We start from the raw sequence: 56,421 nt of genomic DNA, 5'->3' as shown, positions 1-56,421 counted from the left end.
CCCGGACAGATGTCCAGGCGTTCATTTAGAAATATTTCTTTTTCCAGAAAATGAATGCAGTTAACCCAGCTAATAACACGGCCATACTGATTGCCAGGAAAAACGCAAAGGGATTGTGCTGAAATGGGAGATCCACGTTCATTCCGTAGAAGCTTGCCACCATAGTCGGAAATGACAGAATGATTGTTATGGATGTCAGGAATTTCATTACCATATTGAGATTATTTGAAATGATAGAGGCGAAAGCGTCCATCATACCGCTTAAAATCGAACTATAGGTCTCAGCCATTTCAATGGCCTGCGTATTTTCAATGATGACATCCTCAAGCAAATCCTTGTCTTCTTCATACATTTTCAAATAATTAAAGCGCATGATCTTCGCAAGTACGACTTTATTGGACTTTAGTGAAGTCGTGAAGTAAACCAAGCTTTTTTCCAAAGCCAAAAATGCATATAATTCCTTGTTTTTCATCGACTGATGCAGCTCGCGCTCAATCTCATTTGTTTTTTTATTGATTTGTTTCAGGTATCTTAAATAATAAATCGAGATAACGTAGAGGATTTGCAAGGCAAATCTTGTTTTCTTAAAGGTATAAAATTCCTTGACCCTGTTTGATTTGAATTCATTCAATACAGGTGTCTCTTTTAAAGAAACCGTAATGATGCAATTCGCAGTCTGGATGATTCCTACTGGTATTGTTTCGTAAATCGGAAAGCCAGAATCATCATGGGTGATGTATGGATAGTCAACGATTATATAAACAATACCATCTTCCTTTTCTATTCTTGGACGCTCTTCATCATCAAGGGCGTCCTTTATGAAGTCCACTGCGATACCCGTTTCACCGGCAACCCTTATGATTTCATCTTCAGTAGGATGCACCATATTAACCCAGGTGCCTTTGGAGATTTCTTCTACACATGTTAAATGTCTTTCTTCACTGCTTTTATAGATTTCCAGCATTGGACCAACCTCCTCTTCTATTATTGAGGAAGCCAACTACCTTTTTTCAGAGTTGATAGTCTTGCAGCATTCAATAGTATCAAATCTAATAGATCATCGACTTCCCCGCACCTATCGGGATCAGGTTCTTTTGAATAACCCAAAGATACCAACTCCTTTCTATTTTCACCTCTTACATCTTACTCCTGTAAGGGCAAAACTACAATGGGAACTTAAATGCAAGATATTAATTTTGATAAAGTCATTGACATTATACCTATAGGGGTATATATTAATAAATATAAATTTACCTAACATGGTATCAAACAGGAGGAAAACTTAATGAAAAATATGATTACAAAATCTCTCATTGCCTTTGCAATGATTTTATCTTTTGTTGCTGCTGGACTTCCACAGCAAAAGGCTGAAGCTGCTACTACAGCCGCTGATGTTTTAGTAACAGTAGGGCAAATGGGTGCTGATTCATATACTCAAACATTGGACGGTGTTCTTTACACAGTTGACCAAATTGGCTTCATGGCTGACAGAATCCTTTGGACTCAAGAACAAATCGGTTTCATGGCTGACAGGGTTGTATACGTAACAGAATTTTCACAGGATAACACTATTAAGGTCATCTACATGGCTACTGCTTTATGGCCAACTGGAACGAAGGATGGCGGCTACACATATGAGGTATCACTTATGCCGGTGGCAATGCTCCCAGCCGGCTGGTAAATAGTATTGTAAAAAGGTGAATCTTAGATTTGCCTTTTTATTTTTCTCTAAAACCGAACCTCTTGATAAAAACACATCTTTTGGCACACTGTATTTATTTATCGAAAAAAACACATGTATTGTTGTTTCCTTCTATCTAACTATCCTTAAAGATAAGATCTTAAATATAATCCGATAGTTACACCCCTCCCCTTCTCACTGATTCTAAATTCCCGTTCTGCTTTTGCCAGCATGAAAAACCCCTTTTTCTTATAAGAAGAAATCTTCTAAATATATACTATAATAAGCTTGAAATCTAGTAATTTGGAGGGAAAATGAACATGAATAGAAACTTCAAAAAGAAATTGATTCCGTTTGCCGTCGTTTCATCTCTCGCTATTGGCAGTCTTTCGGGAACTTTTACAGCTGACGCAAAGGAATCTTCTAACCAGAATCATGCTAAGATCAAAAACGTTATTTTCATGATTGGTGATGGTATGGGGGTATCCTATACATCCGCTTACCGTTACTTAAAAGACGATCCAAATACTAAGCTTGCAGAAGGAACCGAATTCGATAAATACCTTGTTGGCCAGCAGTCGACTTATGCGGAAGACCCTGAAGAAAACATTACAGATTCTGCTTCATCAGCAACTGCAATGTCAGCAGGTGTTAAAACCTATAACGCGGCAATCGGTGTCGATAACGATAAATCAGATGTAAAAACCGTTCTGGAATCAGCCAAAGAACAAGGCAAAGCTACCGGCCTTGTTGCTACCTCTGAAATCACCCATGCCACTCCGGCTTCTTTCGGTGCGCATGATGAAAGCCGCAGAAATATGAATGCAATTGCAGAGGACTACTACGATGATTTAATCAACGGTGAACACAAGGTCGATGTTCTTCTAGGCGGAGGTACTGATTTATTCGACCGCGAAGACCGGAACCTAATTGAAGAATTCCAAAAAGACGGCTACAGCTTCGCTTCTACTAAAGAACAGCTGGTAAGCGATAATAATGAAAAAATTCTGGGATTGTTCGCACCTCGTGGCCTTCCCAAGATGATCGACCGTACAGACGACATTCCATCACTTGAAGAAATGACTAAGTCTGCGATTGAAAGATTGAATAAAGATAAGGACGGCTTCTTCCTGATGGTCGAAGGCAGCCAGATTGACTGGGCAGGACACGATAATGATATCGTTGGTGCGATGAGTGAAATGGAAGACTACGAAAAAGCGTTCAAGGCAGCGATTGATTTTGCGAAAAAGGATAAGCATACTCTTGTAATAGCAACTGCTGACCACTCTACGGGCGGCTATTCAATTGGAGCTGACGGCATTTACAACTGGTTCCCTGAACCAATTAAAGCAGCTAAACGCACGCCAGACTTCATGGCAGCGGAAATTTCCAATGGTGCAGATGTTGAAGAAACACTTTCCAACTACATTGATTTAGAACTGACTTCGGAAGAAATAAATTCAGTCAAGGCTGTTGCTGAAGGAGATGTAACTGACATCGATAGTGCTATTGAAGAAATCTTCAACCAGCGTTCACATACAGGCTGGACGACCGACGGCCATACCGGTGAGGACGTAAACGTCTATGCATTTGGTCCAACTAGAGAAGCTCTAGCTGGAAAAATTGAAAACACAGACCTTGCGAAACATGTCTTCAGCATCCTGCAAAAAGGGAATAAAGAAATTGTAATTGAAGATAAATAAGTAAAATCAATCCTCCCGCTGTCTTTCAGGCAGCGGGAAGTCTGTTTATCAACTGCTAAGAAGGTGCGAAATGAGAAAGTTATTTTTATTGATAGTACTAATGGCTTCAATCGTTGGATGCAGTCTTGAAGGAAGTTCAAATTCTTCAGCAGAAATAGAAAAAGAGGAACCAATCCAGGAAGAAATAAATGAAGAAACTCCCCCTCCACAGAAATCAAAGAGTGAGTATGTTCCCAACCCTCAGGTTACAGATGATCGAACATTGCTGAGTGTCGGTGAAACATTTAGGGATGAGAAAGGTTACGCCATGTTGAAAAGTTACAAAAAATTGGATCGGAAATTTTCAACAGGGCCCATTGAACTTGTTGTAAAAGATTTAAAAATAATCGAATACCAACCGGACTACAGCTTGATTGATTTTTTTCACAGCTATACACATGAAGAAAAATTTACATTTGTAAAAATCTTTATAGAGATAGAGAACAAGTCAGATGAAGTATTAAATTTTGCCCCGGTTGCCCAGATGGAGATGGACAACAGTGAGAAGAAAACTTGGGAGGATGACATTTATTTAGAAGAATTGAATGGCAAGATTCGGCCCGGTGAAAAGAAAGCTGGTAATATCGGAGTTATTGTTGAGAACCCTGATATAAATTCAATAAAGATTACGACTAGTAAAGTTTTCAATCAAAGTGAATCGGAAATCTTCAAAGAACAAATAGTTAACATCCATTTTTAAACAAAAGGCGCGGATACACATCCACGCCTTTTGTATTCTTTACAACCCTATAATTATTTCTGCAAACAATATTACATTAATAGTGCAAGAAATTAGAGTAAATGCAGATCTCATAACAGTTCAGTACTCATACATTCTTTGCGATTTTATTGAATTGGCATAAACCCTACTTTCCAAACCCCATCCAGGTCCTTAATTAACCTGAATTCCTGGACTCCATTTTTATTTTCAAATTTGATATAACCCTCATAATCACTTGTTTCTACAAATTTCCCTGCCTGGACTCCCTGAAAAGCTGCAAGTATTTCCTCACTACTAGATAAAAATTTACTGGAATCCTGTAAATGTTCTGCCTTTGACCACCTTACATGTTCTGGACGGGTTGTATATAAAGCATATTCAGTTTCCGGGTCGTTATCTAACTGGGCTTGGACATACAGCTTAGCTATACTTAAAGGTGGAATGTCTTTTAAGTGTTTACTTGAATGGTTTTGCTTAAATAAATCATAGGCAAGCTTTTCTTGTTCATCAAGTTTAAAAGGAGTGGAATCCAGTAAAACTTCTCCCGACTGCTGCACCTCCTCTACCAAACTTCCATCTGGCCTTAGTAACTTTGCATATACTTTCCCATTCAAAGTATAAAACATTGACATTCTCATCACTTTTTCTTCCGATGACCAGCCGATCCAGAATTGTATTCCAATATTCTGGCTGTGAAGATTTTCAAGGTCAACGATTCCTTTATTAGGTACTTTACTCACCGTACCCTTTTCAACATAGAATTGATAAAGCCAATCCTTGACGGAACCGTCCTCTGCATCAGCATCCACGAATTCATCGAATTCTTCCCCAAACAAAGTTTTGACTTCTTCTTCTGTCATTCCCAACCTGAAATTCTTTTCCAGATATTCTGCCTTTTCTTTAACTTTTTCATCTTTTATAGAATTGATTTTTTCAGGACCTATTGAATCGAAAATTTTAATGTTTTTCTCATCTGACATATCAAGCAGTAGACGTCTTTTAATCTGGATTTTTGTTTCTTTATCGACAAAAGTAAAAGTCACCAGCTCACGTCCCCGTGTATCGATCTCAACCATTTCAACGTTCACGGTTGAAAAATCAACTTTTTCATAGTATTTCAACACTTCATTAATATTGTTATCGTAGTACTCATACAGTAGCACATCTTTAATGTATTCTTCGTCCCCTTGTTGCAGCGCATCGAAGTAGAAGACAAGTTCCCGTGCAGCATTCGGCGAATCCAATTATCACTCCCCCGTTCCCAAATAAGTCGCATGAGCGAACATTTTGTTTCAGTTTTTTAAAAATTTTTATGAATTCAAAGAAATGCTATGTATAACGGTTATCATAGCTTCCGCTTTTCCCAATCAGAAAAAATAATATATAATGGAAGGTAAATTAGGATTCCAACCTAATTTTACCAGCCTTTTTGGTTACTAAAAAGCTTCATTTTAAAAGGAGAAATCATATGCACTTACTGCAAAGATTCTGGGAGGCTGTTGTTCGATTCTGGAAACGGCGCCACCTGACTCAAATCTTGTTATTAATCTTATTGGTTTTCATATTGCTCTCGATCCTTTGGTTCGCCTTTATCGCTAGCAGGGCGAATGTCCAGACCCTGAAGGATGGATTGAGCCAGGCAACCACCATTTATGATCGCAATGGCGATGAAGCAAGCAAGCTTGCTACCAATCGTACGGGTGGAGTGTCGATAAAAGATATGCCAGAACATGTCCCAAATGCCGTCATTGCTATTGAGGATGAACGATTTTATGAACATAACGGATTCGATATTAAAGGCATCGCACGTGCTTTTTTCGGAAACCTTTTAGCTGGAGGCATTACCGGGGGTGGCAGTACCCTGACCCAGCAGCTGACCAAAAATGCTCTGTTATCTTCAGAGCGGACATACAAACGTAAAGTAGAAGAATTATTTTTGGCAGTCGAGCTTGAGAAGGTGTATGAAAAGGACGAAATCATAGAAATGTACCTGAACCAGGTATATTTCGGAAGTGGCGCTTTTGGTATTAACAACGCCAGTAAAAAATATTTCGCAAAGGATATTCAGGATGTCACAATAAGTGAGGCTGCACTGCTTGCCGGCCTGCTTAAAGCGCCTTCTGCCCTGGATCCTTATAATAATTATGACGCTGCCCTCAAACGCAGAAATGTTGTTCTAGCTAAAATGAATGAACTAGGGATGATAACAGATACCGAATATAAACAAGCCAAATCTCAAAAGATTGTACTGGAAGATGGAGGCGGCTCTCTGGCAGACCGCAAATATCCTTCTTATGTCGATGCTGTTTTAGACGAAGCAACAAGTAAATACGGACTTACCCAGGATGAAATCATGACCAGAGGCTATCGTATTTATACTGAACTTGATCAGGACATACAATCCGGTCTGGAAAAAGTGTTCCGACAGGATCATCTATTTCCTGATCGGGCAAGTGATGTTTTAGTGCAAAGCGGATCCGTCCTGCTTGATCCTGAAAATGGTGGCGTTCGTGCTTTAGTTGGCGGGCGAGGCGAAAAAGTGTTCAGAGGGTTTAACCGTGCAACCCACCTCAGGGCTCAGCCTGGTTCGACTATGAAGCCTCTGGCAGTTTACACACCTGCATTAGAAGAAGGCTATAAGTATGATTCCATGCTTGTTGACAAGAAGATGTCATTTAAAAATTACAGCCCCAAAAACTTCTCCGATACCTATCAGGGAGAAGTGCCAATGTATGAGGCCGTGGAAAAGTCAATTAACATCCCTGCTGTTTGGCTTTTGAATGAGATTGGTTTGAATAAAGGAATTGATGCTGTAAGAAGATTTGGAATTAAAGTAGAAAAAGAAGACCAGAACCTTGCCCTCGCCCTCGGAGGAATGCATAACGGTGTTTCTCCCTTGAAAATGGCCGAAGCTTATTCTGTCTTCCCAAATGGAGGGAAGCGTCATGATGCCCACGTAATCACAAAAATTGTCGGTCCCACAGGCAAGGTGATTGCAGAGCATGATGGCTCAACAACACGCGTTACTTCTAAATCAGTGGCCAATGAAATGACGTCAATGTTATTGAATGTTGTTGAAACAGGTACTGGTAAAGGGACAAATATTGAGGGTGTTGAAATTGCAGGTAAAACAGGGTCTACTCAGCTGCCTTATGCAGATATAAACGGAACAAAGGATCAATGGTTTGTAGGATATACACCAAACATTGTCGGTGCAGTATGGCTTGGATATGATAAAACTGACCGTAAGCATTATTTATCCAGCAGCAGTTCCAAGGATGTAGTCCCTCTGTTCAGGGCAATCATGGAAGAAACAGTGCCCCACATCGAGCAGGAGGAATTCAGGGTCCAGTCAATCAACGAAAGGCAGTCTGGTGCCATCGTTGATTATGAAGAAACAGAAAAAGCAATCAGGGAAAAAGCAAATGATCTGGAGCAAGAATTAAAAGAGCGTGCTGGCCAGGTTGAAGAAAAACTAAAAGAAGAAGCTCCAAAGTGGAAAAAAGTATTTGAACAAATGCAGGAAGACGCCGGTAAGGTTGGCGACAAAGTGATAGATAAACTTAGAGAGTGGCAAGGGGAATAAGTTGAATTTCGAGCAGCCTAATTGGCTGCTCGATTTTATTAGCACCCATCCCTGCTGCCAAATAGTGTTTTGCAAAACCCTATAAACAGATCATTAAATAAAAGCGATTAGTTACCTGAAGAAGCATATTTTTGAATACAGGTCACCAATGACCCTGATTGGTGACCTAAAAATCCACTTTCTCGAAAATCAGGTCACCAATACCTCTGATTGGTGACCTAAAAATCCACTTTCTCGAAAATCAGGTCACCAATACCCCGCATTGGTGACCTAAAAGTCCACTTCCTCGAAAAACAGGTCAGCAATACCCCTGATTGGTGACCTAAAAATCCATTTCCTCGAAAAACAGGTCACCAATACACCTCATTGGTGACCTAAAAATCCATTTCCTCGAAAAACAGGTCACCAATACCCTTGATTGGTGACCTAAAAATCCATATTTCCGTAAATCAGGTCACCAATACACCCCATTCGTGCCCTAAAAATCCATATTTCCGTAAATCAGGTCACCAATACACCCCATTGGCGACCTAAAAATCCATATTTCCGTAAATCAGGTCACCAATACGCCAAGCTCTTAATCGATAATATGCATAAGAGGTAACCAATAGCCAAATTGGATACCTCCATTACAGTTAGAATATTTTAGAATAAATACATGTATCCCTTAGCTCACCGTCTACTGAAACTGAATCATTCTTTAGTATGCCATCGAGAGCAAATCCTAATTTTTCGGGAATCGCCCTGCTTTTAGTATTCAATGAATCACATCTTATTTCGATTCTGCGGGCTTTTAGCTCTCGAACGGCAAAATCTGTGATTCCCTGGACAGCCTCTGTCATATACCCTCGCCCACTGTATCTTGTGTCAATCCAATAACCGATCTCGAATTTAGGCACGTCCCAGTTAATCCTATGTAATCCAGATGACGCGATAAATTCCCCGGTGTCTTTGTTGAATACAAGCAGCCTCAGGTCTGACCGATTCAAAAAATTCACATACCCTTGTCTGATTACGACTTCTGTTTCTTCAACACTTTGTTCTTTTTGAGCAAATGGCATCCAGGGCTGGAGTTCTTTTAAAGATGCAATGATTGATTCACAAGTGACAGCACCATCACCAGGCAACGGCATCCTGATCAAAAGCCGGTCCGTTTCAAATTCAGTTGGAAAATCCAATAAAATAGGATTCACCACACCTCTCTCCTTCCAATCTTCAAATTAAATAGAGCGGCCCGAGGACCGCTCTTTAATTTATTCTGCTTAAATACAGATATCCCTTTTTTGGAAAAAGAAAAAGGTGAGCATCATAAATATTGCGTAATACACAGCAAGTATGGAAAGCGAAACTGGTAATGTTATATCCTCAAGAATCCTATCCTGAAGAGCATAGACTGTCAAATCCAAATGCGGGAAAATCAATAATTTCACCCAAGTATATTTGTCAGCAAGCATCAGGATAATTCCACCAAGTGTCGACGAAAAGAAAAGGACAAAGATACCTATTCCAACTGCTAAAGCCTGGCTTTTAAACAATGTTGACAGCATAAAAGCAATCGTCATGATGATGAACAGGCTTGGAATGAAGTAAAGCATTTTTAACAAGAATTGTGTTCCGACAATTGCCACCTTTCTACCTTCGAGCGTGATTTCAAACATTTTCATATTGAAATCACCACTGCCAAATAAGAGCAGTCCAATTATATAGCCAGATACAATCAATGTTAGGACCATTAATAATGCATATATAATGACAGCTATGTACTTTGACAGCAGAATTCGCCATCTTTGATGCGGACGGATCAGTAGCTGCTTGATTGTACCATCAGAGAATTCTGCCGCAACATTCGCACTGCCGACGACTACTACGAACAAAGTAACAAGTGAACTGACACCTACAACCACATCATTCATAAAATGCCAGTTTGTTTTCGCATTTGGATTAATGTCCTGGTCAAGAAATTGCTGGGTCTGCTCAATTTGGTTTTGAATCATTTTCTTTTCGTCACCGGAAGCAGATGCCATCTGGTTTTCAAGCATGGCAATCTCAGCCTGTGTATCCTGTTTCCAATTAGGGTTAGGGTCTGCACTGAATTTAGAATAAATAATTCCTGCGATTAAAACTGCCAGAACAATAATGACCATATATATCCAGCTTGCCACTTTGCCAAAGATTTTCATCAATTCATTTTGTATTAAAGGAATCATACCATTTGCTCCTTTTTATCTTTATTTGTGATTTCCAAGAAGCGGTCTTCTAGCGTTGCTTTCACATTTAAAATTTCAAAAACATCTATATCATTTTCAACAAATAGCTTGTTAATCATTGGTATTTGTTCTTTTTGCACAGATAAGGTTAAACGCGGGCCATTACTCGAAGTCACTTTCACATTGTTTTCTGTCAAAAGTTTGGAAGCAAGTGCTGGGTTTGATAGTTCCACTTCTATCGTCTGTACCTTTTTAACCTCTGATACCTCATTTTCATGCATGGAAGATATATGAATTAGTTTTCCCTTTTCTATAATTGCAAACCGGTCGCACATTAGCTGCATTTCTGATAATAAGTGAGATGAGACTAACACTGAAGTCCCCTGGCTTGCAAGCAAGCGTAAATAATCACGGAATTCACGAATTCCCTGAGGATCAAGTCCGTTTGTTGGTTCATCCAGTATGAGAATAGAAGGCTTATGTAAAATTGCTTGTGCAACGCCCAGACGTTGGCGCATCCCTAAGGAATATGTACGAACTTTATCATTGATTGCATTTTCAAGACCTACCAGCTCGGTGACTTCGTTAATCCGCTCTTCCGTAATATCGCTTAATGCCATACGAGCGTAATGCCTGAGATTTTTATATCCACTAAGGTATTTATAGAATTCCGGGTTTTCCACTATAGCACCCAATTCATTCATTGCTTCCGTAAAGGAAGCATCCAGATCATGGCCATTTATTAGCACCGTCCCACCTGTACGATTAATCAGACTAACAATCATTCGGATGATTGTTGTTTTCCCCGCACCATTAGGACCCAGGAGTCCAAATATTTCACCCCGTTCCACTTGAAAACTCACGTCATCAACAATTGTTTTTTTACCAATTGTCTTTGTTAACGCCTTTACCTCAAGGGCAAATTGCGACATAGAATCTCCTCATTTCATTAAAAATTTATATTTCAAGACCTCACAAAGATTAATACGATGAAAATTGTAAAAAGTTACAAAAAAAGCAAAAAAAGATTATGTATTAGATCCTTCGATTAAATCTGTATATTGCCCCTCCTTATGACAAACGATATAGATGATATTCGAAATGAATATCGTGTGTTTCAAAAATCCATTCATGAGGTGATTGTATGAGTTACAAAGATCATTTGGATCCACACTCACAACTTTTTCACCACAGTAGGTCAAGGCGCAAGCATACAAACTCGCAGATTAATGGTGAAACTCAGGTAGCACAAAATGTTCTTATAGCGAGAAGTAATGCGAAAGCGCACCGCATGTTTTGATTTTTTGAAACCAAAAAAGGAAAAGACGCACATTTGCGTCTTTTCCTTTTTATAAGACTATCCCAGCTTGAAAGAGCAGTAAAAAATCATTCTGATTTCTTCCAATATTAAAACCTTTAAAGAAAAATAAAATAAATCAACCCCGCCAGAATAATCCGATAAATAGCAAATGGCATTAGTTTAATTTTATTGATAAGTCTCAAAAAGAATCTTATGAAAATTAACGCGAACACAAAAGCGCTGATAAAGCCTACAGTGAAAAACGGCAATGCATCCATCGTAAAATACTCCCAATTTTTCAATAGGGAAATGCCGCTGGCGCCAAGCATGATTGGAACCGCCATGATGAACGTGAAATCCGAAGCCGCTCGGTGGCTCATACCAAGAAGAACTCCTCCGGCAATTGTAGAACCTGACCTTGAGAATCCCGGCCATAATCCGAGGCACTGGAACAAACCTACTCCTAATGCTTGTTTATAGCTGATTTGATCAACATCTTCAGTCTTAAGTGTTTTTGGTTGTAAGCGGTCTGCGAGAATTAATAGAAATGCACCGACTACTAATCCAATGATGACTGTTTCTACCGAAAATAGATGTTCGTCAATATAGTCCTCAAATAGAACACCTGTCAATCCGGCGGGAATCAAGCCCGCAATCACCTTTGGCAGACTTAGCCTGCCTTTGGAATCTCCGATTGAAACACCTTTTTTCAGAGCTAATAGATTTATGAATCTTTCCTTAAACACAATAACCACTGCTAAAATAGACCCTAATTGAATGACTACTTTGAAGGTATTGGCAACAGGTTCTGTAAATAATTGTTTAGAGTGCAATAACAGGTCATCGACAATAATCATATGACCAGTAGACGAAACAGGCGCAAATTCAGTTAATCCTTCTACCAACCCGAGTATAAATGCCACAAATAATTCCCAAATGTTCATGAAGTGGTCTTGCTCCTTTTAAAGTTAAATTTAGATATTAGGTACTTGCCTTGTTCTAAAAACCCTTACTAAACAAATAAATTACACTCATTCATTTTTATCTTTATTTGGACATTAAGTCAATAAAAAAAGCAGCCTCAAGAGCTGCTTTGAATCTGATCCTTAAAAACAAAGGACTTTTGTCCGATATAGTTCGTGATCGTATATATGATTGACCCGAGCAGTATTGCAATATTGTCCGAATCTATATAGATATGCCAAACTGTAATGAAGTCCATTGTCCGGGTTATCGAACGGCTGATCGAGAAGGAAAGGAAATAACATGCCAGAATCACTAAAATAAATTTTGGTCCTCCAATCCGAATGGGAACCCTGCTATTAAATGTAAAAGTTCGATTCAATAGGTAGCTTACAGCAGCCCCTATAGCATTGCCGGTGAATGTCGCATACCAAAACGGCCAGTCCAGTCCATTTTTCAGTAACAGCATGAGACCCATTCCAACAAAGGTATTCAGTACGCCAACAAGCAGGAATTTCAAGAAAGGAGGAAAGTTTGCAGAGCCTACGCCAATTCTTTGCACCAACTGGTTAGTTATTCTCAGATAGCTTCCGAGTTTCAACGATTGACTCATAATCTGCCCCTTCCATGTTCATCAATTTCCTTGACACTGGCAGGTTAAAGAGATCAACATCGATAATATACTTCGGTCTCCGCTTAGTTTCTTTATAGATTTTTCCAATATACTCTCCAACTAAACCAAGGGCAATTAACTGCAGCCCCCCAATTAGCCAAATCGAGGTGATCAGAGAAGTCCATCCAAGTTCTGTGTTGCCGAACAGCTTCAATGTAAGAAAGTATACACCGAATAAAAGGCTGACAAAAAATGAGAGACACCCTACAAGCATGACGAATCTTATCGGTGTAACGGAAAATGAAGTAATTCCATCAAATGCGAAAGCAAGCATTTTCCTCAATGGGTACTTCGTTTCCCCCGCAAGCCTTACCTTTCTTTCATAGTAAACAGAAGTTGAATTAAAACCGATTAATGGAACAATCCCACGGAGAAACATATTGCTTTCAGCAAAATGTTCCAATTCATCAACCGCCCTCTTACCCATCAAGCGAAAATCGGCATGGTTGAAGACTAGTTTGACTCCTAGCTTGTCCATTAGCTTGTAAAAGCCTTCTGCAGTATAACGTTTGAATAATGTGTCACTCTCCCTGCAGCTGCGTACACCATAAACAACTTCATAACCCTCATTGAACTTCTTAACCATGTCGTTAATGGCATGAATATCGTCCTGCAGATCAGCATCAATGGTGACCATGCAATCAGAAGCCTCTTTTGCTGAAAAGAGTCCGGCAAGCAGAGCATTTTGATGCCCTGCATTTTTCGAGAGCTTTAGTCCTTTTACCATTTCGTTATTCAAACTGGCCTTATAAATCAAGTGCCAAGTCCTATCCTTGCTGCCATCATCGATGAATAAGATTTTGCTCTTTTCTGATACCATATTATCGATGACCATTTCACTAAGCTTTGTTGTTAACTGATTAATAGTCTCTCCCAAAACTTCTTCCTCATTATAACAAGGAACGATAATTGTTAAGATCGGCATATTCATTGATTAGCCTCCTTGGTGTTATAGAGCTTCATAGAGGTAAATTTTCCAGGCGCTTTCATTTGAGGTAAAGACTTTATCGAGCTTTAGGCTATTTTCCAATGCGTTATCAATGGGAACAGAAGAAAAGATATATTCCCCACCCATTTGTTTAAACGATTCTAGATTTAAATCAATATTTTCGATTCTTCTTTTTGAAGTTTTTTTAAACAGATAATGCTTTCCCAATTCATCGGTAAAAAGATAACAGCGTCCGCCCCACTCATCAAAATAAATTCGGATCCGCTTATTTTTCTTGAGTTCTCCTTCGATAATTTTCCTGAATTGATATTTATAACTCAGAGGATAAAAATTATTGTAGGTATCCAGTGTGTAAAACCCATTAAATTGTGCGACCGCTGGATGTAACCCTATACTGGCAACACGATAGCTATTTTGAGGTTTTCCTATGTGATTTTTTATCGCGTTAAATTGTTCCTCTGCATAAAACTCCCTAACACTTGGCTTTTTGTGATGAACAATCTCTTCATTTGTAAACAGCAGCAATAAAATTTGCACAGCCACCAACGAGGGAACTGCTTTTCTCAAGATTTTTTCATCCCAGAGAATCTTCAGGCCAATCGCAAACAGCATGTACAAAATTAATGGACGCAAAAAGTGATACCTGGCAAAATTAAATGTATCAAGAAAATGGAATCTCTCCGTTAAAGGGAGCCACCCTTTATAAAACCAAAAGGCATACCAGGCAGATAAAACGAAATTCAGCACAAATAAGAAAACAAAGATGCGCTCTTTCCCCCACTTCCTATGCTTCCAAATAAGAAATAGCGCTGCAAATATGACCGGCAAAATAACCAGTGTATGTACTGTCATTACATGGGTATGTCCTAGCAAGAAATTTTTAAAGGTCAGTCTGACAGAATGCAAGAAAGTCAGGCGGGCATGAAAATATTCATCCCTGCTATTCGGTTCTCCATCAAATAAAAAGGAGTATACCAGTCTGTAATCAGTGATTAAGTAAACAGCGGTCATATAAGCTATTGCAATGAAGAACCTCCAGTTCCATCCTTTACCGCGAAAAACATCAGTAAGCCAGAGTAAACCCATTGCACTGAGGAAAAAGAAAAAACCCAAGACAATACTTGAGTAAAATGGCAAGAGAGTTAGAGCAAGATAATACAACCAGTTACCTCTTCCATTCCTAATATGCATGAAAGCCCAAAGTGCCAGGGGCATACCCAATGTGCTAAGCATCCCTGACGGCCAAAAAGGGGTTAGCGCAAATGCAAGTGCACTGCCGATGCGGATCAGGCTTTGGTCTTTTCCCTTAATAAAGTGGTCCTTCAAAACCAGGTACATTCCAAGAAAGGCGATAAACCTGGTGATTGCCTGGCTTATTCCATAGGCAATCATTGTCGGGAACAATACATACAACCACACAATCAGGCTGTACTCAGTTCCAAGTGCGTTCCTTGGCAGTCCATTAATGATTTGAGGAATCCTGGATTGTAATGATCCGGCAATCTGGCCACTTTCAGCAAGTACTTTATACCATGCCAAATTCGAGTCAAGATTGTCATGTACCCGGATATGGGCATCGTCTCCTAAAATGAAATAGGGGGATAGGAAGAGTGATATCACTATCAGAGAAAACACGATGAATATTCGCTCTTTATCCTGAAAGTAAGACAAATCACATTACACCTCAAATTTCATATTTGCTTTAATTAAGGTTTACAGATTTTTAGAAACTATTCCCTTAACTGCCAAACAATCAGCAAGTGATCTATTTACCATCATATAAGTTGGTAGTTAAAGATCATTAAATAAAAAAAGACAAAAAATATGGAAAGAATAAGCGCAATCAAAGGATTCCTATAGTGGAGCCTGAGCATGGGATACATCGTGCTGTAGAAAAATACTTCCCAGCCCATAGACCAGCCGTGTGCGAATTTGATAGCTCCTACTTTGAGTGCTATTGCCTCTATAAGGACAGACAAAGAAATCCACTTTAAGTAATACCAGATCCTTCTAGTTTTTTCTTCAGGAAAACTACCCAAGAACAAAACAATCATACTTGGGTAAAAAATAAACGTATATAATGTTTCCGTAAAGAATAGACTGATGAAGTTCTTGTCAAATTCCCACAAGTGTTTGTTTCCGATGTAGGAAATATACTCATAAAAACAGCTAAACAAGGCCCAGTAATAAAAAGTAGGTAAAAACTCTTTCCACCTTTGCCACTTCCCTCTTCCGACCGCCACTGCGACCCCACCTGCAATCAATACAGCATGGAACAAGCTCTTCCCTCCCTTTATTACACCTCGTCTAATATCCTTTGTTTACCCTGTATATTCAATCAAATCTATTTTCTGCCAATCAACTTGTTTTATGTATCATCATGTCAGAAGGGGTGAGAACCAAAGTTTTTTCCCTAAAAAAAGCTGTACTGGATTAAACCAGTACAGCCTTACTAACCTTCTTCTGTTAAATTATTCTCTGCTTCAAGGATGAATAGATCTTTCTTTGACTGCAGGAATATGATTGAAGTCAGGGCAACAGCCAGCAACAACCCAAGTGCCGAAAATGCGATAGTGACTGTTTGTAGTTTCACTAATTCCGCTAAATAACCTAATAGTAATGTTAAGACGATTTGGACCATTGCCTGAAAGAAGGCAAACGCACTGCTGAACCTGCCCATCAAATCAACCGGTACATTGTTTTGGAAAAAGGTTGTGTAACCGGTAAACGAGAATGGAGAAAAGAACCCAATAATAATAAAGCCCATGACAGCTAGAGGTACCGTTTCTGGAGAAGCAAGATAAAAAATTAAGTATCCTGTTACAGACAAAAAGGACCCCAATCCCAGGAGCATTTTTATAGAAAGACGATTCGCCAAGGCTGACACTGCAAATGAACCAGCCACATAACCAGCTCCCGTAAGACTTACCAACAATCCATAATGCTTTTCGGATAAGCCGACAACCTGCTGTATGAACGTTACCTCCTGTGAATCAAGTGCAAATGAGATTAAAGTAATGAACTGGAAAATAAGGAAAACGATCATAAAACCTGCTGCTGTTTTCCCAAAATTGAGCACAGCCTTCCAATCAGCTGCGATCATTTTCATCGTTATTCGATCTCTATGTTGTTCATTGCTTAACCTTTCATCAACATCTGGCAGGAAGAATATTGCTACAGCACATAAAAAGAAAGTTACTGCATTAATATAGATACTTGTACTAATGCTTCCATACATAATCAGCAGTCCAGACACACTCGGGCCAACCAGCATAGCCCCGGATGTTGCAAAGGAAAAAATTGAATTGAAGCGTTTTCTCTTTTCAGGAGGAACAAGCTTCGTTATGTAAGTTTCTGAAGTCGGGCCAAAGAATGCCCCAGCAATATTCGTTAAGAACATAATAATATAAATCGGAACTAACGAACTAAATAATGGAATGATCGAAATTAAAATACCCCGAAGAACATCAATGAAAATCATTAACCTTCTCTTATTGACCCGATCTATGATGCTGCCAGCCCAAGTATTAGTCAGGAGAATCGCCAACGGCCTGATGATGAATAATCCTGCAATCGCAGCGGCAGAGCCTGTTATTTTTAATACTAATAAATTTATAGCCACAAAATAAATCCAATTACCAATGTTTGAAATCCCAATTCCCAAAACCAACAGTATGGGATTCTTCCAGCCCTTCAAACAGACCCCTCCTGAGTGCACAAAATAAATGTCAGAATATTACTAAAGTATTTCTATTTCCATCCTATCTTTACCTTCCAAAAGTTTCAAGTAGCTATTCGGTTTGTGCTTGTACTTTTTTCCAGTTTCGATTAATGTCACAATTTGTCCACATGAATTTTCCCAACAACAAATACAAAAAACCTACTCAATACCCATCGTAGCAACATTTTTAAACATCAAGCCTATTAATTTCATTTATTTACCACTGCGAGTCATACAATTTACCCATTCATAACGTTGGTATATTACTTATAATGGTATTTAGAATTAATAAGGAGCTGAAACTATGAATTCAAATCCGAAGTTTGTTTCTAAGATCCTTCCGCTTTTTGCGGCGTTTATGGTTATAATTACGTTAGCAGCGACATTTGTCGTTCAAAATACTGATGATAAAGTAACGGTCCCATTTTCCTCACTTGTCAAGTCAATTGATGGCCTAAATGGTAGTGAAGCAACACTTATTGAAAAAATGGATGGAACTCTCGTACTCAAGACAGAAGATTCAACATTTGTTTCCCAAGTTCCTCCCGGCAGTCAGATGGTTGAGAAATTAGTAGAGAAATATAATATAAACTATGAGTATATGAACAACAGCAAGTATGGTGCTTGGATCCTTGGTGGAGTGTTATTGCTATTGATGGGCACTGCCTTCGTGATCCAAAAGAAAACAGGAGGTATAGGCACAGGCAATAGAATGAAAAATAGTTTATCAAAGCCTAACCCTCTGCCTTCCATTACCTTAGCAGATGTAGGTGGATTGCAAGAAGAAATGAAAGAGGAAATCATCCAGACTCTATCAATCTTGAAAAATCCGGATAAATCATCAAAGATGGGCATTAAGCCTCCAAAGGGGATTCTGTTATACGGACCTCCAGGCACAGGTAAAACCTTGCTTGCTCAAGCTATTGCCCGTGAATTGAATGCCAACTTCTTCTCAGCCAGTGGATCTGCATTTAATGAAATGTTCATCGGCGTTGGTGCATCGCGTGTACGCAGCTTATTCCAAAGTGCCAGGAAACAAGGCGCGGCTGTAATTTTCATCGATGAAGTAGATGCTCTTGCAGGCAAGCGTAAGCCCCATGGCGGTGAAGAAGGTGAAAAGACATTGACAGAGCTTCTTGTCCAGCTTGACGGAGGACATTCTAACGATGGTATCCTATTCATTGCAGCAACAAATAGAAAAGACATGCTTGATGATGCATTCCTGCGCCCTGGACGTATCGACTTCTCATTCAACGTCCCGCTTCCTGATACGAAAGGAAGAAGAGAAATCATCGATATCCATATTAAAGGTAAAAACCTTGCTGACAATGTAGTCGCATCATTGGATGACCTGGCAGAAAGTACTTCTGGATTCTCAGGGGCAGAGCTGCATTCATTGTTCGAAACTGCAAGCAGACGGGCGTTAAGGAATGGACAGGATTTCATTTCGAAGAGTGATATAGACTATGCTCTTGACCGAACAATACTCGGAAGCACTTCCCGCACCCTTCAGGATGCTGACACAAAGCGCAGGGTTGCAATCCATGAGGCAGGACATGCTCTGGTATCTGCTGTCACTAAACCTGGTTCAGTCCGCAAAGCAACGATTATTCCTCGGGGACAGGCACTCGGTTACGTGGCTCCAATTCCTAAAGAGCTTCAATTGTCCACACACAGCGATTTGATTGACCGGATTGCCATGATTCTTGCTGGCGGTGTTGCTGAAAGGATGATTCTAGGTGAGCACAGTATCGGGGTAAGCGGTGATGTCCAACAGGCTAAACAGATCATTGAGCAAATGGTTGATACCGGATTGCTTCAGGAAGGTTTCTCACTAACATTTAGCAAAGGCTTAAAAGAAACAAAAATGCAAGAGCTTTTCGATGACGCTCTAGAAAAGTCCGAAATGATCATAAATACCCACCAAAATCAATTTGAACGATTAGTAGATGAATTGCTAAAGAAAGAAACACTAGAAGGTTCTGAAGTAGATGAAATAGTTCAGGATAAAACAGGGTTTCGTGAGGATCAATATATAATGGCTTAACAAGAGTAAAAGGCTTTCCAGCGGAAAGCCTTTTTTATTTTTGCTCAAGAGCCTGGGCCAGGTTTGTTCGAACTTCTGTTTCTTTAAAAGAAAGCCCGAGCTGTATGGCTGTCTGGGCTATTTCAGGCCTGATGCCAGAAAGTGTTGTCTTCACGCCTATTAGTTTCAATGCATTTAAAAGCTGGAATAACTGGTGGGCAACCATTGTGTCTATCATTGCCACACCGGATAGATCGACAAACAAATGGTGTATATCTCTTTGACTGCAATGTTTCAGTGTGTTTTCAAGGATCATTTTCGCCCTGGATGTATCAATATCTCCAATAAGAGGCAGCAAGCCTTGATGGTTGCTTAACAAGATGACAGGTGCACTTAATTCGTTGATTGTCTCCTGCTGGGCTTTCAAAACGGTTTGCGAGTATTTGTATGTAGCTTCAACAAATCGTAAAATGACCTCATCCATTTCTTTAAGAATCACGTCATACCAGTCATCCACTTCTTTTCTCGTGATCTCTGGATGTACCTCCGCAAATTTTCTGACATAGTCAAAATACTGATTCCTGACGTTCTTAAATTCCCTGATAACATAATGGATAGGGGTATTAATATGTTCGATATCACTGGCTATCTCGATAATCCAAGGTTCGAAGTCCTGGAAAAACTCCTCTTCTCCTTTGTTGAATAATTCAATAAAATGCAAATGAAAATCATGGTTTTGCTCTTTTAAGGCTTTTATGACATCAGATTCCTTTGACGCATAAACACCTGCTGTCTTAGTCTTATCAATATTTTGATACCATTCTTCCGTTAAATTGCGGGTGTTTTCTTTTAGATATATATATAAGTCTTGATTTCTGTGCATTAAGCTTCCCCCCATCTGGAAATGCACCATAGTGGCTATATGAAAATGCAAGATAGTCTTGTTTTAGAATTATATCAAATGTCTTCCCTTTTAAGAAATATTAATGTGGTGGTCCAACGAATCCATGTAATATTTAATTTATATATGCGTTTTAATCGAATCTATATTTTTCCTTTAGCTCAATGGGAGCCATTTTAATAATTTGCTGGAAAATGATAAGCAGCACGCCTACATCATCTACGATTCCTATCAGGGTTAAAAAGTCGGGGATGATATCGAACGGCAGCAGAAAATAGCCGATAATCAAACCAACTGAAATTACTTTTTGCTTTACTGGGACCATTTTAGAAGTAAAGAACTCTATTAAAAAAGGGAAAAACCTTTTTACTTTAAATATAAGCCTAATTCTTTTGAAAAACTTTTTCATAAAAAAACCTCCTTCATACTAGTAATACCCTCATTCACTTTTATGGAATCTATAAATATCCATGCAGACAAAAAAACTGTATCGCTAAATCTTTATACGTAGGAAACTGAGATTTGTTTCACTCAGAAACAAATAAACAGCCAATATCAATTGGCTGCTCCAAGCTTGATAAATTCATTTACTTTTCATGCTGATCGCAATAGTAATGTATTGCTTCTTTAAAGAACGCTGCTAGTCCTTGTTGGTATTTGTCTATATTTTTCGTGAATCGTGGGTCATCGACATATAAATTTCCTAGACCGCGGAATATATCAAGTGTGCAATCATAATAATGATCAGTGATAAACTGGCGCCAATCAGCTACTGCCCGCTGTACTCCCAGGTCTTCGGGCCCGTGGTCCATTCCGTCAATGATCCGCTTATAAATTTCATCTGTCTTACTCTGGATGTTCCTCCAGTCTTCAGAAGAATAACCAGCGGTCCTCCTCTCTACTTTTTCGACAGTCTCCTTACCGTATCTTTCCTTCGCTTCCTCACTATACTTCTTCTGATGTTCTTCGATTTCTTTCATATCAAAGCCCTTGAACATATCCTTATTCTCCATTTGATAACCTCCTTCTATTGAATCAATTGTCATTTCCACTGTCCGGATGATCTCTTCAAGCCGCTTTTTTTTCATTAAAAGCAATTCTTTATGCTTTTTGAGATTTTCTTTCCGGTTGAACTCTGGCCGATCAATAATGTCTTTGATTTCATGAAGAGAAAAATCCATTTCCTTGAAAACTAAAATTTGCTGAAGGCGCTCAAGATTTTCATCTGAATAAAGTCGGTATCCAGCAGGAGACACCGCCTCCGGTTTGAGCAAACCAATACGATCATAATGATGCATAGTACGCACACTTACTCCAGTCATCTCCGCAATTTCTTTTACTTTGTACATATCTCGATCACCTCCACAATTAGAGCGTAAACTATGACGCAGCGTCAGAGTCAAATGATTTTTATTAATTCCATATTCTGAAAATTCGTGTATAATAGAGAAAACTTTTAAGGAGACATGAAAATGTACACTTTTACAAAAGATTCTGTCCCCGGTTACAAGAACCAGCCAGTTTCATTTCAGCTCATCAAACAGAATAAGCCAGCAAGTTCCTTAGCTGTCATGCTGCCTGGAAGAGGATATACAGTCCAGGGGCCGTTATTTCATTATTCGACCGGAGTTTTTTTGAACAAAGGTTTTGACGTCCTTCATGTTAACTATGATTATAATACTGTTCAATCGGAATCCTTAACCTTGGAAGAAGAAATACAGCAAATAACGGAGGATGCCAATTCAGTACTAGATCATATCCTTAAGTACCAGCCCTACGAAACTTATACTTTAATCGGAAAATCACTGGGAACCATCGCGCTATCTTCAATAGTAGACAGAATTTCATTAAAAAACGCAAAGATTATCTGGCTTACTCCGCTTCTGCAATTGGATTATGTTATGGATAAGATGCTTTCATCATCACAAAATGGTCTTTGCATAATTGGTGATGAAGATCCATGTTTTATATCTGAAAAATTTGAGAAACTTAAAGAAAAGGAAAATATGCAGACACTTTTACAGCCTGGAACAGAGCACAGTCTCAACTATGCAGATCGGCCAGTTGATTCGATTGATGTACTGAAAAAGGTAATAACTGAAATTAGCAACTTTTAATGTAATGGGGGATAAGCATGAACAAGCTGGAGAAATACTACAAGAAAATTGCAAATCTCCCTTTAAAAGAAAGTTATAGTCGAAGCGAAATATTAACTTCGGATTTTATGATGGCCAAGGAAAATAACATTGAAATTTACTATTGCACACATAACGAATATATCAATAAAAAGGCCAGGGTGTTTATAATAGGAATTACACCCGGGTTTCAACAAATGAGTAAATCGATTGCGGTTGCCCGAAAATGTTTAGAGGAAAACCTTTCAATTGATGAGGTATCTTATATTTGTAAGAGTGAGGCAAGGTTTTTTGGGATACTTCGCAGTAACATCATTCAAATGCTCAATGATTTAGACCTGAACAACGAGTTGGATTTGGAATGCTGCGAGGAGCTTTTTAACGATAAAGATTACCTGCTTCATACTACTTCTCTCATCCCATATGCTGTCTTTATCAATGGAAAGAACTATACTGGACACAGCCCGAAAATCATGAAGAATAAATTATTGACTTCTTTTCTGGTAGAATACTTTATACCACAGGCTACCGTACTTCGAAATGCATTGATTGTCCCGCTTGGTAAAGGCGTCGAGGAAATCATATCCGAATATACGCGAGCAGGCATAATCAACGAAAATAATGTCTTGTTCGGATTCCCACATCCTTCAGGTGCGAATGGCCATCGCCTTCACCAATTTAACAGTAATAAAGAAAAAATGAAGAGAAAGATTAATGATTTTTTCTAAGAAAGATAAAAGACCAATGATTCTGGTCTTTTAAACTTACTCAAATGGAATTTCTTCTTGATATGCTTTTTTATATTTGTTCAGCATTTCTTCTTTATGTGCTTCACTTTCGATCATAATGTTTCCGTAAACCGGAACAACTGTATGCCAGTTTTGTTCCCCATTCATCCTGGATATAAATAAGTAGCTTTCTCCTTCTTTGAGCAGCTGATCATTTTCCACCAGTATCAGGTTCTTTCCTTCATAACCCCCTTGCTGGTTGACTGTTACCTCACCTTGCAATTCACCCTTGATATTCTCGGCAACCTCCACTTTGAACTGTGTTTCAAGCATTCCATATTCATCTGAAGTTCCTGACATGTTTACGACTTTTCCAACGAACACATTGTCAGCCCATCCGACAAGCCTCTGAGGGTCAGTAACATCAAAAGCATGACTGGTTTGTACCGTTTGAATCACCGGATTTTCAGGAGGTTGATTTGGAAGCAATCCAGGACCGGCGATTCCCAAGGCAATAATCGCAGCAAGGCTGGGAGCTGCAAAGGCGAGCCATTTCTTTTTATTGCTTTTTCCTTTCTCCGTTTTTGCCTTTTCAATCCCTATTCTGCTCCGGTCACTCAATTCTTTTGGTATTTCAATTTTATTCATTTCTTTTTGGATTTTATTGCTCATTTGCCTCATCTCCCTCCAAATCTTTGCGAAGCTTTCCCAATCCTCGGTACAATATTGTCTTTGCTGTACCTAGTGGTATATTCAATGTTTCTGAAACTTCTTTTAAAGTCATTCCTTGATAAAATCTAAGAAGGATTACACTTTTTTCTTCTTCCCGCAGTTCTTCAATCAATCCCTTTAATGTAATTTCGGATGTTAAATCTTCATCAACTGCTCCGGAAATAAATTCATCAAAATCGGGCTTCAGCGGCACAACTTTTTTTCTTTTTCTAAGAATGTCGAGAGAACAGCTGATGGCTATTCTCATCAACCATGTTTTAAAGTATTTAGGCTCTTTCAGTTCTTGAATGGACTTGAATGACTTGTATGCTGTTTCCTGTACCACATCCAAGGCATCATTCTGGTTTTTCACATATATAAATGCCATTCTGTAAAGATCCTGCTCATATTGCTGAAATAGCTCCAGAAATGCTTTGTCATTCCCCTTCTGTGCTTTTTTAATTAATTTCAACAACAGGTGCACCCCCTTGTGCTTGTTCTTATTCATTAGACGGAAGTTTCGCCGGTTTGGCTTTATATTCCTTTGAAAATAAAGAACTTTTTTTATATACAAAAAACATCCTGCAATAAGCAAGATGTTACCCTAGGTAATCGTATAGCTTTTCCACACATCTGGCAGAAGAGACTGATATTTATGCTGTAAGTACCGATCATCTATCAACAAAATCGTGCCTGTATCTTTTTCTGACCGTATGAGTCTCCCGCCAGCCTGAAGCACTTTATTCATGCCCGGATAAACATAGGCGTAATCATATCCATTTTTGCCTGTAGAGGAAAAATGCTTCTTGATTAAGTCCCGTTCAAAGCCTATCTGGGGCAGTCCAACACCCACGACAATTACGCCATTCAGTCGGTCACCCTTTAAATCCACTCCTTCTGAGAAAATGCCTCCCAGGACGGCGAAACCTACTAAGGAACCTGATCCATCTGCTTTAAAGGATTCCAGAAACGCTTCACGTTCGGCATCTGCCATTCCTATACCCTGTACAATTGTAGGAATGCCGTGATTGCCAAGATTCCATTCTTCCAATACCGAATTAAGATATTGGTAGGATGGAAAGAAGATTAAATAGTTGCCTGGGCTACTCTGAATTGTCTCAGACAGTGTTTTGACTATTGGCTTAATCGAGTTTTCTCTATCTTTGTATCTTGTCGATAAGGACTGAATCATTACATTGGATTGTTCACTTGAAAACGGGGAAGGAATACGGAGAACATAATCATCTTCGTCTCCACCCAACATATCCATGTAATAACCAATTGGACTCAAAGTCGCCGAAAAGTAGATAAGGGACTTAAAGTTTTTACCTGCATGTTTGATTAGATATGAAGGATCAAGGCAAAATTGCTTTAATTTAACTTCATTCCTTTGAACCTCTGCATATAGAATGAATCGTTCGTCAAATAGCTTGCTGATTCTTTGCCAGTTCTGCGCAGCGAAATAGGTTTCCAGCAAAAGCTCAGAATCCCCTGGTCTCTCTCTTAGCAATTCTTTTTCAGCATGGTCAATAAATTCCAACACTAACTGATTAAACTCCCCAAGTGGTTCCTCGAACTCAATCGTTTTAGACAGCTCACCCTGCTTTCTGATTTTGATAAAGAAGTCATTTAACTGCTTGCAAATTCCATGAATATCTTTGTTTCTCCCTTTATACTCCCTTTTAAGCTGCAAAAATGGCGCCTTTTCCAAAGTGGAGGAAAACATTCCCCTTCCTCTGTCAACCAGGTTGTGGGCCTCATCAACAAGAAGCACAGTTTCCTTTTTATGATCATCAAATAAACGCTTTAAAGATACTTTTGGGTCAAATATATAATTATAATCACAAATGACTGTATCAGCTGCATATGCAAGGTCCAGAGAGTATTCGAAAGGGCAAACCCTATGTTTGAGGGCGTATTTTTCAATACAAAGCCTGTCTAAAGAGTTTTCATTATGTAAAATATCGAGTATCGCTTCGTTTATTCTGTCATAATAGCCGTCCGCAAACTCACAATGCTCCTTGTTGCATATACCTTGTTCAGTAAAGCAGACCTTGTCCTTTGCCGTTATGGTCACTACATTCATATGAAGGCCTTTGGCGGACAGTTGACTGAAGGCTTCCTCTGCTGTTTGTCTTGTCGTTGTTTTGGCAGTCAAGTAAAAAAGCTTTTTCAGGTGGTTCTCGCCTACAGCTTTGACGGACGGAAAGATTGTGGATATTGTCTTACCGATGCCTGTAGGAGCACTAGCGAAAATAGTCTTTTCTTCATGGATTGTTTTATACACCGAACCAGCAAGCTGCCGCTGTCCCTTACGGTATTGAGTAAAAGGAAATTCCAGGTCTTTTATGCTCTGGTTCCTTTTCAATTCATGCTCTAAACGCAATTTCGCATAAGGAGCAAATACAGAAACCATATTCAATAAGGTTTCCTTTAGCTCACTATATGTCCGGGTTCTTATGAATCTTTTCTTTTCACCTGAAGATTTCTGTACATAAGTAAGCTGGATATCGATAAAATCAAGTTCATGTTCCTGCATGTACATATAGGCATAGCATTCTGCCTGGGCCCAATGAGCAAGATTAGTATCCTCATCGATAAGGTCAAGGCTTAAAGATGTTGACTTTATTTCATCAATGGCAGTACGTCCGCTATTTAAAAGAAGTCCGTCACAACGTCCTTCTATAATAAAACAAAGACCTTCATACTCTATTTTTGTCTTTAAAAAAACTTCACTTTGATCTTGTTCGTTATATGTATTCTGGACTTCCCGATGGATTCGTGAGCCTTCGGTAAAAGATGAAGCAGTCCTGAACCCAGATACGATACTCCCACTTCTATGTACATACTCAGCCAAAGTTCTTACCGGTATCTTGATTTGATTCTTCATCCACTCACCTGGCCCATAAGATAAATTCTTATTTTAATTATAGTACATACGTTCTGATACATCCAATAAAAATAAAAAATCCGCCCCAGTGAATCCTGGAACGGATTGATATCTTTTACCAGTGGCGTGTATTTTCAAGTAAACGGTCAATTTCAATTTGGTTCAGTGTATAACCTAGATGATCAGTTTCAGCAATATCCGTTGTCTCATCCAAGAGCTCGTCAATATCCATGCTAATTGTTCCCATACCGAACCTCCTCATATATTTCAACTGGACAGAATGTATTTCCGGCTTCGTGAAAATAGTTCGTATATTATATGAGGGTTCTGGGGGTAATTTAACATCACGAAAATTTTCCCAAGTTGTTGTTAATTTGATATCTATTCTTTAAGACGTTTTACAAAAGGGAATACGAAGGACATAAGAATCACTTTTTATGGGATCATATACAGTTCTTGTCATCTATAATTTTGCTTTAAAAACAAAAAGGCCTAATTAGGCCTTTTTGTTAGCTGCTCATGCTGGAGGTAAAATTGGCGGCATGCCCGCTACTAATACACCTAGTGCCATAGCACTTGTCATTAATGCTGTTAACATCTTTTTCATACGAATTTCCTCCTTAATTGATTTTTTCTATATATTTTACTGCTTGGTCAAATCTTCCCATCTGTCGATAGTGATTTGATAGCATTTTGTAAAACCAAATTAATTCTTCACTTTTACCATCGCTTTCTTCAAGAAATGGTATTACTTTGGTTTCTGAGTAGTCTAACGATTTTTCTGGAGAGTCCAAAGTCATTAAATAATAATTTGCTAACATTCTATACTTTCGGTTTTCTAGATTCTTAGATAATTGGTATACTTCCTCAAAGGATTCCCTTGCTTTTTCTTCATTTTGCAGCTCGTATTGGATTTCTCCAATTGAATAAAGAGTAATGAGATAGTGTTGTGTTCCTTTTGTTTGTAAAGATAAGCTTTTCTCAAAAAAGAAAATGGCTTCTCGATAGTTCTTAAGCTTTTTTTGAAGGTAACCCATATTGTGATATATTTCAGGTAATAATTTTTTTTCCTGTAAAATTTCTGCGTTTCTGATGAGATTTTTATAGCAGTCCTGGGCTTCTTCATAGATCTTAGAATTAGTATAGTTGATTCCAAGCAACATCAACACATGTAGGATTCTTTTAAAATTGTGTTGTTCCATAAATTCTTGCAGTGCCATCTTCCCATAATAAATGGCATAACCTAAATCTTCCGGAGAAGTTTTAGCCAAAGCACGATGATATAGTAATTCTCCATCGGGTATGTCGAACTTTGATCCCCTGCCTATGGTGTCTAGGATCTCATCTGCTTTCTTATATATTCTCTTCTTTAATAACATTACAGCATGAAGATAGGAAAATAAAGCCATTTGAGGTTGGGAAAATATTTTCTTTTGTTTCTTTAATAATTCATATTGTTCTTGGGCTTCGGTAAATTTGTGTTTGAAAATTAAATACCTAAATTTGGTAAGTTCATATGTATGTAGATTTGTAGTAAAAGGAATAATCCCTTCAAATTCTTTTAGCATTTCCATTGCTGTATCTGCTTCTTCATCTTGGATAAAGTCGATTTTTTCATTAAGTTCTTTAATAAGCTGCTTAATCTGTCCTTCATTTTCCGTGATGGATGAAAGGTTGACACCAAGTCTCTCGAGCAATAGGCCCATTGTTTCTTCATTGGCTTCCTTCGAATTGCTTTCAATTTTGCTTAAATGGGGAACTGAACATATGCCATTAGCCAGTTCCTTTTGTGTCAAACCTTGCTGAATCCTATAAAATTTAATGAGTGGTCCGAATTGCATACGTTCACCTACCGTTTTCTTTTAATCTACCATCTTTTCTAACATTTTAAACAGACCAAAAGGACTATTTTTTAAAAATTCTATATTTTATAAATTATTTCTTCATATATTACTACAAATCATGAAATAAAGCCACCCGGATCAATCAACCCGGATGGCTGGCATAGTTGTCAGTTTTTATTATCTTACACGTGGGAAACCGAAACCAGATGCATAATCGTCTCCCGTTGCAGCTCCTGTTCCACCTTTGATGTCATAAAGCTTCGCACGTCTTTGGATTTCAGAACGAAGCTGAGAGTTGCTCCAAGTCTTATTCGCAGACCATAATTTGGCTGCAAGGCCTGAAATGTGTGGCGTTGCCATTGATGTACCGCTCATAGTTGCATAGTTTCCATCTACAGCTGTTGAATAGATACCGCCGCCTGGTGCTGCAACTTCAACATCCTTTTCCTGAATGTAGTAGTCACCGTCAGTATATGGGTTACCACGAGACGAGAAGTCAGATACTTTATATGTTCCATTTACGAATGCATTATCCAGTGATGCTACCGCGATCGCATTTGTTAAGGCGCCAGGATATCCAATCGTGTTGGCGCTTGGGCCACTGTTACCTGCAGCAGCTACAACTAATGCACCTCTGCTGTATGCATAGTCAACAGCACTTGCAATCATTGAATCCTTTCCGCTTGATCCTAATGACATAGAGATGACGACTTTGGTTCCTGTACGAACACCTTCATCTGCAGCATGGCGGATTGCACCCGCGATATCATCTGAATATCCAGAACCATTATCCCCTAATACCTTGTAGCCCCAAAGTTCTGCTTCTGGCGCTACTCCGTACACTCCTGCTCCATCATATCCACCATTGGCAACTGCTGTTCCCGCAACATGTGTGCCATGGCCTTGACGGTCAGTACATGATCCATTGACCATTGAAGAATACGATTGGGTGAAATCCTTACATTGTTCAACATTGTCAGTCAAATCAATGTGGTTTCGGTTAATACCTGTATCAAGGACAGCTACCTTGATTCCATTACCGCCACTCGTAGATTGGATGTAATTATCATTATAGATTGCTTGAATGCCCCAAGGAGTTTGGTCAGAAGGATAAGATGCCTGGACAGTATAATCACCCTTGCCTTTTCCCTTATCATTGCCATTCCCTTCGACACGAGCGTCAATTGTGTGGATCCCAACCTGAGAGACATCAATATTTTTGTTCTTTAACAATGCCTGATATTGCTTGCTGTTTACTTCTGCTGTAAATCCTTGATTACCAAAGTCCCATCGCTTGCCATATTGTTCTTTCACTTTTTCTTTTTCTGCACTCGGACCCTTAATTAAAACTCGATAAGTATCCTGGCTTTCTTGCACTCCTGCACCAAAAGCCCCTGTCGCAAACATTGAAACACCCATTGCTAAACTAAGTACTGCAGATCCGAGTATTCTCTTCTTCTTCATTCTTTTGCTCCTCTCACCTTTGAAAATTTTACAGCTTGCCGGCTGCAGGATTAAGTATATTTTAAATTTTCAGCCAATATCAACTGTTAACCGAGCCTTTCTGTTTGGGAAAAATGATATACAAAAACACAGTATTGGCGCTGATTTGGAAGTACATTACCATTTTCATTACCAATTAAAAAACAAGCTTCCTCCTTGATAGTTGATTTCTGATCAACTGGTTTCTTCCTTATATGCACTTAAATATTTGGCGGTATACGATAACAAAATGGCAAAAGAGAACTGGTAAAATATGCTCCAATCATATTGGGAAAACGCTTGCTTATAGAATACATTTATAGAAAAAAAAGACCCATAAAACACACTCCAATTCCTCTCTTTTCTCTTTACTAAATAAAAAACACTCCGATATTTAATCGAAGTGTTCATTCTATATTGCTTTGTTAAATGCTTTACTTAGGCTATTTAGGAACGGTACATCCGGGATTGTTTTTGAATTATTAAGATAAAAGGCATGATTTGGCTTAATCCCAATTATACATGGCTGAAGCCCCATTAACTGCAGTTCCTTAACAAGTGAAACGAATGCTTCTACTCCTTCGTTTGTTAAATCTCCAACACCATTAAAATCGAAAAGTATTTCTAGATAGCCCCCTTGCTGGGATTTATCCAATACCCTTTTTTCATTTTGGTTGATCAGTTCATCATCCAAACTCCCAAAAAGCGGCACCAATGCCGCGCTTTTTGTTAACTTAATGAATGGGCAGGAAAGACTTTTAATCTCAAAAAGTGTTTTTTCAACCAGCTCTTTTTTTCAAGAAGCTCAATATTCGTTTCGGCCAGACGTTTGCGATGTTTCTGAACAATACTTTCTAACTCAGCAAGTCGATGATCCTTTTCAATACAAATGACATGGCCATTGTCTCCATTCCAATTAACACTTATGTCAAACAGGGCATAAGGGGATTCTTTTGTTTTCATAATCAATTCGCCTTCTGCCCTGCTTTCCTTTTTTCCCAATATGGTTTTTGTTTTGCCATGGCTTTCCCAATCCACTAGGTCAAGAAACTTATCACCTATTGAAAAAATCTCTGAGCCTATTTGGGAAAATTCAAGGATATTATAGTCACGGTCTAATAAAAAGTAAGGTTGCGGTGAATATTTAAGATCCGACATTCGATTTCACTCCATGCTGATGGCGGCCAAGCCAATCATTTACGTCTCCAAGGTTCTTCAGGAAAAGTGTCCGTTCAGAACCATAACGTTCAAATTCATACTGACTTAACAGTCGCCCTCCAACGATAACGGCTGGGTAGTTCGGAAGCTCTTCTAACTCTTTAATATATGGACGAAGGTTTTCTGCGTGGTACAGGATTGAAAACGACAGGCATATAGCATCCGGTTTCCACTCCTCAGCTGCTTTTTTGACATATTCCAGAGGAAGGTTCGGACCATGGAATTTTGTTTCCCAACCATATTCACTAAATAGCTGGCTAGCCATTTTCAAACCAAGAAAATGCTGTTCATTTTCAACACAAAGAAACATCGCTTTTTTCCCAATTGGGGATATTTGCTTGTCTTTTCCATTTTGCCAATTGTACCGCGCCAATACATAATCACAAGTCGAAGTTGCTAAATGTTCATCGGCGACTGTGATTTTGTTAGTTTCCCATAAGTGACCGATATGCCTCATTGCAGGAGTAATAAGGTTTTCATAAATATACAAACTGTCTTTCGAGGCCTTGCTCTCATCTTCTATCAGTTCCCAGGAGGCATCCTGATCGCCTTCGAGCAACAGCTGGGCAAGCTCTATAGCCTTCTCCATTGTCACCTCACCTCATTCTGTTGTTGTTTTCGCATTAGTTGATAATGAGTCCATCGCGCTTTCAAGCATGTTGATAAATACTCTCGAAAGTTTATCATCATCCGACCTTTCAAAAGCCTTCTTCAATCTTTGAAAATTATCAATAAGATGCTCTGTCTTCATTCCTCTGGAGGTAAGGATCCCATTTAGCCAATGGGCATAATCTACGAAGTATTTTTCCTCATCCATGGCAGCTGCTGTTTGAAGATACTTTATATGATGCTCATTATCCTCTTTGCATTTTTGCCTACCGCGCTCCCCATACTTTTCGAGCAGGATGGGATAATCTTTGTAGATTCCGTCGGTAACCTCTTCTATTATAACGTCAATCTTTGCGTGATTCATTCAGCTACCACCTTGTATCGCCCAACAGTTGGGCGGATTGATGCGAGTTCCTGGTCTGGATATTTTTTTCAAGTTCATGGACTTTCTTATATGCGTCACTCGTAATGTATTTTAAGTAATTTTCCTTTGAATCCCAGCAAATCTGAACGGTCAATTCTGATGATTTTTGTTCATTTTGAAGCAAATGAAAGGAAATGAATCCTTCAAACTCATCTACCAATCTAGATCTCTTTTGATAGATGCCAATCACTTCATCAACCTTGCCTTCTGGTATGTTCACAGTTGAATGAACGATATACATACTTCATTTCCCCCTAGTTCCTTTTAAGACATAGTGCAATTATACATTTCTAAGAGTATCCATTCAAATTAACTACTTTCACAGTAGAAATAGTATTTCACTATTAAAAAAGACTTGTATTTTTCTAACATTTAAAATAATATACTTAAAAGCTTTGAAAGGGAGAAAATGGTATGATTAGAAAACTAAAAGCAAATGATAACAAAAAGGTTATGGACTTTTTAAAAGGTGAAGCTGCATTCAACCTCTTCATAATTGGTGATATTGAGGCGTTCGGATATGATTCTGATTTCCAGGAGCTGTGGGGTTTTTTTGGAGAAGATCATGGTTTATCAGCAGTGTTGCTTCGGTTCCACAACTCTTTCATTCCTTATGCTAAAACTGGCACAGTACCCGTGAAAGAATTTTCCGAGATTATTAAGTCATACCCTGATAAAATTTTCTTGTCTGGAAAAAGTGATTTGGTTGAAGAATTCGAGAATATCCATGGGATCGAACTTGGCAAAAAGCAAGTGACCTATTTCGCTGCATGTAATACTGATGAATACCTTGAACAGACAGACTGTGAAATTAATAAAGCAAATAATAAAGATGTGGACAGAATAATCGAATTAAGAGCTGGGATTGAAGAATTTCATCCTAATCCAAATGCGCGCAAAATATTACTGCAATCTATGGAATCAGGTACCGGGAGAACCTATTACCTTAAGCATAATGGACAGATGGTTGCCACGGCCTCCACGGCTGCGGAAAATTCAATGTCTGCTATGATTGTTGGGGTATGTACTCATAACGATTATCGACGAAGAGGACTTGCAACCGCTGTGATGAAAAAACTTTTCAAAGACGTCATGAATGAAGGAAAGTTATTATGCCTCTTCTATGACAATCCAGAGGCAGGCCGGATTTATAAGCGGCTGGGTTTCGTGGATATCGGCATGTGGACCATGTATAGGTAAAAAATAAAGCTGGATGTGAGCCATCCAGCTTTCAACTTATTGTCTTGCTACCTTGGAGATTGCTTCGATTGCCTCCTGGATTTGATCTTCAGTTACATCATAATGGGTTACAAACCGTACATAAGTGGGGCCAAAGGTACCGGAGATGACTCCTTCAGAACGCAGTTTCTCGACAAAAACATCAGAAGTGATGTTCAAGCCTTCTACATCTGCGACGACAATATTTGTTTCTGGCTGCCTAGCAAGCTTCATACCTGGAATTGATTCGATTGCTTCAGCCAGAACCCTCGCATTCCATTGATCTTCTCCAAGTCTATCTTTCATCTTAGTCAAGGCAATCAAGCCAGGTGCAGCAATGACACCTGCCTGCCTCATACCGCCGCCAAGGCGCTTCCTCCATTTACGGGCTGTTGTAATGAATTCAGCATTGCCAGCTATAATTGAGCCTACCGGAGCTCCTAGTCCCTTTGAAAGACATATTTGTACTGTATCTGTATTTTTAGCGAACTCCTTTACATCGACCCCTGCAGCTGCTGCAGCATTGAACAATCTGGCTCCATCCAGATGGACAGGTACCTTATTGGCTTGGGCAATTTTATAGATTGCTTCCATATTCTCAACGGGAATGACGGCTCCCCCTGCGCGATTATGGGTGTTTTCCAAACAAATCAATCCAGTTTCTGGAAAATGGATATCTTCAGTTCGAATAGCCTTTAAAACATCCTGCGGATCCATAGCTCCCCTGTGTCCTGGAATGGTCCTTGTCTGGACACCGGCAAGAGCGGCTACTGCACCTGATTCATAATAAAAAATATGAGATTCTTCCTCCAACAACAATTCCTGTCCTGGTCGACAATGTGTTAGAACCGCAATTTGATTCCCCTGTGTCCCACTTGTAACAAACAAGGCTGCTTCCTTGCCAAGTATTTCAGCTGCAGTTTCTTCCAACTCCCTGACTGTCGGGTCTTCTTTGTACACATCATCCCCTACATCGGCTGTGTACATTGCTTTACGCATTTCTTCAGTAGGTTTCGTGACAGTATCACTTCTTAAATCAATCATTACTTTCCCCTCATTCCTATGCAAATTTCTTATTTATTCATATTTTAACAACACAACCTGCAAAAAACTAACAGTTTCTCCTTGTTAGCATTCGGGTATTCCTCATATATACACAAAAATAAAGGAGGAATACAGTATGAATATCGAAAAAGTAATGACTAGAGACGTAGAATATTGCAGTCCTGATACACCAATTCACGAGGTAGCAGCAAAAATGAGAGATCTCGATGTTGGTGTCATGCCAATTTGCGAAGGTGACCAATTGACAGGACTTGCTACCGACAGAGATATTATTCTGAAGGCTGTTGCAGATAACACTTCAATGGACTCACCCATATCTGAGGTAATGACAACTGATCCAGTGAGAGGTACTGTCAATATGACTGCAGAGGAAGCTGCAGACTTGATGGCAGACGTACAAATTCGCAGGCTCCCAATCGTTGAAGACGGAAAGATGATTGGTATTGTTTCATTGGGAGACCTTGCCGTAACCCATAGGCTGGATGATGAAGCTGGACAAGCTTTAGAAGAGATCTCCACTCCTTCTAAACCCGAGAAGTAAATTATCGTAAAATAACCCGCCAGGAAAAATCTGGCGGGTTATTCTTATTCAGAGATTTTTCTGAATTCCATTCCCTTTTGCTTCATCAAATGCTTTAAGGCCGCTTGAAAGGTTGAAAAAGATTGTGCTTCTAATTTTATTCCATCAAGGACCATCCGCTTGACCAATTCTGGATTCATTCCTACAAATAAGGTTTTGACACCCATCAGTGAGATAGAAGAAGCCATTTCATGAAGCTCCCTGCCTATTTCTTCAAGGCATACGTCCTCAATTCTTTCTCCACTTATATCAGTTAAGTCTATAATTGCCGTTTCTATGTCTTTATTATGGATAAAGTTAAGAACTTTTCCGCGTATTTTATCAAATCGCTCTGCACGAATTAACCCTGTAATAGGTACCAGTATTGTCTGAGGAACAATAGAAGGTATGATTGGCGCGGACATTTCAGAAATAATCGTCTCATATTCTTGAATTTTTCTCTCTAGCTCCTCGAGCCTATTTGTTTCCAAGATTCCAAAACCCCCCGATGAATTCACCCTGCTTATACTATGATACCTTTTCAGGAATTTTTTGTATAGAAAAAAACTGCTTCTATTAACGAAGCAGTTAGTAAGAGGGCACCCTATTGATTCTCAATTTATAACATTAATTAAATGCATGATATCTTCATAAATCTGCTCTTGATATTCGTCATCACAACATCTTTTGTAATCATCAATTAAACGCCCAAGTTCTTTTAAAAAGATTAATTTTTCTTCTTCATTAATCATGGCAAAATTCTCCTTAACAGGACAAAAGTCATGTGTGTGGTCTAACTTATCATAAGTATTTGATGAAAACAACCATAACTTTTTCAGACTACATTATTATATTTTGTATATCTGGAGAAACTATGCGTAACGCAGTTCAAAAGTTTAGTCTTTATCTTAGAAAGGAGCAACCATGTTACATAATATACTCAGGCTGTGTATGCTATTAATATCTTGGTCCACTTTATTGTTATACCCCAAACGTGCATTCAAACGGTTTCTTCCGGTCACGATATTCGTTACAGGTTTAGTTTCCATTTTATTAGTATTATCACATCCATATAAACTATGGAAAGTCTCAGGTGGAAGTGGAACCCGAATTTTCAATGATCTTAGTTTTACTCTTGGCCCCTTTTTTGTTACAAACCTCTGGGTGTTCCGCCTGGCATACGGTAATCTTTGGCAGTACTTAGGAATAAATCTGGTGATTGACTTCTTATTAGCCTTCCCAGTTAGTAAGCTTTTCAAAAAATTAAACATTTATCAATTAGAGAAACTTAAACCACCATATTTTTTCAGTATTATTTATTTATTTGCTATTCTTGCATACAGCTTCCAATTTTATTTTCGAGAGTCCAAGCGGTAAGTGATCAAAAGTTTTTCTCCGGATGGAGTGACCTCAAATAAAAAACCCTTACATCAATTGATGGAAGGGTTTTCGTCTATTCCTCATCTGTCGTTATATTTTCCATGACCAGCTCGATTCCCTTTGCATTTTCGATATAATCGATTACAGGGTCAATTTCATTTCGAAGTTTTGGCGTCAGGGGCAATTCAATTTTTTCATCTTCATAAGTGAAAATAACTCTGTCAGGTGTTAATGTACCTCCTTCTTTTTTATTGATTTGTTTCATCGCCGTAATTTCATCCCATGAATATTCGGTTTGTTCTAATTTCCAGAGCTCGTCATAATACAAGCCATTCTTGTCCATATAATAATAATTGTCAATACTCAAGTAACCGCCTGCAGCCATAACCACCAGAGTAAAAGCCGAAGCAAGAAAAACATTGATACTTCTCTTTTTGGATTCATCAGTTTTGAAAAGATAAATGGCCATCACGATCAGTAACACGGGTACAATCAAAAACACCACAACCATCGTTATATAAGATGACATTGGGCTGTCAAAAAACCAGTGTGAACGGTCAAGGTAAACGGAATTGTGAATAAAAGATACGATAAAAATCCCAATTGGTACAGCTGCGAAGAGCAGGATAACAGCAACTGTTATCAGCAAACTCCCGGCACGGTCAGCATTATGTGCACTCAAGATCTTGTTCCCCTTTTCTAATTCTCTATATTTCCATAATATATATTCAACCACAAGTAAAAAATTCCCTGCTTAAATTGGCAACTTTTTTCCTGCCACATATGAAAAAACAAGCCGGAATGATCTCCGGCTTGTTTTGTTTTTATTTTCTCAAGTTTTCCTGATCCTTCAATCTATTCTGCTGGTCGGGAACTCTTCCTTGATCCTTGAATTCATCTATCTTTTTATCTTCACCAAGTTTTTCTCGTTCGTATTCAACCAAGCTTTGCGGGTCTTTTTTTGAATTATCCATGAAGCTTTTCCCTCCTTAGCATTAGTATTTATGCTATTCCCTTTATGAAATATAGCCAAACCCGCAAGGAAGATGTATCTGATGGTTGAGGATTCTTTCCTCTAGCCACTTTGCATTAAAGCGATTTTCTACATACATTTGATTGACTTTTCATGTGGCTATTTAACATCCAAACGCAACTCATCAACTAAAATATATAAGCTTCTGCCAGTCCGCTAGGTTTACATAAACCGTTTAGATGGTAATTAGAATAACAAAGGAGTTTAAACAACAACACGTAAAACAAAAAGAAAGGAAAATGTATGATGAGAGAAATCACAGTAACTGTAGACTTAAAGGGAAAAAATTATTTAACCAATGTCATTGCTGACCGTGAAACATCTGAGGAAGAAATCCTGGAGATGGCACGAAAGCAAGTTCAAGAGCAATGGCTCTTTTAAAATAACGAAAAGGATGTTCAGCTTGTGTCGCTGAACATCCTTTTTTTATCATTGGCAGGTGAATAGACACCAGAAGGGTACTTCAACTCTCTTTGGAAAGCCGAAAAAGCATTTTTTCACTAACTGCCTAGAGCAAAAATACGGCAAAATTCAAGCTTGGAAATCGAGACAGATGCTACTATTCTTCATATAATTCAATTGGCAATCCATCGGGATCGGCAAAGAATGTAAACTGCTTCTGAGTCAGTGGATCAATTCTGATTTGCTCCACTGCCACTCCTTGCGTTTTAAGATAATTTGCATAAGAGGAAAGATTTTTCACAGTGAAAGCGAGATGCCTAAGACCAGCTGCTTCAGGGTAACTCGGTCGTGCAGGAACGTCTGGGAAAGAGAACAATTCAATTTGATAATGACTTCCAACACGTAAATCCAATTTATATGATTCTCGCTCTTCTCTATAGATCTCTGAGATGACCTTCAAGCCAAGAACTTTTGTATAAAACTCTTTTGACTTTTCATAATCCGAACAAATAATGGCGACGTGGTGTATTTTGTCTAGCTCCATGCCATTCCCCTTTATCTTGCCCATTTGGTAATCGTGATTTTTGTGCCAGTTCCCGGCATAGAATCAATATCAAAACTGTCCATTAACCTTTTAACTCCTGGGAGTCCTGCACCTAGACCGCCTGAAGTAGAAAAACCATCCTGCAAGACCATCCTAATATCATTTATGCCTGGTCCATTATCAGCAGCAGATATTTGAATCCCTTTTCTTCCGCTATCTTCTAGGACGTCAATAGTAATCTGCCCGCTGCCCGCATATAAATAAATGTTTCTTGCGAGCTCAGAAATTGCTGTTGTAATTCTTGCCTGGTCAACGGCACCAAATTGGAGATTTTTTGACACCTCTCTCCCTTTCTGACGGGCAAGCACTATATCAAATTCATTATTAATATTAATAATAATCGGTTCTGTCATTTGGCTAACCCTCTAACAATTGGCTTAATATCGAAATTCCTTGTTCAAGATCCAGTGCAGTTTGGACATTTTCCAATGTTATGCCAAGCTCAATTAAAGTAATGGCGACTGCAGGCTGGATACCTGTAAGGACAGCTTTCGTGCCCATCAGGCTTGTCATTACTATTACGTCGCCCAATACTTTTGCAATGAACGAATCAATCATATCGACTGAAGTTAAATCGATTACAACACCTTTTGCTCCCGTGTCTTTAATTTTATTCAATAAGTCCTCTTGAAAAGTCAATACCGTCTGATCATCTAGTTCTACTTGAATTGAAACTAATAAATAGTCTTTTAACTTTAATATAGGAATTCTCACTTTATTTGCCTCCAAATCATTAAACTCACCAGAATTCACTATGTACAAATAATTTTAATCCAAGATGGTCTGCATCCAAACACTTGCACGTTAGCAAATAAGATTTTAATTGGATTATACGCTATATATAAAGTGGTTTACAAATTAAAAGCTGTGCTTTGTATATGTTATGCCGGTTAAATACGGTTAAATAAAAAAAATAAAAAACCTCCTGTTAGGAGGTTTTAAAACTCAAGTAGCTGGGTAAAGGTTTAAAAATCAGACTAAAATGTGGTTTTTGCTCCTAGGTAACGTGGCTTCCAATAGGAGTTATTCATGTCACTGATTTCTACTCCTCTTGAAGAACCGGAATGAATAAACTTACCATCGCCTAGATAAATGCCTGCATGGGATGGACCCGGCTTATATGTCTCAAAGAACACTAGGTCCCCTACACGTGGTGATGAAACAGCTTTTGTAGAATTCCAAATAGTTTCTACTGTTCTTGGGATGGATACTCCAACATTATTATATACGTAATTTAAATAGCCTGAGCAATCAAACCCTGCCGGCGTGCTCCCTGCCCATACATAAGGTACACCTATATACTTTTTTGATTCAGCAATTAATGAGTTTACCTTAGAGGTAGAACCATACGTTGCCATAACAGGAGTACTTGCTGATGATACATTAGTAGCAACTGTTGTTGAAGCTGAACCTGATAGCTTCAATACCTGACCAGGGAATATAAGATCAGATTTTAGATTATTGATAGACATCAATTGTGATAGCGATAAATTATGGCGAGCAGCAATCGTTGACAAATTGTCACCGCTACGGACTGTGTATGTGCTGGCTGAGCTGGCTGGTGCTGTTGTTGCAGCTGTAGCAGTAGTCCCAGATACTTTTAATCTTTGTCCAGGATAGATCAAATCTGATTTAAGTCCGTTCAATGATTTAAGTCCACTAATGGACATCCCATATGACTTTGAAATTCCCCATAAAGTATCGCCTGACTTCACAACATAAGTAGAACCAGATGTACTTACGGCACTACTAGCATCAGTTGAATGACTGTGCGGCGCTAAAACTGATAGTTTTTGATTTACATAGATGGTTGAGCTTGATAGATTATTCCACTTTTGAATATCATTTATAGCAACATTATATATATTTGAAAGTTTCCATAAAGAATCTCCGGATTGAACTGTGTATAATTTATCATGAGCACTTGCAGATCCATTGAATGAAGTAAATAAAATCCCGGCTGTTGCAGCCACCGTCAAAAGCTGTTTTTTCATGTTAGAGCAACTCCTTTGATTTCGATTACAGCTTAATAGTAGAGTTTCCCAAACTAGTTTTGAATCTATAAATATTGGTTTGTGAGGAATTGTTTTCCTCTGGTAAAAATACCGTTTACATACCAGTTGCTCTCTAAAACCCTTATTTACAGGGATTATAGGCTCTTTTTTCCTTTTATGATTATATTTTGTTACATTACTGAAATATAAGCTTAATCTTGTTGTAATTTTTACAAGGTATGCCAGTTTACCCATCTTTTTTTGCTAACAAGGGAAAAAGGAACTAATTAATTGAACAAACAATGATTTTTTCAGTTTATATGAGGTTAATAATATTTTTAAGCAAATCAAAAAATCCCGCTGCAACAGCGGGATTTTTGTTTCTTGCATGTTATTAAAGGTTACGCTTAATCAATTGATTAGCCAAGTGATCGACCTGTTGGCTGTTTCCTGTTTCTTTTGCGGCTGATGCAATTTGATTAATCATCTGACTGCTTTCCGGGTTTGTCGAGGTTGTCGAATGGAATCCAGTAGATGGACTTGTCTTATTCGTATTTAAACCAGATGTGATTTCTTTTGCAAACTCTGTAATTCCTGCAGCCACTGGCTTATTAAAAGCTGTTCCAGCATTGGAATTTTGGAAACGCTGCCTCATTCCAGCTCCCATTCGATTTCGAAGAATAAACGCAGCTGCAGCACTAGCTACAACGCCCATAATCGAATACGTCATGGAGCGATTTCTCTTACGTCTGTATCCGAACATCTTCATCATATTTTGAGGTATATTCGATCTCATCAGCGTAGAAATCCATGCAGATCTATTCATCCGGCAGCACCCCTTTTAAAATTAGAGGAGTTTTGAAAATCCCCTCCATCAATTAGTATTTGATTTCTGCTAATCGATATTCCGGAAAAAGATAACATAAACCGCTGCTTACTCTTTCAAAAAAGGCTTAACTTTTTGGATGGCTTCTTGCAACTTTCTTGCATTTTTATTATACATTTCCTTGGTACTCGAAGACTCAGTTGCGAGAGCGAACAATTCAAGATCTGCCTGGCATTTATTAAGCATGGCCAGCAATAGTTTTCTCGGTTGAGGTGCTGGAACCTGCAGTTGGTCATCGTACGTATCAATGAATAACTTCCCATAAGAATCAACTTGGCCTAAAAAAACATTGTCAAGTGTTACTCCAAGATTAGCCAGCTCAATGTCCAGCCACCCTTTAGTTTTACATGCCGATGCTAGTTGGTCATTCAATACATTTCCATCCATTATAACAGTATAGCTTTCTTTTTCAGGAGCTACGGGCAAATTCAAGTCCTTTGCAGTTAGAGGAAGCACTTCTTTTTTTAGCAATACACTTAAATCACCTTTTGGTTCCAGAACAGCAAACTCAACATCTGCAGTTTTAAAAACATTTTTCTGTCTTAGTAAAGAATTCAATTCATCGATTGTATATTTTTCCTTCTTTAAATTTTCTTCCATCACTTTTCCATCTTTAATAATTACTGTTGCCTTTCCTTCAAAAAAATCTCTGAACTTCTTGCTTTTGATTCCAATGAGGTCATGCAAATATGTTATGGTTCCAAAAATGACTATTGCCAATACTCCATGAAATAAATTTCCATCGAGACCCATTATGACTTCACCGGCGATACTTCCTATGGTAATACCCGAAACATATTCAAAAAATGATAGCTCCGACAGTTGCTTCTTCCCGCCAATTTTCGTAATCGCAAACAATGTCACTACAAACAAGACAGACGAAACGATTATGTGCGTCCATTCATTCATTTTCTCACCTCTAGCTTTTATATTGCGGCTCTGCTAGTTCAAGCTGAGTTTTCCTATTTTGCAGGTCCGTTTTTATTTCACCAATGACCAGCATCGTTTCGTGAAAGATTTTGCTTGCTTCTGGATTATTAGTATTCAGGGCCATAGAAGATAACTGCGCTTCAATCCCTTTTATCGTTGAAAGGACCTGGTTAACATCTGATGCAATTGTCAATTTTTTCACTCCTATATATAAGAAAAGGGCGGGTTCCCCCTGCCCTCCCTGACTTTTTACTGTTTGTACTGTGGTTCTTCTTGTTCAATTTCCTGCATACGTGGTTGAATGCTATCTATAACTGCTTGAGTTTGTTGAGCAGCTGTCTGATATAGTTGTTTAGCTTGCTGATTATCTGTTCCAAGTGCAAAAGTCTCCAAACTTGCTTGAGCACTCTTTAGACCAGCGATTGTTTGTTTTACTTGAGCTCCTACAGTCATTATGGTCCCTTCTTTCTCAGAGAATTGGTACTGTTTTAGTATGGCAAGAGCGCAAAGAAATATGCCAGCTTAAATAAATAGCTCCAAAACGGAAAAAGCCATTAGCATGCTTTTCGGCAAACCAATGGCAGATTATTCGGTATCATCATGTACCATAATTCTTGTGTTATATAAAACGTAGCCATTTCCCCATTTAGCACGAATCTCCATAGCATAGTCCCCAGTAGCAATATTCGACTCCTCAAGGTTCAACGGGTACCCTTTAAGTCCTTTATATGCGAGCTTTCCTGTATCCATTTCCCATAAATAGCATTTTACAGAATCAGGTGATTGTTCGAATAATAGCCTGATCTTGTCGTCTGTCTCAACAATAATTGGATGAGAGTCTTTTACAAGTACAGCAGGTTCGGCATTAGTATCTGCCGATGCTGTCCTTCCCCATTTCCTCAACGAATAAGTTGCAGGCTTAACCTCCACAGCATGTTTGGCTACAACCACTTCTAAATCCGGAGGGGTGGGCTTATAACGGCTATAAGTACTCCAACTTATTATGCAGAATAAAATCAATAAAGACATGGTTACCCACAGAACAGACTTCTTCACCGATATCCCCCATTTCCAGAACACCAAATTGCTCCCATTAAATAGACGGAATGGTCAGTGAATAAGTTTCAAATTTTTCAGTTAATTTTATGAAACAGAGTAATCCTGAAGGTATTGTTTTTCCTCTTAATCCTTTTTCGATATTATGTAACATTCATTACATGCGTTTACAATCTCTTATTTTATAATGAGTAAATAAAATGATAAAAAAGTTGGTGATGAAAATGCATGGATTTGGACATACTCAATCAGCGTTCGGACATCCTGCTGGAATTGACTTTAATGAAAATCCATATATCGTTATCTGGGAAGTTACGAGGGCTTGCCAGCTTAAATGTTTGCATTGCAGAGCAGATGCTCAGAATAAGGCTGACCCAATGGAATTGACACCAGAAGAAGGCAAAAATCTGATCGACCAGATTTACGACATGGGGAATCCAATGCTTGTATTTACTGGCGGGGACTGTATGATGCGAGAAGATCTCTTTGAACTTGCGGAGTATGCAATTAAAAAAGGGATGCGCGTTTCAATGACACCTAGCGCCACAGATAATGTGACGAAAGAAAAAATGCAAAAAGCTAAGGAAGTCGGACTTTCAAGATGGGCTTTCAGCCTTGATGGTCCTACTCCAGAAATACACGACCATTTTCGCGGCACCCCTGGATCATTTGACCTGACAATTGAAAAAGTGAAATACCTGAACGAATTAAACATGCCTTTGCAGCTTAATACTGTTATTTCCCGCTATAATTATGAATATCTAGAACAGATGGCGGAATTGATGAAAGAACTCAAGGTAGTGATGTGGTACATCTTCTTGCTTGTGCCTACAGGCCGGGGGCAGCTGGATGCCTGCCTTACTCCTGCTGAACACGAAAAGGTATTCAGGTGGCTTTATGAGGTAAGCAAAACTGCTCCATACGATATTAAAACCACTGCAGCTCAACATTACAGACGTGTAGTTTTTCAACAAAAAGCACGAGAACACAGAGTAAATAAAGCAGAGGGAATCCGTTATGAAGACACCTTAACAAAAGATATGGCCTCTGTAATCGATGGCTTGAAGCGAGCTCCTAAAGGGGTAAATGACGGAAACGGATTTTTGTTTATTTCCCATACCGGTGATGTCATGCCTTCCGGACTGCTGCCTCTCATTGGTGGTAATGTCCGAGAAAAGCCATTGGCTGAAATATATCGAAACTCTCCAATTTTTAAAGACTTGCGAACTCCTGACAAATATAAGGGCAAGTGCGGTTTATGTGAATTTCGCTTTGTCTGCGGTGGTTCACGTTCCAGAACCTACGCAGTGACCGGTGACTACATGGAAAGCGAGCCATTTTGTATCTATATCCCAGAAGCAATGCGTAAAAAAGAATCAAGTGTGTAAAAATCTTCAGCTCCTGATTGGGAGCTGTTTTTTATTTTTATAAGAAATCTTTCTGCACTAAGATTAGTGTCTAGCTCCAGCGCCTAGCCAGTTTTCATCCAGGAGAGTGCTTCCTCGAGTATCTTGCGATATGCGTTAGCTTTGAGAAGCTCGAGGTCGCTTCGGTCCGCCCAATGAAGTCAAAGAGCGGCTTCACTGGTCGGCCCTCCAGCGATTTTTGGGGCTGACCAAGGCCTTTGCGCTTTTCTTATTTTTTGACACTTTCATGACAACGTAAAAACTGTGACATAAAGCACGGCAACCAGCTCCATTCAGGTTTTACAATAAAACTAACGAAAGGATGGTGCAAAAATGACAATCAAGATTGATCAAAACGCATTCAAATGGTTTGAACAGGAATTTGATTCACCAAAACCGTTTCACATCCGTCTTTACCCTCAATATGCGGGGTTTGGCGACAAGAACAAAGGCTATAGCTTGGCATTTTCCCTTGAAGCACCTGCCATTGCCGCTGAACAGCAAGAGATTGATGGAATTACCTTTTTTGTCGAAGCAAACGATACATGGTTTTTTGACGAGACAGATGTAGAACTGAAGTTAAGCGACACCTCTGGTGAAATTTTCGCTAATTATATAGAACACAATTGAACCCATTGGAGTCCCTTTATCAACCAGGGACTCTTTATTTACATTTCCTTCGGAGCTTTAATCCCAAGCATTCTCAGTCCTTCTTCAAGGACTATACTAACGGCATGTACCATTAGGATTCGTGAAGCCTTTTCTGAATCATCTCCAAGAATCCTGACTTCTCCGTAATATTTATTAAAGGCCTGGGAAAGTGTAAGGACATATTTAGCTATCAAGGATGGATCATTTCTCTCGATCGCTCTCTTGATTGTATCCGGAAATGCTTGAAGCTCGGTTATCACTGGCCATTCTGTTACAGCAGCAAGATTGTCGTTCCCATTAGGTTCTACAAATACCCCCTTTCTCAACAATGATTGTGCCCGGGCATATGTATACTGAACATATGGTCCTGTTTCTCCTTCCACCTTTAACATCTCTTCCAGTGAAAACTCAATATCGTTCATACGGAAATTCTTTAGATCATGAAAAATGATTGCACCAGTCCCAACCATTTCTGCAATATCTGTTTTATTGGTCAATGAAGAATTTTTTTCTTTTATATTCTTTTCAGCCAATAGTATTGAATCTTTGAGAACATCTTCAAGCAAAACCACCTTACCCTTACGCGTAGACATTTTTTTGCCGTCCTTTAACATCATTCCAAAAGGAACATGAGTAATACCGGCTGCCCATGCAAAGTCCATTTTATCAAGCACAGCTTTTAACTGTTTAAAATGAAGGCTCTGCTCATTGCCAACAACATATAATGATTTCACAAAAGAATATTCTTCGAATCTGTACTTGGCGGCAGCTAAATCCCGAGTAGCGTACAAAGTGGCGCCATCCGATTTTTTTATAAGACATGGAGGAAGTTCAAGGTCATCTAAATTGACAACTTGTGCGCCATCGGATTCTTCAAGCAGTCCCTTCTCCCTTAACATTTCTATGATTGGTTCCATTTTATCATTATAAAAAGCTTCTCCAGCATATGAATCAAACTCGATCCCCATGAGATCATATATTTTCTTAAACTCCTTCAATGATTCATCCTTAAACCACTTCCAAAGCTTGAGTGCTTCAACATCCCCGTTTTCCAGACGTCTGAACCAGTCGCGGCCATCCTGTTCCAGCTGCGGTTGGCTTTCTGCAGCCTCATGAAATTTCACATAAAGTGCAAGCAGCTCCTGTATTGGATTCTCTCTCACTTTTTCCTCTGTGCCCCAAAGCTTATATGCCGTGATGAGTTTGCCAAATTGAGTTCCCCAGTCTCCTAAGTGGTTGATTTTCACCGTCTTGTATCCACATTTTTCATAAATAAGCGAAAGTGAATTCCCTATAACGGTTGACCGCAGATGCCCCATGGAAAATGGTTTAGCGATATTGGGCGAGGAAAGATCAATTGTTACAGTCTGACTTTCACCAAGGTGAAGATCACCAAAATGATTCTTTTTTTGCCGTATTTCATTTAAAAGTTCTTTGGCGACTTTTGCCTTATTTAAAAACGCATTTATATAGCCGCCAACCGATTCAAAACGATCGAATAATCCATCGACCCGGCTTTGCAATCGTGAACATAGACCTATGGCAATTTCAGATGGTGGCTTTCTCATCGTTTTTGCCAGTTGGAAGCACGGAAATGCTAAGTCTCCCTGGTGCAAAAATTTCGGTTTCTCTATTAACCGCTCTATTTCATAAGAAGAAAAAACGCCCTCCATTTCAGCGGCAAGCAATTCGGAATAAAGTTTTACATATTTCATTATTAACCCCCCTTTATAAACACAAAAAACTCCCGCCTCTATATAAGAGACGAGAGTTTATCCCGCGGTACCACTCCAATTGTTCCGAAGTTCGGAACCTTCTTACATTGATAACGGGAAAACCCCGGCCAGCCCTACTCCATTCAGGCAGGCATCTCAAAAGTGCGCTTCATTATTCTTATGCACCAGGCTTCCACCGTCCCTGGCTCGCTTTAGCAAATATAGAATAACTACTCTCTTTTTCATCGATTTGATATTTTTACCATTATAAACAATCCATAAGACTTTTTGCAATCAATTTTTCACGATTAATAGCGAATCAAATTCTTGAATCGAACGCTTGTATTCATCGTACTTTTCAATATAGTTGCCGCCGGTGTAATCGCCAATCACTTTGCGCCAAAAATTCCTGGCCGGCTCATTTTTCTCAACCTGGGTGATACTCCATTTTCCAGGGAATTGATCAAACAGCTTAATGGCTGCAATTTTGCCGATTCCTCTCCGGTAAAATTTCCTCATGATAAAAAACTCAAGAATGACATTGGGGTCTCCACTTTCGACCATTGCAAAACCCGCTAGCTCCCCATCATACATGATAAAAAAAGCATGTAAATCTGCTTCAGCCCAATATGGTTTTAAATCAAATGGAGCAAAGCTGCCATTCACTTCAAGCTTGATATCCTGAAAGACAGTAAATTCGTAAATATAAAACTGAACTAAATTTTGAAGAATTTGTTCCTCATCTTGTTTCACACGCACTAAATCAATCTCATGGATTCCCCTTTATAAAAGATATATATAAGAATTCGTCCATTTACTCGGAAATCCTTTATACGCTTCAAAAATCTCTTTACTCCTCCCTGTTTGGGTAAGAATATTCGTAGGAGATTTCTTTTCCGTTTACTGAAATTATGACAATTTCTGAACCGTCGGTGGATTCAAATGTATAGGATGAACCCCCATCCTTAATTAGCTTCCATAAACCTGTTGATTTGATATTTTCGATATAATCTTTAACGCGTTGAGGTACTCCTTGATCCCAAACATATTTTTCTGTATCACCCATAAGCTTAATTGGGCTTATGCCAACTGGATAAGGAAGATTTCCGTAGCCATGTGTAACATAAAGCTGCTCTTCATGACGATATGGCGGAGGGTCGTTGAAATCTAAAGATGAAATCACCTGGAATATTTCAGCATATTCAAGCATTGGGTAATCAAAGCTGATATGCATGATTTCTTTTCCGGCTTCGACGAAGAAATGGTAGCGGAGGCTCACATCCATCATTTTGACGTGTTCGATATACAATGAGGTTGGATAGGGGAAGTTCACCATTTCTTTTGCCATATTCATGGCCCTGGAACTGATAATTTTCTCCCTTTCTCCTTCAGTTACGAACTCAGCTATTCCAACTTGCTTTCGGTTGCTTTCATCAAAAAAAGCGTAACCCTCCTCATTTTTTTTGCTATATATTCTTTCTAAATCCCAATTGAGGGTGAAATCTTGCACAGCCTGGGATTGACCTTGTTCATCGGCGGATTGATAATGCTGTTGTAACTGGATTAGCAGACCAGCGGAAATGATAACAAATAGTGCTGTCAATACAACATTTTTCAGCTCGAATATTCCGTATTTTTCTTTTTGCCCAGTTTGGGTACGAATCGATTTCCTGATTTTATTTCTCATTCTATTTCTCTCATCTTCTCCTGGTGTAACTGACCTTAGTAGATCCCAATTTCCATCAGAGTGATTTTTCAAAATATCCTCCCCCTTCCACAACATCCATTTTCTTTAATGCAGCTAATCCTCTAGATAAAGTCTTTCTGACTTTTGATTCCGACCAGCCCAGGATTTCTGCAATCTCCTTTGTAGAACACTCTTCAATCTTTTTCAGAGTAATCACAAGCCGGTAGTCAGGTTTAAGTTTCTGAATTGCTGCCAGTGTTCTCTCTATAGTATCGCGGTGTTCAATATACTGTTCGATGTTAAGAGATGAGGGGATGTCTAGATTATTAGGAAATAATGATAAAAACTTCCTTCTTTTTCTCTTCCGTATTTCATCTATTACGAGATGCTTGGCAATGCTAAAAAGCCAGGTCTTCACGTTTGTTCTATTTTCAAATTTTTCAAAGGAGGTATAAGCACGCAGGAACGTGTCATGTACAAAGTCCTCGCAGCATTGCCTGTCTCCGATCATGTAAAAGATAAATCGATAAATATCTTTATAGTACATTTCATACCATTCCATTACTTGTTTTTCTTTTGGGTTGTCGTTTATTTCCCCCACCTCATTTCCGCTATCTATACGATAAGTCGAAACAGAATGAAAAGTGTGACACATTTTCGCTCCTTATTTATCCATTATAAATTAAAAATGAGCCCTCATCTTATTCCGATAAGGACTCGCTTTATTAGTACTCTTCGATTTGCCAAGTATGTGTGAACTGGATACAGCCTTTTAATGTTTGTGCAACCGGGCATCCTCGTTCAAAAACAGTCATTGCTCTTTCGGCAGCTTCACTTTTTCCTTCAGGGACCTTCAATTCATAGTGACAGCTGATTTTCGTGATTTTAAGTACTCCTTCCGGTGCTTCAATTGTTCCTTGGACTTTAGCCATGACTTTATCAGGTGAAGTTGGTATTTTACGCGCCTCCAGCGCGCCAGATAGGGTTCCTACCAGTCAGCCGCCTGCTGCAGAAACAATATGGTCAAGCGTTGACGGATATTCTACCTCCGGATTTACTCCATAGAACTCCTTTACTCCACCATGGACGCCAAACAGCAAAGGCTCATTAAAACCGTCAATATAAGCTTCTCTGATTTTATTTGGAGTATCTTTCTGGATCACCGTTATCTTCGTTAGCGCGATTGGTTCGGACAATTATACGACCCCTCCTTGGATTTCTAATTCTAACATATAAGAAACTGTGCAATTTTTCAAATAATATCCTATTTTTTAAAAAAGGGCAGCCCGACTTTATTATTCTATGATACAAGCTGATGCTCGTCCGATATTTTTACATATGATGTTGTTGTAAGGTTCGGATCTTACCTATCTTCTAAATGGGAGGAGGTGGAGAGATGTTAATCACTGCGATTGTTGTTCTTTTGTTGGCACTTGCTTTGGTCGTTGCGATTTTATTGGGTCAGGATGCTTTGGCTGATGTTCTTTACACTTGCATCGGTGAAGTAATTGCTGTAGATAATGGTGCTGCTTAATCTCTTCGAAAGATTTGAGACCTGAAGTTCCTTACAGTCTCCCTGGCTATACCGGTATTAGCCGGGGAGATCTTAATTTTAGATAGAAAGGGTGTATTTTATGAATGAGAATGATATAAAACCGCATATTGACCGTTTAAAAAAAGATCCTTCATTAGATGAAATACTTAATTTTACAGAGGTGATTCTTAAGAATTCATCAAAAAAAAAGGACGAGGGAAAAGTAGCAGATAGTTTTAAAGCAGCTGAGAATAATCAATCGAGTGCAGATTCACTTAACTCCCTGGTTACTACTGTACAAAGCTTTATAAATCCAACTACTTTATCTTTAATTTCAAAGACTTTAAATCCGTCAGATATTAAAGAACAAGATTCTGACACTACTAGCTTAAAACAAAAGGTCGAACAGCTTTCAGCTGAATTGAGCGAAGTAAAAGTGGCATTGAATCAAACCAAGACTCAGTTAGCAGAGAAAAGTCAGCGTCTTGAAAAACTTGAGGCATCTGTAGAATACCTTAAAAGCCGCCGCAGAAGACGGTAGGTCAAAATGGAGTCCTTCATTTCCAATATGAAGAACTCTATTTTTTTAATGTGAATGTACTGAATGAAATACTTTCAAAAGAAATTCTCTATCAGGAATCTGCAGCAGCTCATACGATAACAGAAATTCAGTTTTTTCATATCTTGCTTTTTTCAAATCTACCTTTATCCCCTTATCAGTAACTTCAACGATGCTAAATGGAGCTAAAGCTTCCTTGCTGCAGCCGAGCGAACCTGGGTTAAGGTATACAGAGCGCATACCTTCAAAATAATGGATTGGATGATGATGGCCGAAGCATATTAAATCGAATTCTCTATGACTATAAAGCTTTTCGATGTTTTGAAGAGTTGGTTCAACGATGGAACTGAATGGGTCCTGACTAATATGTCCGTTATGATCCAGATTATAATGATTAAACAAAATTCGATGACCTTCATTTGTGATCTTTATTTCACGCGGAAGTTTTTGTAATAACGGTATATAAGAAGGATTCATTCTATCTGCCACCCATTGATGGTGTTTTTTTGCCCTCAAATGGCTTTCAGGATACTTTTCACCCTTTAGCAAAGCTAATACTGCTTCATCATGATTACCAGTAATCATAGAAATCCTTTTATTAGAAAAAAGAATATCGAGCACTTCATTTGTGTCCGGTCCAATACCAATCATATCACCAAGGCAATAAATATGTTCAATCCCCTTTGTGCAGTCAATTTCATTAAGAACAGCGGATAACGCAGGGCGATTGCCATGTATATCAGTAATGACTGCAAACCTCAAATCATTCACCTCTTCTACTTAAAATTCAATATCAAATAGATGGCTGTACCCCACATGATCATAGCGGAAATTCTATTTATGATGCCGAGAATACCATTTGTTTTCTCTAACCTCCCAATCTGATGGCCAACGAAGGCAAGACCGAAAAACCAGATCCACGAGGTTAAAATACAGGCCAGCGCAAAAGTGATTTTCGCAGGTCCCGAATAGGTAAGTGAACTCGTTCCTATCACTCCGATTGTATCCATGATGGCATGGGGGTTAAGCAGGGAAACCGAGGCTGCGAAGGTTATTTGTCTTCTCGGGGGGAAAGCTTCCTGTTGAGCAGCTATATCAGAGGGCGTACTTTTCCAGGTTAAATAACCCATGTAAATTAAAAATAGTATCCCGGCTGATAATAGCAGTATATTTAGCCAGGCAATTTGCAGAACGATAACCGATATACCCAGAACAGCTAAAGTGATCAAGAGTGTATCACTTATCGAAGCTGTCAGGATAACAGGCAATACTCTTCTATATTTTTTGTGTATCGATCCCTGGTTGAAGACAAATACGTTTTGGACTCCTAAAGGAAGAATCAGTCCGAAAGCGAGGATGAATCCATGAATTCCTGCAGCTAGCATAACATCTTCTACCCCTTCATCTAAATACCATCGATTTAATTCATCTATATAGCTTACCAGAGATTTTTTACACCTTAAATAATCCAACACTAAACATTTTTAATAGATAATTATTGTTGATAGAGAAATATATCCTATCAATTTTTGGAGGTAGAAAGTTTGAACAATGACACGTTATTGATTAATAAAAAGAGCTGGAACGAGGTCGCTCCCCGTTTTTATGTTAGAACAAAAAAGGACTTAGGCATAAGTCCTTTTTAAATTAATCTTTAATCACTTTCTGTGCGATAAAGGATACTGCTAAAGTAACAATAAAAGCAAAAACACCTAAGTAGATCCCATTTTCCCAATCGAACATATTTCGAGCGAACGTCATGATTGTAGCGACAAAAAAACCTGTGAATAGTGCCTGACGAAAGTTAAATTTATTTTTCACTTTTTATCCCTCAACTTTAATAGACTAACAGTGTCTAATATTGCCAAATCCACCTGGTCGATGTGTATAGTATCTTTGAAATCCCAAAGTCTTATTTCAGTCGTTTCTTCATTTTGTAGGAAAGGGCATAAAGAATGAACTGTCGAGTAATAAATGGGATTAAACTTTTCAGTTTCATTTTGGAGATTCCTAACCTTTGCCAGTCCAATAAATTCAAGATCTTCAACAAACTGTCCAGTTTCTTCACGCAGTTCTCTTTGAGCGCACTCCAAAGGTGTTTCACCTTTCTCCCTCTTGCCAGCCGGTACTTCCCATTGTTGCCTCAAGCTATTGAATCCAAGGAGATAACCGCCATTTTTCTCGATTATCGCATAAGAGCCTGCCAGCGGTTGATACTTGTTCAATTTCATTTCATCCATTTCGATGAATTCTATTAATTCAAAGCCATTATTTTGCCTGGTGATCATGAAGCAACCGTCCTTGTTCGTCACGTACCCTCGCTCCGTAATGGACATGCCAGTGCATATGCTTATTGCTCTGGTAGTTTCCGATGTTAGTAGAAATCGTGCAGGCTCCATAATCCCTTTCAAGCATAGAGGCAACCTGCTTCACTAGCTTAAGAACATCACTCATAATCTCCGTTTCCTCATTGGATACTGTTAAAAAGGATAAAATGTGTTTTTTGGGAATGATTATAATATGTACCTCATAATATGGCCGAGTGTGATAAAACGCGAGGGTATGCTCCGTTTCATACACCTTTTCTACCACGGTTTTACCTGATAATACCTCATCACAATAAAAATCTTCCCATTTTTGTTCAGTGATCATGTAAACACCTCTTTCAATTGCCTTTCTTCAATTCGGGACTATGCAAACTTATTCACTAGTCTATGCATTTTGTTGAATATAATGTTTGATATAATCCAGATAACTTTTTTGCAAGTCTTCAGGCAATCGATCCAAACTGAAAAATTGCAAATCGATCGACTCATGCTCATCTAATTCTAGTTCACCTACATAATCTTGTGTCGAATAGACTGTAGTCACAGAGTAGAGTTCGTCGCCATTGGCTACTTTTAAATAATATTCCGCACCGGAAAATACGCCCTCAAGGTTCAGTTCTCCAATATCGAGTCCCGTTTCTTCTTTTACTTCCCTTCTTGCAGTTTCTTCGAGGCTCTCTCCTAGTTCCATCAATCCTCCTGGAAGCCCCCAGCCACCGTCACTTCTATGCTGGAGAAGTAATTGACCCTTATTGTCAAAAACCAGCACAACAGCTCCTGGCAAAATAAGCGGCCTGTGGCCTACTAATTCCCTTAACTCTCTGATATATCCCAACTCATTCACTCCATTTTTTATTTTTTGAATAATGCAGCTAATAGTGCAGAGGTTCCAAATTGTAAGGATTCAGGGCCCATGTCCCTCATTTTCCGGATTTCGATTGTTTTAAAGTCGTTAAAAATCCCCTTAAGTTTTTCATCCGTAAAACCTAAACCGCCTCTCATGCTTCTACCTCTATAGACTTCCCAATCGGTAATGCCGACTCCACCCAGCTCTCCTCCCTCGACAAAACAGGTTAGTGCAAAGGCACCACCAGGCTTTAATGCTCTTTTTACCAAATCAATATAACTCATTCTCCTGTGTGGCGGGATGTGGTGAAAGCAGCCAGAATCATAGACCAGATCGTATGTACCTTCTTCAATTTCCAAATCAAAAATATTGCTTTGAATAAAATTCACATGGACCCCTTGTTCTTTTGCCCTTTCCTCAGCCCAATCCAGTCCTTCTTTAGATTGGTCTACTGCATCAACAAGAAAGCCATTCCTGGACAAAAAAATTGCATTCCTTCCGGGTCCACATCCTAATTCCAACGCTTTTCCCGACTTAAATCTCTTCGTTTCAAGATATTCCACTAAGTTCTCATCGGGATGATTTTCAAAAAAAGGAATTTTTCTTTCGCGATCCGAGTAAAAATTATCCCAATTGAATTTATTTTCTTCTTTAAGAAGATTATCTAGCATTCTTAATAAATCCTCGTAACTATGAATTGTTTCTTTCATAAAACCCCTCCTCTTAGAACTCTCTCGTTTAGCCTCTCACTGGTGAAATAAGGTGAATATGGCGTTTGTTGCTGTTTGGCTTGATCAGTATCGGCCTCATCGGTCCAAAGAAGTTCAATACAGCCTCTTCTTCGGTAAAAGCTCTTAGCGCTTCAATTAAAAAGGTGCTGTTCAACGATAGGGATATTTGCTTTTCACCATGAAGTTCAATGACTTGCTGTATTTCTTCAATATTGCCTAGTTCCGGGGAATATGAAGAGATCTTAAGGGAGCTTCCATGCATCAATTCCAATTTAACGTTGTTGTTTCTGGATTCCCGGTTAAATAAACTTGCCCGGTCGATTCCCTTTAATAGTTTGGAGGTCTGGACCGTAATCATTGTCTTGGGATGTGCTGGAATGAGACTATCAAGGTCAGGATAGTTCCCTTCAATTAGTCTTGAGTACATTGCGAGATTTTGAACTTTGAAGACAAAATAGTTCTCACTTACGTAAACAGCAATCATAGCTGTTGATTCCTTGAACAATCTCATGAATTCTTTTACTGATGCTAGCGGCATAATATAGGAGCCTTCAATGTCAGTTTCTATTTCGCTCTCTATCAGAGCCAGTCTGTGGGAATTAGTTGCTGCACATTTGATTTTTGCATCCTGAAATGTGACCAGCAATCCGGTCAGCACGGGGCGTGTATCAATTGAAGAGGCAGCAAACGCCGTTTGGCTCACCATCTCATGTAAAAGACGGCCGGGTATTTGGACACTTCTATTAAGGTTAATGACTGGAAGCTTAGGATATGTCTCTACGTCAAAACAGCTTAACACTACAGAGATTTCGTCACTCCTGATTGATAGCTTTTGTCGATCCGTTAACTCAACTATAAGTTTCTCTGGAAGCTTCTTCACCAATTCCACTAGATATTTTGCAGGTACAACAACACTTCCTGTTTCATAAACAGTCAACTTCCTATCAGCCTCAATCGAGATAGTTCTTTCAATGAAAAATAAGTGGTTACAAACGATAAGGGTTAATCCATTTGCGTGGGCTGTAATTTTAATACCGCTCATGATATGCAGTTCTGTTTTTGCTGAAATACTCCTGCTTAATTCGGATAAAGCTTCATAAAAACAGCTTCTATCAATTATAAAATTCATGGCCTTTGTCCTTTCAATTTGCCTATGTATTAAATTCGACAAAACATTGGAAAATCCTTGTAAAAATAGAAAAAAGCGACCTTCTTTTCAGAAGAGTCGCTGAATATAAAAAGCTTTATTTTTCCAAAATCACCTGGATCACATGACCAGTCCCGGTATGCAATTGACCTTCAATTCGTTCCTGTTCTCCGTAGAAG

68 protein-coding genes and 1 other annotated feature (1 of these 69 cut by a window edge) are annotated in these 56,421 nt (G+C 38.9%); of the genes, 15 read left to right on the top strand and 53 right to left on the bottom strand.

Annotated features, from left to right (window positions below; all coding sequences use genetic code 11):
- Positions 1-25: 25 nt before the first annotated feature.
- Positions 26-964, bottom strand: a complete 939-nt coding sequence (locus ACH0QE_RS04025) for a magnesium transporter CorA family protein (protein WP_415799407.1) — start codon at positions 962-964, stop codon at positions 26-28.
- 321 nt (positions 965-1,285) lie between these two features.
- On the opposite strand from ACH0QE_RS04025, the gene ACH0QE_RS04020 reads away from it, so the two are divergent.
- From ACH0QE_RS04020 to ACH0QE_RS04010, 3 genes are all read left to right on the top strand, one after another.
- A complete protein-coding gene (locus tag ACH0QE_RS04020) occupies positions 1,286-1,681 on the top strand; it encodes a hypothetical protein (RefSeq protein ID WP_415799406.1) in 396 nt (131 codons plus the stop codon).
- 320 nt (positions 1,682-2,001) lie between these two features.
- Entirely contained in the window at positions 2,002-3,384 is a 1,383-nt protein-coding gene (locus ACH0QE_RS04015; RefSeq protein ID WP_415799405.1) for an alkaline phosphatase, read from the top strand.
- Positions 3,385-3,454: 70 nt separating this feature from the next.
- A complete protein-coding gene (locus tag ACH0QE_RS04010) occupies positions 3,455-4,123 on the top strand; it encodes a DUF4352 domain-containing protein (RefSeq protein ID WP_415799404.1) in 669 nt (222 codons plus the stop codon).
- 146 nt (positions 4,124-4,269) lie between these two features.
- Here ACH0QE_RS04010 and ACH0QE_RS04005 read toward each other — a convergent pair whose 3' ends face one another.
- Positions 4,270-5,388 (bottom strand): hypothetical protein, encoded by a 1,119-nt coding sequence (locus ACH0QE_RS04005; protein ID WP_415799402.1) that lies wholly within the window; start codon positions 5,386-5,388, stop codon positions 4,270-4,272.
- Positions 5,389-5,612: 224 nt separating this feature from the next.
- Here ACH0QE_RS04005 and ACH0QE_RS04000 point away from each other — a divergent pair, with 224 nt between their 5' ends.
- Positions 5,613-7,730 carry a transglycosylase domain-containing protein gene (locus tag ACH0QE_RS04000; protein ID WP_415799401.1) on the top strand — a complete coding sequence of 706 codons (2,118 nt, stop codon included), beginning with the start codon at positions 5,613-5,615 and terminating at the stop codon, positions 7,728-7,730.
- Between the two features lie 635 nt (positions 7,731-8,365).
- Here the strand turns inward: ACH0QE_RS04000 and ACH0QE_RS03995 are convergent.
- The 3 genes from ACH0QE_RS03995 to ACH0QE_RS03985 form a co-directional block, all read right to left on the bottom strand.
- Positions 8,366-8,923 carry a GNAT family N-acetyltransferase gene (locus ACH0QE_RS03995; protein WP_415799400.1) on the bottom strand — a complete coding sequence of 186 codons (558 nt, stop codon included), beginning with the start codon at positions 8,921-8,923 and terminating at the stop codon, positions 8,366-8,368.
- Between the two features lie 69 nt (positions 8,924-8,992).
- Positions 8,993-9,937 carry an ABC transporter permease gene (locus ACH0QE_RS03990; protein ID WP_415799399.1) on the bottom strand — a complete coding sequence of 315 codons (945 nt, stop codon included), beginning with the start codon at positions 9,935-9,937 and terminating at the stop codon, positions 8,993-8,995.
- A complete protein-coding gene (locus tag ACH0QE_RS03985) occupies positions 9,934-10,869 on the bottom strand; it encodes an ABC transporter ATP-binding protein (RefSeq protein ID WP_415799398.1) in 936 nt (311 codons plus the stop codon). Before ACH0QE_RS03985 ends, ACH0QE_RS03990 begins: the two co-directional genes overlap by 4 nt.
- 212 nt (positions 10,870-11,081) lie before the next feature.
- Between ACH0QE_RS03985 and ACH0QE_RS03980 the strand changes: the two genes are divergently transcribed.
- Entirely contained in the window at positions 11,082-11,237 is a 156-nt protein-coding gene (locus ACH0QE_RS03980; RefSeq protein ID WP_102263026.1) for a YpzG family protein, read from the top strand.
- 116 nt (positions 11,238-11,353) lie between these two features.
- Here the strand turns inward: ACH0QE_RS03980 and ACH0QE_RS03975 are convergent, their stop codons facing one another.
- The 6 genes from ACH0QE_RS03975 to ACH0QE_RS03950 all read right to left on the bottom strand — a co-directional run bounded on the left by ACH0QE_RS03975 (position 11,354) and on the right by ACH0QE_RS03950 (position 17,519).
- A complete protein-coding gene (locus ACH0QE_RS03975; protein WP_415799397.1) occupies positions 11,354-12,181 on the bottom strand; it encodes an undecaprenyl-diphosphate phosphatase in 828 nt (275 codons plus the stop codon).
- Between the two features lie 137 nt (positions 12,182-12,318).
- Positions 12,319-12,813 carry a GtrA family protein gene (locus ACH0QE_RS03970; protein ID WP_415799396.1) on the bottom strand — a complete coding sequence of 165 codons (495 nt, stop codon included), beginning with the start codon at positions 12,811-12,813 and terminating at the stop codon, positions 12,319-12,321.
- Positions 12,770-13,804 (bottom strand): glycosyltransferase family 2 protein, encoded by a 1,035-nt coding sequence (locus ACH0QE_RS03965; RefSeq protein ID WP_415799395.1) that lies wholly within the window; start codon positions 13,802-13,804, stop codon positions 12,770-12,772. Before ACH0QE_RS03965 ends, ACH0QE_RS03970 begins: the two co-directional genes overlap by 44 nt.
- Positions 13,805-13,822: 18 nt before the next feature.
- Positions 13,823-15,493, bottom strand: a complete 1,671-nt coding sequence (locus ACH0QE_RS03960; RefSeq protein WP_415799394.1) for a DUF6044 family protein — start codon at positions 15,491-15,493, stop codon at positions 13,823-13,825.
- Between the two features lie 104 nt (positions 15,494-15,597).
- Positions 15,598-16,101 (bottom strand): CBO0543 family protein, encoded by a 504-nt coding sequence (locus ACH0QE_RS03955; RefSeq protein ID WP_415799393.1) that lies wholly within the window; start codon positions 16,099-16,101, stop codon positions 15,598-15,600.
- Between the two features lie 173 nt (positions 16,102-16,274).
- Positions 16,275-17,519, bottom strand: a complete 1,245-nt coding sequence (locus ACH0QE_RS03950; RefSeq protein WP_415799392.1) for an MFS transporter — start codon at positions 17,517-17,519, stop codon at positions 16,275-16,277.
- Between the two features lie 328 nt (positions 17,520-17,847).
- Here ACH0QE_RS03950 and ACH0QE_RS03945 point away from each other — a divergent pair, with 328 nt between their 5' ends.
- The gene (locus ACH0QE_RS03945; protein ID WP_415799391.1) at positions 17,848-19,590 is read left to right on the top strand and encodes an AAA family ATPase; all 1,743 of its coding nucleotides are present in this window, start codon (positions 17,848-17,850) and stop codon (positions 19,588-19,590) included.
- Positions 19,591-19,624: 34 nt separating this feature from the next.
- Here the strand turns inward: ACH0QE_RS03945 and ACH0QE_RS03940 are convergent, their stop codons facing one another.
- The 3 genes from ACH0QE_RS03940 to ACH0QE_RS03930 all read right to left on the bottom strand — a co-directional run bounded on the left by ACH0QE_RS03940 (position 19,625) and on the right by ACH0QE_RS03930 (position 21,819).
- Positions 19,625-20,452, bottom strand: a complete 828-nt coding sequence (locus ACH0QE_RS03940) for an STAS domain-containing protein (protein WP_415799390.1) — start codon at positions 20,450-20,452, stop codon at positions 19,625-19,627.
- Positions 20,453-20,603: 151 nt separating this feature from the next.
- Positions 20,604-20,879, bottom strand: coding sequence for a YkvA family protein (locus tag ACH0QE_RS03935; RefSeq protein ID WP_415799389.1), 276 nt, complete (start codon positions 20,877-20,879; stop codon positions 20,604-20,606).
- A gap of 178 nt (positions 20,880-21,057) precedes the next feature.
- Positions 21,058-21,819 carry a MerR family transcriptional regulator gene (locus ACH0QE_RS03930; protein WP_415799387.1) on the bottom strand — a complete coding sequence of 254 codons (762 nt, stop codon included), beginning with the start codon at positions 21,817-21,819 and terminating at the stop codon, positions 21,058-21,060.
- Positions 21,820-21,942: 123 nt separating this feature from the next.
- Here ACH0QE_RS03930 and ACH0QE_RS03925 point away from each other — a divergent pair, with 123 nt between their 5' ends.
- Positions 21,943-22,587 carry an alpha/beta hydrolase gene (locus ACH0QE_RS03925; RefSeq protein ID WP_415799386.1) on the top strand — a complete coding sequence of 215 codons (645 nt, stop codon included), beginning with the start codon at positions 21,943-21,945 and terminating at the stop codon, positions 22,585-22,587.
- Positions 22,588-22,604: 17 nt separating this feature from the next.
- Positions 22,605-23,333, top strand: coding sequence for a uracil-DNA glycosylase family protein (locus ACH0QE_RS03920; RefSeq protein WP_415799385.1), 729 nt, complete (start codon positions 22,605-22,607; stop codon positions 23,331-23,333).
- A 36-nt stretch (positions 23,334-23,369) separates the two neighbouring features.
- Here the strand turns inward: ACH0QE_RS03920 and ACH0QE_RS03915 are convergent, their stop codons facing one another.
- The 11 genes from ACH0QE_RS03915 to ACH0QE_RS03865 all read right to left on the bottom strand — a co-directional run bounded on the left by ACH0QE_RS03915 (position 23,370) and on the right by ACH0QE_RS03865 (position 32,752).
- Positions 23,370-24,005 (bottom strand): hypothetical protein, encoded by a 636-nt coding sequence (locus tag ACH0QE_RS03915; protein ID WP_415799384.1) that lies wholly within the window; start codon positions 24,003-24,005, stop codon positions 23,370-23,372.
- Positions 23,995-24,519 (bottom strand): sigma-70 family RNA polymerase sigma factor, encoded by a 525-nt coding sequence (locus ACH0QE_RS03910; RefSeq protein ID WP_415799383.1) that lies wholly within the window; start codon positions 24,517-24,519, stop codon positions 23,995-23,997. Before ACH0QE_RS03910 ends, ACH0QE_RS03915 begins: the two co-directional genes overlap by 11 nt.
- Positions 24,520-24,648: 129 nt before the next feature.
- Positions 24,649-26,934 (bottom strand): ATP-dependent DNA helicase, encoded by a 2,286-nt coding sequence (locus ACH0QE_RS03905; protein ID WP_415799382.1) that lies wholly within the window; start codon positions 26,932-26,934, stop codon positions 24,649-24,651.
- A 115-nt stretch (positions 26,935-27,049) separates the two neighbouring features.
- Positions 27,050-27,181: a hypothetical protein gene (locus tag ACH0QE_RS03900; protein ID WP_415799381.1), complete on the bottom strand. Its 132-nt coding sequence runs from the start codon at positions 27,179-27,181 to the stop codon at positions 27,050-27,052.
- A 373-nt stretch (positions 27,182-27,554) separates the two neighbouring features.
- Positions 27,555-28,775 carry a tetratricopeptide repeat protein gene (locus tag ACH0QE_RS03895; RefSeq protein WP_415799380.1) on the bottom strand — a complete coding sequence of 407 codons (1,221 nt, stop codon included), beginning with the start codon at positions 28,773-28,775 and terminating at the stop codon, positions 27,555-27,557.
- 180 nt (positions 28,776-28,955) lie between these two features.
- The gene (locus tag ACH0QE_RS03890) at positions 28,956-30,242 is read right to left on the bottom strand and encodes a S8 family peptidase (protein WP_415799379.1); all 1,287 of its coding nucleotides are present in this window, start codon (positions 30,240-30,242) and stop codon (positions 28,956-28,958) included.
- A 430-nt stretch (positions 30,243-30,672) separates the two neighbouring features.
- Positions 30,673-30,975 (bottom strand): STAS domain-containing protein, encoded by a 303-nt coding sequence (locus ACH0QE_RS03885; RefSeq protein WP_415799378.1) that lies wholly within the window; start codon positions 30,973-30,975, stop codon positions 30,673-30,675.
- A 14-nt stretch (positions 30,976-30,989) separates the two neighbouring features.
- Complete coding sequence (locus ACH0QE_RS03880) at positions 30,990-31,418, bottom strand: hypothetical protein (RefSeq protein ID WP_415799377.1); 429 nt, start codon at positions 31,416-31,418, stop codon at positions 30,990-30,992.
- Complete coding sequence (locus ACH0QE_RS03875) at positions 31,405-32,067, bottom strand: cobalamin B12-binding domain-containing protein (protein ID WP_415799376.1); 663 nt, start codon at positions 32,065-32,067, stop codon at positions 31,405-31,407. Before ACH0QE_RS03875 ends, ACH0QE_RS03880 begins: the two co-directional genes overlap by 14 nt.
- 12 nt (positions 32,068-32,079) lie before the next feature.
- A complete protein-coding gene (locus ACH0QE_RS03870; RefSeq protein ID WP_415799375.1) occupies positions 32,080-32,451 on the bottom strand; it encodes a hypothetical protein in 372 nt (123 codons plus the stop codon).
- Positions 32,452-32,455: 4 nt separating this feature from the next.
- A complete protein-coding gene (locus tag ACH0QE_RS03865; protein WP_415799374.1) occupies positions 32,456-32,752 on the bottom strand; it encodes an antibiotic biosynthesis monooxygenase family protein in 297 nt (98 codons plus the stop codon).
- 173 nt (positions 32,753-32,925) lie between these two features.
- Between ACH0QE_RS03865 and ACH0QE_RS03860 the strand changes: the two genes are divergently transcribed.
- Positions 32,926-33,711 (top strand): GNAT family N-acetyltransferase, encoded by a 786-nt coding sequence (locus tag ACH0QE_RS03860; protein ID WP_415799373.1) that lies wholly within the window; start codon positions 32,926-32,928, stop codon positions 33,709-33,711.
- Positions 33,712-33,747: 36 nt separating this feature from the next.
- Here ACH0QE_RS03860 and ltaE read toward each other — a convergent pair whose 3' ends face one another.
- The gene (ltaE, locus tag ACH0QE_RS03855) at positions 33,748-34,773 is read right to left on the bottom strand and encodes a low-specificity L-threonine aldolase (protein ID WP_415799372.1); all 1,026 of its coding nucleotides are present in this window, start codon (positions 34,771-34,773) and stop codon (positions 33,748-33,750) included.
- 136 nt (positions 34,774-34,909) lie between these two features.
- Here ltaE and ACH0QE_RS03850 point away from each other — a divergent pair, with 136 nt between their 5' ends.
- Complete coding sequence (locus ACH0QE_RS03850; protein WP_415799371.1) at positions 34,910-35,335, top strand: CBS domain-containing protein; 426 nt, start codon at positions 34,910-34,912, stop codon at positions 35,333-35,335.
- A gap of 44 nt (positions 35,336-35,379) precedes the next feature.
- Here ACH0QE_RS03850 and ACH0QE_RS03845 read toward each other — a convergent pair whose 3' ends face one another.
- From ACH0QE_RS03845 to ACH0QE_RS03830, 4 genes are all read right to left on the bottom strand, one after another.
- The gene (locus ACH0QE_RS03845) at positions 35,380-35,844 is read right to left on the bottom strand and encodes an STAS domain-containing protein (RefSeq protein ID WP_415799370.1); all 465 of its coding nucleotides are present in this window, start codon (positions 35,842-35,844) and stop codon (positions 35,380-35,382) included.
- Positions 35,845-35,967: 123 nt separating this feature from the next.
- On the bottom strand, positions 35,968-36,105 hold the full coding sequence (locus ACH0QE_RS03840; RefSeq protein ID WP_023614008.1) for a hypothetical protein: 138 nt from the start codon (positions 36,103-36,105) through the stop codon (positions 35,968-35,970).
- A 701-nt stretch (positions 36,106-36,806) separates the two neighbouring features.
- Positions 36,807-37,415: a hypothetical protein gene (locus ACH0QE_RS03835; protein ID WP_415799369.1), complete on the bottom strand. Its 609-nt coding sequence runs from the start codon at positions 37,413-37,415 to the stop codon at positions 36,807-36,809.
- Positions 37,416-37,557: 142 nt separating this feature from the next.
- Complete coding sequence (locus ACH0QE_RS03830) at positions 37,558-37,707, bottom strand: hypothetical protein (RefSeq protein WP_156972655.1); 150 nt, start codon at positions 37,705-37,707, stop codon at positions 37,558-37,560.
- A gap of 302 nt (positions 37,708-38,009) precedes the next feature.
- Between ACH0QE_RS03830 and ACH0QE_RS03825 the strand changes: the two genes are divergently transcribed.
- Complete coding sequence (locus ACH0QE_RS03825; RefSeq protein ID WP_233434861.1) at positions 38,010-38,147, top strand: BA3454 family stress response protein; 138 nt, start codon at positions 38,010-38,012, stop codon at positions 38,145-38,147.
- 178 nt (positions 38,148-38,325) lie between these two features.
- On the opposite strand, the gene ACH0QE_RS03820 is transcribed toward ACH0QE_RS03825, so the two are convergent.
- From ACH0QE_RS03820 to ACH0QE_RS03780, 9 genes are all read right to left on the bottom strand, one after another.
- Positions 38,326-38,712, bottom strand: a complete 387-nt coding sequence (locus tag ACH0QE_RS03820) for an SMU1112c/YaeR family gloxylase I-like metalloprotein (RefSeq protein ID WP_415799367.1) — start codon at positions 38,710-38,712, stop codon at positions 38,326-38,328.
- A gap of 11 nt (positions 38,713-38,723) precedes the next feature.
- Positions 38,724-39,125, bottom strand: a complete 402-nt coding sequence (locus ACH0QE_RS03815; RefSeq protein ID WP_415799366.1) for an anti-sigma regulatory factor — start codon at positions 39,123-39,125, stop codon at positions 38,724-38,726.
- Positions 39,126-39,129: 4 nt separating this feature from the next.
- Complete coding sequence (locus ACH0QE_RS03810) at positions 39,130-39,486, bottom strand: STAS domain-containing protein (protein ID WP_415799365.1); 357 nt, start codon at positions 39,484-39,486, stop codon at positions 39,130-39,132.
- 263 nt (positions 39,487-39,749) lie between these two features.
- Entirely contained in the window at positions 39,750-40,766 is a 1,017-nt protein-coding gene (locus ACH0QE_RS03805) for a LysM peptidoglycan-binding domain-containing protein (protein WP_415799364.1), read from the bottom strand.
- A 394-nt stretch (positions 40,767-41,160) separates the two neighbouring features.
- On the bottom strand, positions 41,161-41,592 hold the full coding sequence (locus ACH0QE_RS03800) for a hypothetical protein (RefSeq protein ID WP_415799363.1): 432 nt from the start codon (positions 41,590-41,592) through the stop codon (positions 41,161-41,163).
- Between the two features lie 108 nt (positions 41,593-41,700).
- Complete coding sequence (locus ACH0QE_RS03795) at positions 41,701-42,561, bottom strand: DUF421 domain-containing protein (RefSeq protein WP_415799362.1); 861 nt, start codon at positions 42,559-42,561, stop codon at positions 41,701-41,703.
- Between the two features lie 10 nt (positions 42,562-42,571).
- Positions 42,572-42,775, bottom strand: a complete 204-nt coding sequence (locus ACH0QE_RS03790) for a DUF1657 domain-containing protein (RefSeq protein ID WP_415799361.1) — start codon at positions 42,773-42,775, stop codon at positions 42,572-42,574.
- Positions 42,776-42,831: 56 nt separating this feature from the next.
- Positions 42,832-43,035: a DUF1657 domain-containing protein gene (locus tag ACH0QE_RS03785; protein WP_415799360.1), complete on the bottom strand. Its 204-nt coding sequence runs from the start codon at positions 43,033-43,035 to the stop codon at positions 42,832-42,834.
- A 132-nt stretch (positions 43,036-43,167) separates the two neighbouring features.
- Positions 43,168-43,638 (bottom strand): hypothetical protein, encoded by a 471-nt coding sequence (locus tag ACH0QE_RS03780; RefSeq protein ID WP_415799359.1) that lies wholly within the window; start codon positions 43,636-43,638, stop codon positions 43,168-43,170.
- Between the two features lie 224 nt (positions 43,639-43,862).
- On the opposite strand from ACH0QE_RS03780, the gene ACH0QE_RS03775 reads away from it, so the two are divergent.
- Positions 43,863-45,026, top strand: coding sequence for a TIGR04053 family radical SAM/SPASM domain-containing protein (locus ACH0QE_RS03775; RefSeq protein WP_415799418.1), 1,164 nt, complete (start codon positions 43,863-43,865; stop codon positions 45,024-45,026).
- A 351-nt stretch (positions 45,027-45,377) separates the two neighbouring features.
- Positions 45,378-45,674 carry a HesB/YadR/YfhF family protein gene (locus ACH0QE_RS03770; protein ID WP_415799358.1) on the top strand — a complete coding sequence of 99 codons (297 nt, stop codon included), beginning with the start codon at positions 45,378-45,380 and terminating at the stop codon, positions 45,672-45,674.
- Positions 45,675-45,712: 38 nt separating this feature from the next.
- On the opposite strand, the gene argS is transcribed toward ACH0QE_RS03770, so the two are convergent.
- From argS to ACH0QE_RS03740, 6 genes are all read right to left on the bottom strand, one after another.
- Positions 45,713-47,410 carry an arginine--tRNA ligase gene (gene argS / locus ACH0QE_RS03765; RefSeq protein WP_415799357.1) on the bottom strand — a complete coding sequence of 566 codons (1,698 nt, stop codon included), beginning with the start codon at positions 47,408-47,410 and terminating at the stop codon, positions 45,713-45,715.
- Positions 47,411-47,452: 42 nt separating this feature from the next.
- Positions 47,453-47,665 (bottom strand) — a binding site (T-box leader).
- 39 nt (positions 47,666-47,704) lie between these two features.
- Positions 47,705-48,169 (bottom strand): GNAT family N-acetyltransferase, encoded by a 465-nt coding sequence (locus ACH0QE_RS03760; RefSeq protein ID WP_415799356.1) that lies wholly within the window; start codon positions 48,167-48,169, stop codon positions 47,705-47,707.
- A gap of 91 nt (positions 48,170-48,260) precedes the next feature.
- Positions 48,261-49,169: a hypothetical protein gene (locus tag ACH0QE_RS03755; RefSeq protein ID WP_415799355.1), complete on the bottom strand. Its 909-nt coding sequence runs from the start codon at positions 49,167-49,169 to the stop codon at positions 48,261-48,263.
- Positions 49,153-49,752, bottom strand: a complete 600-nt coding sequence (locus ACH0QE_RS03750) for an RNA polymerase sigma factor (RefSeq protein ID WP_415799354.1) — start codon at positions 49,750-49,752, stop codon at positions 49,153-49,155. Before ACH0QE_RS03750 ends, ACH0QE_RS03755 begins: the two co-directional genes overlap by 17 nt.
- A 70-nt stretch (positions 49,753-49,822) precedes the next feature.
- A complete protein-coding gene (locus ACH0QE_RS03745) occupies positions 49,823-50,092 on the bottom strand; it encodes an OsmC family protein (RefSeq protein WP_415799417.1) in 270 nt (89 codons plus the stop codon).
- Positions 50,093-50,293, bottom strand: a complete 201-nt coding sequence (locus ACH0QE_RS03740) for a hypothetical protein (RefSeq protein ID WP_415799353.1) — start codon at positions 50,291-50,293, stop codon at positions 50,093-50,095.
- 200 nt (positions 50,294-50,493) lie between these two features.
- Between ACH0QE_RS03740 and ACH0QE_RS03735 the strand changes: the two genes are divergently transcribed.
- Together ACH0QE_RS03735 and ACH0QE_RS03730 are read left to right on the top strand one after the other, a co-directional pair.
- Positions 50,494-50,631 carry a hypothetical protein gene (locus tag ACH0QE_RS03735; protein ID WP_415799352.1) on the top strand — a complete coding sequence of 46 codons (138 nt, stop codon included), beginning with the start codon at positions 50,494-50,496 and terminating at the stop codon, positions 50,629-50,631.
- A gap of 100 nt (positions 50,632-50,731) precedes the next feature.
- Positions 50,732-51,172: a hypothetical protein gene (locus ACH0QE_RS03730; RefSeq protein WP_415799351.1), complete on the top strand. Its 441-nt coding sequence runs from the start codon at positions 50,732-50,734 to the stop codon at positions 51,170-51,172.
- 45 nt (positions 51,173-51,217) lie between these two features.
- On the opposite strand, the gene ACH0QE_RS03725 is transcribed toward ACH0QE_RS03730, so the two are convergent.
- The 8 genes from ACH0QE_RS03725 to ACH0QE_RS03690 all read right to left on the bottom strand — a co-directional run.
- Complete coding sequence (locus ACH0QE_RS03725; protein ID WP_415799350.1) at positions 51,218-51,961, bottom strand: metallophosphoesterase family protein; 744 nt, start codon at positions 51,959-51,961, stop codon at positions 51,218-51,220.
- A 5-nt stretch (positions 51,962-51,966) separates the two neighbouring features.
- Positions 51,967-52,575, bottom strand: coding sequence for a LysE/ArgO family amino acid transporter (locus ACH0QE_RS03720; RefSeq protein ID WP_415799349.1), 609 nt, complete (start codon positions 52,573-52,575; stop codon positions 51,967-51,969).
- Between the two features lie 432 nt (positions 52,576-53,007).
- Positions 53,008-53,478 (bottom strand): NUDIX domain-containing protein, encoded by a 471-nt coding sequence (locus tag ACH0QE_RS03715; RefSeq protein ID WP_415799348.1) that lies wholly within the window; start codon positions 53,476-53,478, stop codon positions 53,008-53,010.
- Positions 53,459-53,842 carry an HIT domain-containing protein gene (locus ACH0QE_RS03710; RefSeq protein ID WP_415799347.1) on the bottom strand — a complete coding sequence of 128 codons (384 nt, stop codon included), beginning with the start codon at positions 53,840-53,842 and terminating at the stop codon, positions 53,459-53,461. The genes ACH0QE_RS03715 and ACH0QE_RS03710 overlap by 20 nt, the downstream gene beginning before the upstream one ends.
- Positions 53,843-53,902: 60 nt before the next feature.
- The gene (locus ACH0QE_RS03705; RefSeq protein ID WP_415799346.1) at positions 53,903-54,352 is read right to left on the bottom strand and encodes an NUDIX hydrolase; all 450 of its coding nucleotides are present in this window, start codon (positions 54,350-54,352) and stop codon (positions 53,903-53,905) included.
- Between the two features lie 17 nt (positions 54,353-54,369).
- Positions 54,370-55,074 carry a class I SAM-dependent methyltransferase gene (locus ACH0QE_RS03700; RefSeq protein WP_415799345.1) on the bottom strand — a complete coding sequence of 235 codons (705 nt, stop codon included), beginning with the start codon at positions 55,072-55,074 and terminating at the stop codon, positions 54,370-54,372.
- Between the two features lie 28 nt (positions 55,075-55,102).
- Complete coding sequence (gene dnaN, locus ACH0QE_RS03695) at positions 55,103-56,224, bottom strand: DNA polymerase III subunit beta (RefSeq protein WP_415799344.1); 1,122 nt, start codon at positions 56,222-56,224, stop codon at positions 55,103-55,105.
- Positions 56,225-56,339: 115 nt separating this feature from the next.
- Positions 56,340-56,421, bottom strand: partial view of a class I SAM-dependent methyltransferase gene (locus ACH0QE_RS03690; protein ID WP_415799342.1) — the end only. It continues 515 nt past the right edge of the window; the window shows 82 of its 597 coding nt (coding positions 516-597); its start codon lies off the right edge, out of view — the gene reads right to left on this strand; the stop codon is at positions 56,340-56,342.

It is taken from the genome of Mesobacillus sp. (genome assembly GCF_047739415.1).
Lineage (GTDB): Bacteria > Bacillota > Bacilli > Bacillales > Cytobacillaceae > Mesobacillus.
This window is presented reverse-complemented; position numbering and strand designations above follow the sequence as displayed.

Coding starts and splice junctions, on each gene's coding strand:
- ACH0QE_RS03720 (WP_415799349.1), bottom strand. CDS start 52,575: ATGCTAGCTGCAGGAATTCATGGATTCATCCTCGCTTTCGGACTGATT.
- ACH0QE_RS03980 (WP_102263026.1), top strand. CDS start 11,082: ATGAGTTACAAAGATCATTTGGATCCACACTCACAACTTTTTCACCAC.
- ACH0QE_RS03860 (WP_415799373.1), top strand. CDS start 32,926: ATGATTAGAAAACTAAAAGCAAATGATAACAAAAAGGTTATGGACTTT.
- ACH0QE_RS03730 (WP_415799351.1), top strand. CDS start 50,732: ATGAATGAGAATGATATAAAACCGCATATTGACCGTTTAAAAAAAGAT.
- ACH0QE_RS03710 (WP_415799347.1), bottom strand. CDS start 53,842: ATGATCACTGAACAAAAATGGGAAGATTTTTATTGTGATGAGGTATTA.
- ACH0QE_RS03750 (WP_415799354.1), bottom strand. CDS start 49,752: ATGTGTCACACTTTTCATTCTGTTTCGACTTATCGTATAGATAGCGGA.
- ACH0QE_RS03785 (WP_415799360.1), bottom strand. CDS start 43,035: ATGACTGTAGGAGCTCAAGTAAAACAAACAATCGCTGGTCTAAAGAGT.
- ACH0QE_RS03815 (WP_415799366.1), bottom strand. CDS start 39,125: ATGACAGAACCGATTATTATTAATATTAATAATGAATTTGATATAGTG.
- ACH0QE_RS03700 (WP_415799345.1), bottom strand. CDS start 55,074: ATGAAAGAAACAATTCATAGTTACGAGGATTTATTAAGAATGCTAGAT.
- ACH0QE_RS03820 (WP_415799367.1), bottom strand. CDS start 38,712: ATGGAGCTAGACAAAATACACCACGTCGCCATTATTTGTTCGGATTAT.
- ACH0QE_RS03975 (WP_415799397.1), bottom strand. CDS start 12,181: ATGAACATTTGGGAATTATTTGTGGCATTTATACTCGGGTTGGTAGAA.
- ACH0QE_RS04025 (WP_415799407.1), bottom strand. CDS start 964: ATGCTGGAAATCTATAAAAGCAGTGAAGAAAGACATTTAACATGTGTA.
- ACH0QE_RS03940 (WP_415799390.1), bottom strand. CDS start 20,452: ATGCACAGAAATCAAGACTTATATATATATCTAAAAGAAAACACCCGC.
- ACH0QE_RS03875 (WP_415799376.1), bottom strand. CDS start 32,067: ATGGAGAAGGCTATAGAGCTTGCCCAGCTGTTGCTCGAAGGCGATCAG.
- ltaE (WP_415799372.1), bottom strand. CDS start 34,773: ATGATTGATTTAAGAAGTGATACTGTCACGAAACCTACTGAAGAAATG.
- ACH0QE_RS03895 (WP_415799380.1), bottom strand. CDS start 28,775: ATGCAATTCGGACCACTCATTAAATTTTATAGGATTCAGCAAGGTTTG.
- ACH0QE_RS03850 (WP_415799371.1), top strand. CDS start 34,910: ATGAATATCGAAAAAGTAATGACTAGAGACGTAGAATATTGCAGTCCT.
- ACH0QE_RS03715 (WP_415799348.1), bottom strand. CDS start 53,478: ATGATCACCAGGCAAAATAATGGCTTTGAATTAATAGAATTCATCGAA.
- ACH0QE_RS03945 (WP_415799391.1), top strand. CDS start 17,848: ATGAATTCAAATCCGAAGTTTGTTTCTAAGATCCTTCCGCTTTTTGCG.
- ACH0QE_RS03805 (WP_415799364.1), bottom strand. CDS start 40,766: ATGAAAAAACAGCTTTTGACGGTGGCTGCAACAGCCGGGATTTTATTT.
- ACH0QE_RS03870 (WP_415799375.1), bottom strand. CDS start 32,451: ATGAATCACGCAAAGATTGACGTTATAATAGAAGAGGTTACCGACGGA.
- ACH0QE_RS03935 (WP_415799389.1), bottom strand. CDS start 20,879: ATGAAAAAGTTTTTCAAAAGAATTAGGCTTATATTTAAAGTAAAAAGG.
- ACH0QE_RS03770 (WP_415799358.1), top strand. CDS start 45,378: ATGACAATCAAGATTGATCAAAACGCATTCAAATGGTTTGAACAGGAA.
- ACH0QE_RS04010 (WP_415799404.1), top strand. CDS start 3,455: ATGAGAAAGTTATTTTTATTGATAGTACTAATGGCTTCAATCGTTGGA.
- ACH0QE_RS03930 (WP_415799387.1), bottom strand. CDS start 21,819: ATGTACAAAGTAAAAGAAATTGCGGAGATGACTGGAGTAAGTGTGCGT.
- argS (WP_415799357.1), bottom strand. CDS start 47,410: ATGAAATATGTAAAACTTTATTCCGAATTGCTTGCCGCTGAAATGGAG.
- ACH0QE_RS03925 (WP_415799386.1), top strand. CDS start 21,943: ATGTACACTTTTACAAAAGATTCTGTCCCCGGTTACAAGAACCAGCCA.
- ACH0QE_RS03880 (WP_415799377.1), bottom strand. CDS start 31,418: ATGTCGGATCTTAAATATTCACCGCAACCTTACTTTTTATTAGACCGT.
- ACH0QE_RS04020 (WP_415799406.1), top strand. CDS start 1,286: ATGAAAAATATGATTACAAAATCTCTCATTGCCTTTGCAATGATTTTA.
- ACH0QE_RS04000 (WP_415799401.1), top strand. CDS start 5,613: ATGCACTTACTGCAAAGATTCTGGGAGGCTGTTGTTCGATTCTGGAAA.
- ACH0QE_RS03990 (WP_415799399.1), bottom strand. CDS start 9,937: ATGATTCCTTTAATACAAAATGAATTGATGAAAATCTTTGGCAAAGTG.
- ACH0QE_RS03800 (WP_415799363.1), bottom strand. CDS start 41,592: ATGAATAGATCTGCATGGATTTCTACGCTGATGAGATCGAATATACCT.
- ACH0QE_RS03920 (WP_415799385.1), top strand. CDS start 22,605: ATGAACAAGCTGGAGAAATACTACAAGAAAATTGCAAATCTCCCTTTA.
- ACH0QE_RS03830 (WP_156972655.1), bottom strand. CDS start 37,707: ATGGATAATTCAAAAAAAGACCCGCAAAGCTTGGTTGAATACGAACGA.
- ACH0QE_RS03775 (WP_415799418.1), top strand. CDS start 43,863: ATGCATGGATTTGGACATACTCAATCAGCGTTCGGACATCCTGCTGGA.
- ACH0QE_RS03795 (WP_415799362.1), bottom strand. CDS start 42,561: ATGAATGAATGGACGCACATAATCGTTTCGTCTGTCTTGTTTGTAGTG.
- ACH0QE_RS03970 (WP_415799396.1), bottom strand. CDS start 12,813: ATGAGTCAATCGTTGAAACTCGGAAGCTATCTGAGAATAACTAACCAG.
- ACH0QE_RS03840 (WP_023614008.1), bottom strand. CDS start 36,105: ATGATTAATGAAGAAGAAAAATTAATCTTTTTAAAAGAACTTGGGCGT.
- ACH0QE_RS04015 (WP_415799405.1), top strand. CDS start 2,002: ATGAATAGAAACTTCAAAAAGAAATTGATTCCGTTTGCCGTCGTTTCA.
- ACH0QE_RS03915 (WP_415799384.1), bottom strand. CDS start 24,005: ATGAGCAATAAAATCCAAAAAGAAATGAATAAAATTGAAATACCAAAA.
- ACH0QE_RS03985 (WP_415799398.1), bottom strand. CDS start 10,869: ATGTCGCAATTTGCCCTTGAGGTAAAGGCGTTAACAAAGACAATTGGT.
- ACH0QE_RS03865 (WP_415799374.1), bottom strand. CDS start 32,752: ATGTATATCGTTCATTCAACTGTGAACATACCAGAAGGCAAGGTTGAT.
- ACH0QE_RS03905 (WP_415799382.1), bottom strand. CDS start 26,934: ATGAAGAATCAAATCAAGATACCGGTAAGAACTTTGGCTGAGTATGTA.
- ACH0QE_RS03900 (WP_415799381.1), bottom strand. CDS start 27,181: ATGGGAACAATTAGCATGGATATTGACGAGCTCTTGGATGAGACAACG.
- ACH0QE_RS03890 (WP_415799379.1), bottom strand. CDS start 30,242: ATGAAGAAGAAGAGAATACTCGGATCTGCAGTACTTAGTTTAGCAATG.
- ACH0QE_RS03735 (WP_415799352.1), top strand. CDS start 50,494: ATGTTAATCACTGCGATTGTTGTTCTTTTGTTGGCACTTGCTTTGGTC.
- ACH0QE_RS03825 (WP_233434861.1), top strand. CDS start 38,010: ATGATGAGAGAAATCACAGTAACTGTAGACTTAAAGGGAAAAAATTAT.
- dnaN (WP_415799344.1), bottom strand. CDS start 56,224: ATGAATTTTATAATTGATAGAAGCTGTTTTTATGAAGCTTTATCCGAA.
- ACH0QE_RS03965 (WP_415799395.1), bottom strand. CDS start 13,804: ATGAATATGCCGATCTTAACAATTATCGTTCCTTGTTATAATGAGGAA.